Genomic DNA, 57,671 nt, shown 5'->3' with positions numbered 1-57,671 from the left:
TAAAGTGGAAGTGCTTACTCCTTTTATTACTCCCGAATTTCAAAATACTTATGGCAGTAGTGGTGAAACCAGCTGGGGCGCTAAACTCGCAACTCCTTCTACTTACGACCCTCTCAAATTCTTCCATACAGGGGTAGTACACAACAACGCGGTAGATTTTTCTATAGGTTCTGCTCAAAACCAAACCTATGTATCTTTTGCTTCTACCGATTCTAAAGGGATTATCCCTACCAATGGTTACTACCGTCACAACTTTATGGGGCGTAATACTACTCATTTCCTAAACAACAAACTACATTTAGATTTTTCAGCGAGTTATATCTTGCAAGGTAACCAAAATATGTACTCTCAAGGAGGGGTATTCAACCCGCTCACTTCTTTGTACCTCTTCCCTCGCGGTGATAATTTTGAAGAGCTCAAAGCGTGGGAACGCTGGAATCCTTCACGCAAAATCAACGAACAATACTATCCTTATGTAGGTAATGTTGCCAATGGGGTCATAAAAGAAAATCCTTATTGGAATATCTACCGTCAGCAGTTCTTAGAAAAGAGAAAACGCAATATGTACTCTGCTTCTCTTACTTATGATGCTCTTAGCTGGCTCAATATCAGTGGTCGTGTGCGTATTGATAACACTCAAGGAGAGGGCGAAATGCGTGCTTATGCTACATCCGACCAAAGTACAGGGGTAGGTTACTATGGCGAATGGCGTTATACGCTCAAAACAATCAATCAAACCTATGCCGATGTGATGGCTAATATCAACAAAGATTTTGGTAAATATCAAGATGCCGATGGTAATGAACGCAAAATGTTTAATATCTCTGCCAACCTCGGAGCTTCTTACGACGACAACTTGCATAAAGAAGCTGGTTTTAGAGGTAATTTGCACAATATCTCCAATTTCTTCGCTGTGAGCAACCTCGACCCTCGTGGAGGTAAAGTGCAAACACATAGCCATACCCGCAATATAGCTGTATTTGGTAGTGCCGAATTAGGCTGGAAAAGCCGATTGTTCCTTACCCTTACAGGGCGTACCGACTGGGCGTCTCAACTTGTAAATACGAACGATGAAGCGATTTTCTATCCATCGGTAGGGCTTTCAGGGGTTGTTTCCGAATTTGTAAAAATGCCCGAATGGTTACCTTATCTCAAAGTGCGTGCTTCATATACCGAGGTGGGCTCACCTATCTCTCGTGAAGGCTTTACCCCTGGTACACGTACCTTTGGTTTTAGTGGTACTGGTATCAGTTCTGACCCCGATTATCCTTTCCCCGATTTTACCGCTGAACGCACTAAATCTTACGAAGCGGGCTTGAATGCTAAATTGTTTAAAAACGCTTTAAACCTTGATGTTACAGTTTACAAATCGAATACTTACAACCAATTGCTTTCTTATGATTTACCTGAATCCAGTGGTTACAAACGTTTGTGGTTACAAGCAGGTAATATAGAAAACAAAGGGATTGAAGCGGGATTAGGTTTCAACAAAACTTTTGGCAACTTTGCTTGGAGCAGCAATGTAACCTATACACGCAACATCAACCTCGTAAAGGAATTAGCTCATCATTACCGCAACCCTATCAATGGTACTTATTTTGATATTACCAAAGTGGGCAGCATTCGCGAAGGTGGTTCTATGACCGATGTGATTACCGATAAACTCCTTAAACGTGGTGCCGATGGCAAATTAGTAGATTCTGGCAAAGGTACTTACGAAATTGATAACACTCGCGAATACCTTATCGGTAATACCGCCCCCGACTTCACTATGGGATGGCGCAACAGCTTCACTTTCTATAAAAATCTATCACTCGATGTAATGATATATGGTCGTTTTGGTGGTATCGTGCAATCACGCACCCAAGCGTGGCTTGACCAGTATGGTGTTTCTAAAGCTACCGCCGATGCGCGTGACCGTGGAGGCGTAATGATTGACGGTGTGTTGTACGACGCTCGCAAATACTATGAAACCATTGCTAATGGTGGGGTAAGTTTGCCTGCTTACTATAGCTATGATGCTACTAATGTGCGCATACAAGAGTTATCACTTACCTATCGTTTGCCTTTAGCCGAAATGAATAGTATGAAATGGCTCAAATCACTCAGTATGTCAGTTACTGGTTATAACTTAGCTATGTTGTACCTCAAAGCGCCTTTCGACCCCGAATCAACTGCCAATACTAAAAGCTATGGCACTGGTGCCGACTTTTTTAGAATGCCTTCTCTCCGCAGTTTAGGTATCGCTATCAAAGCCTCTTTATAATAAAAACGTTTATTTTAAAAATGTAAACCAATGAAAAAATTACTATATATCAGTATGTTGTCCTTCCTTACCTTCGCTTGTACTAAGGATTTTCAGGACATCAATACCAATCCTACCAATCCTACTAAAAAAATAGCAGAACGCGATGGGATTAACATAGCAGGGTATTTGGGAACGATTCAAAACCAAATCATCCCTACCCGTGCGGTGAATGGTACCAACCTCTACCAAACCTCTATCAATATGATGGGCGATAGTTATGTAGGCTATATGAACCCTCCTATTAATAAGTGGAATAACCAAAAAACAATGATTACAGGCTATATGGCTGAATGGTGGATGAACAACAACTATTCAGGTATGTTCAGCACTATCATCTCCTCTTGGCGTGACGTGAGAACCAATACCATTCTCGCCGACCCTAACGATATTACTTACAAAGCAATCTACCAAATGGTAATGATTTGCAAAGCTTTAGGGGTATTGCGTGCTACCGATATGTTTGGACCTCTACCATATTCTAACCAAGGTAAAGGGCTTACCAAAGTACCTTACGATTCTGTAGAAGAGATTTATACCCAGCTCTTCAAAGAATTGGATGAAGCAGTAACTTATCTCAACGAGTACAAAAGCAATTACAGCCTTCCTGAAAGCATCCGTAAAAACGACTTTTTCTATGCAGGTGATTTGAACAAATGGATTAAATTTGCAAACTCTATTCGCTTGCGTATGGCAGTGCGCATCCGCTATGTGGCATTTGCCAAAGCTAAAGAAGAAGCTCAAAAAGCTCTCAATGGCGGTGTGATGGAAGATATGAGCGATATGGCTAAACTCCAAACTAACGAGCGCCTCATCATCCTCAACAGCTTAGAAATGATTGCTAATAACTACCAAGATACCCGTATGGGAGCAACTATCTGGTCATACCTCAAAGGCTATCAAGACCCTCGTATGAACGCTTACTTCAAGCTCAACCCTACCGAACGCCCCGATGGTTATACCAATCAAACAGAATTACAAGGTATACGCTCAGGTTTTGCAGGTGATAAAAACTATTTAGGCTTTGGCTACCCTAATATCAAAGAGGATTCTCCTACTTATGTGATGAAAACTTCTGAAGTCTATTTCTTAAGAGCTGAAGCCAAACTCTTCGGTCTTACTACCGATGCTAAAACCGACCAAACTCTTTATGAGGAAGGTATTGCAATGAGTTTTAGAGAAAATGGGGTAAGTGCTAATTCTTATGCAAGCAACAACACCAATAAACCTGCTCCTTATGTCGATCCTCTCAATGCTGCCAACAATCAAGGTGCACCTTCTGAAATAACAGTATCTTATGCCGCTGCAGCTACAAACGAGGATAAATTAGAGAAAATCATTACTCAAAAGTATTTAGCTATTTTCCCCGATGGTCACGAGGCTTGGACTGAATGGCGTCGTACAGGTTACCCTCGCCAAATCAACCCTGTAGCCTATAATGCCGATGCTATCCACGGTAACACTATCAAATCTACCGATGGTCGTACCAAAGGTGTCCGCCGTGCTATCTATCCTCAATCGGAATACACAGGTGAAAACCGTGAAAATGTACTCCGTGGTGTACAACTTTTAGGCCCTGGCGCTGTAGACGATTGTAATACTCACCTCTGGTGGGATGTAAACCCTAATACACGATAAAAATTAAAAACTATGAAAAACAGAACAGTTAAATATCTTAGTCTGTGGGCTCTAAGTCTGTTAATGGCAAACTGCGTGAAAACAGAACCTTTAGACGTAGAAAAAGACTATAAACAGCAGCTCACCGAGCGTGCTAAACAAGAACAACAACGCGAGGCTGAAGCTAAAGCTAAAGCCGAAGCTGAAGCCCAAAAAAAATGGGATGCTTATTACCAAATGCTCACCGAGTACAAACAAAAAGCGTGGGCTAACCAAGGTGAAAAACCGTTTATCTATATGTGGTGGACAGGCTGGCGCGCCGTCGATGGGCTCGACCGCTCTTGGTTGCAATCCATCCCCGATACTACCACCGCTATCTCTCTTTGGGGGGGTTATGGCAAACAACCTGCCGATATGACCGAAAACGAAAAATACGACTTAGATATTTTTCACAAAAAAGGAAGTAAAGTGTTCCTCTGCTGGCAAGTGTCAAACGTGGGGCTCGGTTTGCCAAGTGAAGGTAAAGAAAATGGTTTTGCTCGTTTTCGTCAAAAATACGGCGAAGAAAAAACTCCCGATAACGAAACATTCCGCTGCCAAATCTACGCTCGTGACTTAGCGCGCTACATCATCGCTTGCGGTTTTGATGGTTTTGATATCGACTGGGAACCTAACATCGGTAACCACGGTCACGGCTACAACGAGTTTGCTTCTGGTACTTCTGTAAATGGTTATAACAAAAATATGAATACCTTTATCGCCGAAATTGGTAAATACTTTGGTGATAAATATTCAGGCGACCAACGCAAACAGTACCTCCGCGACCTTTTCGATGAAAACCATTCAGGCTACCACGAAAAAGAAAAAGAGTACATCCGTGCCTATAAACCTTTCTTTGAGAAAGGCAATTATGTAGAGAAAAAGTATTACCTCTTGTATGATGGTGAAAGCCAACTCGATTTTGGTTTAAACGATAGTTATATCAGCAAATACATTATGCAAGACTATGGATATAATCGTGTAGGTAACCCTTTTACCTCTAACAAGCATAAAAGCGTTTCTACCTCAGAGTTTGAAAAAGGTCAGTTCAAATCTATCATAGTGAAAGCCGAAGCCGCTAAACAAAAAAGAGTAGGCGGAGTAGGCTCTTATCACGGCGAAATAGACTTCTCTACTTCAGCTGAAGATGTCGCTTTTAAAAGCTATTTGCAAGAGAAAAAAATAGAAGGTAGAAAGTACAAACACTACGCTTGGATGCGTGAAGCAACTCGTATTATCGACCCTCGTAGTACCGATGAATACAAGAATTTTAAAGAAGAATTGACAATTCGTAAACCTAAATAATTGACCTATGAAAAAGATTTGTATACTCTCACTCGCTGCCCTTGTTTGGAGTGCTTGTGAAAAACTGCCTAATACCGATGGTATCACCCCTCAAAAGGTAGTACTTTTTGATAACGCTGCGGTGACTACTATCAAAGTGAAAGACGATAGTGGCTCCAGTGCCCCTACCGAAGTGAAAGTGCGATTGGCTAACCCCATCGCTGAAGATACTTACTATCAAGTGAGCTTGGATAAGAGTGCTATAACAGCTTATAATCAAGCAAATAAAGTGGATTACGACTTGGTGCCTGCTAACACCTTAGCAATGAGCTATACCGACCAAGGGGTTACCAAAACCGCCACCACACTCGTAGTACGTGTACCTAAAGGACAACAAGTATCTGCTGGAAAACTCCAATTCAACATCGGTGCTTTAGTCGATGCCAATGGTCAAAAACTCTCTGGAGCGAATAACTACGCCGTTGCCTTGAAACTCACCCCTATGAATGGTACTGTAATCGTGCAAAACAACCGCAAAAATGCCTTGTTCTTGCTCTCCCGTTCCTTTAAAACTAAAGTAGCTCACCTCAGAAATAAAGCTTTCCACGCTATCTATGGACAAAATACAGGAAAACAAGAGAGTGGTAAAACTTATGCTAACGATGTGAAACTCACTGCTTGGACAATGCAGTACTCTATAGCACCTATCAACGCGTCTCGCAACGCTGGTTTGATGTACCCTAATGGGCGTGCCTCTTCCGATTCTGCCCTTTACAACGTGCTCTATGGGGGTTCATTCTTGTTTATGAATGGCGGTCTCAAATTAGGCTTCAATACCGATAAAGGTAAAAACTTCAAATTCCAAGAAGTAACGGGGCATCCTTCTGCCGATAAATGGTATCACGTGGCAGTAACTTATGAAGAATTAGAAGGTCGCGCCTATTTGAAAATGTACGTGAACGGCGAATTGATGTTCGATTCTGCTGCCCCTGCTAAAATCAACGATTTCCCAATACTATGCTTTGGTAATGGTAACCTCGATGCTTATGTACGCGAAATGCGCCTTTGGAGCAAAGCGCTTACTCAAGGACAAGTAGCCGCTACCCAAAATTTTGTAAAACCCGATTCCGATGGCTTGGAATTGTACATACCGTATAACGAAGACCCTTATGTTGAGGAAAACGGACAAAAAGTAGTGAAAAATGCTTCTACCAATCCTAATAAAAAACTACCTGAAAAATGGTATATCCACACTATTAATGGTGAAGTAAAACTCCCTACTGTAGATTATAACACCGAAGTTGAATTCTAAAAAAGTAAAAACAATGAAAAAAATATATCTATTAGGAGTACTTACTGCTGCTGCTTTATCTGTAGCTTGTACTCGCGACTCTAAGGAGTTAGACATCCTTAAAGAACCTACGCCTACACCTCCCGTAGTTTCTAACCCTCCGGTAGACCTCTCTAAAACTATCGTATCTTTCTCACCCAGTGAAATAAGTGAAAAAGTATTTAGAGACCCCAATACCAAACTCATTGAGGACACCTCTTTCAGCTTTGCGCCTAAGTACTTACAACGTGTATTGGCTACAGGCGAATCGGTAACCCTAAAAATTGAAAAAGAACAAGTAGGGTACGAAAGAAGTCTGCCCGATGGAGCTTACACTGTTGAAAAAGCTGAAATCTCATCAGCTAACGCCGGTGAACAATTTAAGGTAACCCTCAAACCTGAGGCACTTAAAGAAATCGATATCACCAAAGAGTACACCCTCCGCTTTCGTATGAAAATAGCGAGTAAAACACCTCAAGACCTTGCTGTTGAAACCGCTACCGACGATGGTGCTTATCGCATCAAAATTTCTTTTGTAGAAGATAGCTTCCCTAAAGATGGCAACAACCTACAGGAAATAGAAAACACTTCTTCTCCAACCATCAACGATGATGATTATGAATTTGAGTCTAATTACGCTGAAAACCATTTGAGCAAACTCAAAAATAGCTATAGCAATTGGTGGGTAGATGGTGAAGATAATAGCATTTATCTCATTGCCAATTTTACTGATGAAACTGAAGTGAATGGTATAGTGATTTCTCAGCCTTGGAGTGACACAAAAACTCTTGAAGGGGTAGATATTTCAGCCTCTCCCGATGGTACTACTTATTACCCTCAAGGCTCTTACACACGTAGTAGCTACAAGCAAAAAATATACTTGAAGTTCAAAAAACCTATCAAGGTAAAGAAAATTAAATTTACCAATTTCAAAAAACATAACGATAGATATATCGATATCTATAGAGTTCAGTTCTTTTAAACAAAAATAGGTTTGGTTCTTAAAACTTTGTCAAATACCTCAATGCCTCGCGCTATGGTTTTTGGCAAAGTTTTTTTGTACTATATTTTTTACTACTTTTGCGCCTTGATAATTGAAATCAAAAAAAACTAATGAACACTACCCACTGGAAAAATCATCTCAACAACTGCGGATTGCACCGCACTCCCTGTCTATTTATCATCGACTATAAAGGCGAAAACGGAAGGGTATTCCCTCTCTCCCAGCTTCCTAATGATATTGCTTTCTCTTTTGCTGAAGAGAAAAAAAATAATGCAACGCCTATTCCTATAGAAAAATATCCTATCCCTTATCCCGACTTTCAAAAAGCTTTTGATAAGGTACATTCTCACCTTAAAAACGGCGATACCGAGCTTGTAAACCTCACTTTTGCTACCGAAATTTCAGCCGTTTCTTTCAAAGAGGTATATCACAACGCCTCTGCTAAGTACAAATTGCTGTACAAAGATGAGTGGGTATGCTTTTCGCCCGAAATATTCGTAAAAATAGAAAATAACCTGATAAAAACCTACCCTATGAAGGGGACTATTAGCGCAACAATCCCCGATGCCGAGGCGACACTGCTCAACAACGAAAAGGAAATCGATGAACATCACAAGGTAGTACGCCTATTGTCCGACGATTTGCAAAAAGTAGCTACCAATGTGCATACCACTCGCTTCAGATATGTAGATGTGATTAAAAAATCTACGGGCGATCTTTTGCAAACAAGTTCTGAAATCGTGGGTGAACTGACCAACGGTTGGCAAGCACACTTAGGTGATTTGTTGGCGACATTGCTCCCTGCGGGTTCTATTGCGGGCGCACCTAAAGAAAAATCGGTTGAGGTCATCGCCGAAGCCGAAAATTATGAGCGCGGTTATTACACAGGCATTGCAGGCGTTTTCGATGGTAATACGGTAGATAGTTGTGTGCTTATACGCTTTATCGAACATATTGGCGATAAGTATTACTACAAAAGTGGTGCAGGCATTACCGCACAAAGCCAACCGCAAAACGAATACAATGAGATTATTGAAAAAATATATATCCCTATTTAATGGAAAACCAACAATTTATAGAATCAATAAAACTCCTCAATGGTGATATTTGTCATTTAGCATATCACCAAGAGCGTGTTTGCCGTACCTTTTCACATTTCTTCCCAAGTGAAAAGGTACTTTCACTGCAGGAGATCATCAGCAAAATTGCCTTACCAGCAATCGGAAAGTACAAAATTCGTATTGTGTATAGCAAGGAGAACTCTATTGTAGAAATACACCCTTATCACATCAAACCTATCAACACTATCAAATGTGTAAACACCGATGAATACGATTATTCTTATAAATTTTTAAACCGAGAATTTCTCAACATCTTAAAACAAACTTCTGGTGCCGATGAGGTGATTTTTCTCAAAAACGGCAAAGTTACCGATAGTAGCTATGCTAACATTATCTTTTTCGACGGCAAACAATGGCTTACACCTTCCACTTTTCTTCTCAATGGTACCTGCCGCCAGCGACTCCTCAACGAAGGTAAAATTACCGAAGCCTCTATACACTACACCGATATTCAAAACTTTGAACAAATAGGTTTCATCAATGCGATGCTCGATATGGGAGAGTTTAATTTGCCAATGAGTAAATTAGTAAATTAGCAAATTTGAAAATTAGCAAATGAGGTTAAGCCCATATTTCTCATTAGAACAATCTTTCTCATAAATACTCACTTTTCCGGATTGTCCCCCTTCGGGAAAGCCAGCGAGTGCTCACAGCTGGGTATGTGCTGCAAACGCCTGCACACAAAAACTTTTTGGATACCCCTCCAACTGATTTACAATCACTTTTCCGGATTGTCCCCCTTCGGGGGAACGGGGGCTACCCCTCTCATTTATTAAAAATATTTTATAATACACCTCCTATAAAAAATAAATCCATTCCTTATATATTGCTTTTTCTTTTCGTTTTACTACCTCTTGAAGACTAAAAAACGCCATTTTTAACTGTTAAAAAACAAAAATCGTAAAAATAACACAAGTAAATAAAATAAATACATTTAATTTATATACTTGACTATGAGCATTATATAAAACAATCCCCTCTTAAAGTAAAAATTTTAATAAAAATATTTAATAAAAAACTTGCAATTTTGTTTTTTTTTGTTTTTACTTTGCACCGTCAATAAAAATAATTAGCAAATTAGCCAATTAATCAATTAGTAAATTAGTCAATGATTTATTTGCTGATTTCCAAATTTTCAAATTTTCAAATTTAAAAACTATGCAAAGTAAAGTAACTTTGATCAGACATTGGGTAACACTTTTGTTGCTCTGTCTAACTACTTCTCCTTTGTGGGCGCAGACGCTCGATGTTAAAGGAAAAGTAACCGATGCTAACAAAGAACCCTTAATGGGCGCAAGTGTAGTAGTGAAAGGTACTACCCACGGGGTGAGTACTGATATGGATGGGAACTATTCCCTCAACAATGTGCCTCGGGGTGCTACTTTAGAAATTTCCTATATAGGAATGGTTACCCAGAATATTGCTGTCAATGGGCGTTCGCTTATCAATGTGCAAATGAAAGATGAAAACCAACAACTTGAAGAGGTGGTAATTGTAGGCTATGGTACTCAAAAGAAATCGAGTATGACGGCTGCGGTATCTTCAGTATCAGCTAAAGAGGTGCAAAAGCAGGTAACTGCCAATGTGGCTTCAGCCCTACAAGGGCGTACCCCTGGAGTAGAAATCTTGCAACGCGGCGGGATTGCAGGTGCCGAGGTGAATATTGTTGTACGTGGAGCAGGCTCTTTTGGTGCTACTGCACCGCTTTATGTAATCGACGGGGCTATTGCCGATGGACTTGATGCACTCAACCCTTCGGATATCGAATCCATAGAAATACTTAAAGATGGTTCAGCAGCGGCTATCTATGGTTCACGTGCTGCCAATGGGGTTGTGTTGGTTACTACTAAAAATGGTAAGAGTGGTAAAACCATAGTAGAGGTAGATGCTTCTTATTCATACCAAACGCCTTCTAAAATGCTGAATATGATGAATGCTGAACAATGGCGTACTTTTGCTAATCAAGTAGCTGACAATAGTCCGTCTTACGACCGTGCTCCTCAAAACGTAAACCCTACCGACCCTAATCGCAGTACCGATTGGCAAGATTTGTACTACCGCAATGCACCAATGAGTAGTTTCAATGCGAGTGTATCGGGGGGAGGTGAAAACTCTACTTTCAACACTAGTTTGGGTTATGTAAGACAAGAGGGAATTATCATCAAATCGGAATACGACAAGTACAATGCACGTATCAACTCTACTTTCAAAAAGGGTAGATTTTCCTTGACAGAGAAACTATCGATTGCCAATACTAAGAAAGTAGCTCCTCCGAGTGTTCGTACGCTCGAAATGCCTACTATTCCTGTAACTGATGAAAATGGACGTTATATTTCTACAGCTGCTTCAAAAGGCTATTCTATCACCAATACTAATATTTCTAATCCTTTAGCAGCTATTTATAAACAAGATGCTTTCACCCGAAACACTAGTGCTACGGGAAGTTTATCAGGAGCTTTTAAACTGATGAAAGGCTTGCAATATAAGCTAAATGTAGCAGGTACTTATGTAAATACCAATACCTATAAACACACTCCTGCTTATAATACCTTCTTTAATCCTGATGGTACTCCTGATGCTAAACTCAATCAAACAGGACGTACTTCATTATCGGAAGGTAGAGCGGAACACTTCAATTATACTATTGATAATCTGCTCACTTTTAACCGTACTTTTCAAAAGAAACACCATTTCGATGTGCTATTAGGTACCAGCTGGATGCGTGATTTTTACCGTAAAAACTCTATCAGTTCAGGGGTGAACGATTTAGGAGCCCCTACCGTAAAAACGTATAATGGCGAAGGGGTAGTAGGATCTAACCAACTAAACACTGCGTTACTTTCTTTCTTTGGTCGTTTGAATTACGACTACAACAACAAATACCTGCTATCGCTTAGTTTGCGCCGTGATGAGTCGTCTAAATTTGCCAAAGGGCATCGTGTAGGCTATTTCCCTTCAGCTTCTGTGGGTTGGAATATCCATTCTGAGCCTTGGTTTGATACCGAACTGCTTAGCAAACTAAAACTGCGTGCCAGCTATGGTGAATTAGGAGCTAACTTTATCGACCCCTACACTTTCTTGAATTTGGCTTATGGTCCTGTACCAGCTATTTTCGGTAGTAGCCGTCAGTATGGTTATGTTACTCGTTTTGCACAACAAGACCTTACGTGGGAAACTTCTATTACCTCCAATGCAGCTATCGAGGTAGGTGTACTCAACAATATGCTCACCTTCACAGCCGAATACTTTATCAAGCGCAACAACAATTTGTTAGCACCGCTCGAATCACTACCTTCTTCAGGACAAACCATCACTATCAACAAAGGAGCGGTACCCAATTACAATACGGCTTCGGTTGAAAACAAAGGGTTAGAGTTTTCTTTAGAATTTAAAAAGAAATGGGACGATTTTACCCTTAACTTCCAAACCAATCTCACTTATATGCAAAATAAAGTATTGGCATTAGGTGAAGGGGTACAACCTATTCGTGGAGAGTTGATGAGTGCTAAGTTTAACGACCGTCCTACCATTACTAAAGAAGGCTTACCTATCGGTACTTTCTGGGGCTATAAAGTAGTAGGAATTAATGACCAAGGCGATTTTCTTTACCAAGCCAAAGACGGCACTGCTAAGCTGGCTAAGCAGCTAAAAGAAGACGATAAACAAGTAATCGGGAACCCTACTCCTGATTTCACTTTTGGCTATAACCTCAATTTAAATTATAAGAATTGGGATTTCACCGCTTTCTTCCAAGGGGTAGCAGGCAATGAAATTTTCAATGCCGAAAAGTATGATTTGTACTTCAACTATAATAGTAATGCACCTGTAGATGCCTTAAATTCTTGGACTCCTACCAATCGCAACACTAAGTTACCTATTGCCAAAACTGATAACTACAATGGGGGTAATGCTTTGCCTAGTACATTCTATATAGAAGATGGCTCGTATTTGCGCCTTAAAAACGTACAAATAGGCTACACTTTCCCCGAAACATTGCTCAAAAAGATAGGAGGCTTACGCTCTTTGCGTATTTACGGCAGTGCTCAAAACCTCTTTACCCTTACTAATTATTCTCTTTACGACCCTGAGGTAAGTAGCAACGCCTTGTTCAACAAAGGTATTGACGGCTTGGAAGCCAATGCTCCTGCTATCAATGCTCGCGTGTATAATATGGGATTAAAACTCACTTTTTAAACTGAATGCAAAATGAAAAAGAATATATACAAAATTATAGCTGTGAGCTTGCTGTTAGCTACTACAACGGCTTGCGAAAAAACCTTTGACGAATTGGCGAGCAACCCTAACCAACAAGACGTAAATGGATTTTACAATACCCCGCAAAATATCAACAAAGGGGTGATAGGAATCTATGCCTATATCACTACCCCTCGTGCGATGGGTACTGCAGGACGCTTGCAAATCAATCGTGGTGATGAGAGTAGCGACTGCTCCGACTATGGAGAACCTGGTCAGTATTCGGCTAACCTATCCAGCTCTTGGTATACCATTGTGCAACCTTATGCGCTCTTCTATACTGCAGCTTCTCAAGCCTGCCAAATGATAGAAGCAATTCCTAATGTAAACTTTACGAACCAACAGTTGAAAAATGCCTATTTGGGTGAAGCTTATTTTTTAAGAGCCTATACACATTGGTTTTTATTTCTCAACTTTCGCAATATCCCGTTGATGAAAGAATTGCCAAAGTCTGCCAAAGACTACAAACCTCAGGCAACTCCTGAAGAGGCTTGGGATTTTATCATCTCCGACCTCAAACGCGCTAAAGAACTCTTGCCTGAAAAAGGTTTTTGGACAGGTGAATCAATAGGGCGCGTTACCAAAGGTTCAGCTATCGCACTGCTCGGTAAAGCCTATTTATACCGCTCAGGCATTGAACGTTATTATGGCAACAGCACTACTACCTATTACAACGAGGCAGCTGCCGAGTTTAACGAGCTTATCCTCAGTGGTAAATATCGCTTGGTAGCCGATTATAACGACAACTTTAAGGTAGCTACCGAAAACAATGATGAGTCTATTTTCGAGCTCCAATTCTTGGGTGATGTAACCAATACGGGCTTCAACCCTGGTTTGTCTAACAGTGGAGTGTGGCGTGACCCTCGTGGCTATTTGCCTCCTACCAATAAAAATGCCAGTAGTAGTGTAATTCACGATTGGGTATACAATACCTTTGTAAATTCTAAAGATGCTTCAGGTCATACCGACCCACGTATGTTTGGCACTTTGATTTTTGATGATACCAAACCTGAAATCAATGCCCGTACAGGTGATGAAGTGCGTATTTTCGACAATAAAACATTTAGAGAATATTACGGTGCGAAAGGCTTTGGAGTAGCTAAAGCACAAGCTAATAAATATAAAGCGGCTTGCCGTAAAGGTATTGATTGGACACTTAGTACTCGTAATCCTGGTAATAACTTCTATATGTGGAACGGTAGGGCTAATGGCTTAAACCAAATAGAAATTCGCTATGCCGATGTATTACTAATGTATGCTGAAGCGGTTGTAAATGGGGGTACACAAGGCTCTTTGAGTGCGTTAGACGCTGTAAACCAAGTACGTGCCCGTGTAGGTATGCCTGCCGTAGCCTCAGTAGATATGAACGTGATTGAACGCGAACGCATCTTAGAACTTACTCAAGAAGGACATCGCTTTTTCGACCTCTTACGCTGGGGCAAAGTAGTACAACGCTTCCGCGAATTAGAAGTTAATGACCCTAATTTCAAACAGTATAACAATTCAGCTTACCTCGGCTTCCAAGAACACAAAAACGAGTGGTTACCACTACCCGTAGACGAAGTAGAAGGCAACCCTTATATTCAACGTAATAACCCCGGCTGGTAATTAGCAAATTAATATAATGAAAAAAATAATATTTTTACTTTCAATTACTTTATGTATAAAGTCTTTCGGTCAGGTACTTCATAACGGCATTCAGCTACCTGATGAGTGGCCTCCCCGTTATGAAGAGCCTACTGAGAGAAAAGAAATGCCCGTACCTTATTTGCAGCATAAACCTGCTGTCATTCCTATCAATACGGGCAGACAGCTATTTGTAGATGACTTTTTGCTCAGTGAGAACCATTTGCAAAAGGTTTATCATACCCCTACTTACTATGCGGGTAATCCTGTATTGGAACCTGATAAAGAATGGGAGAAAACTACCCAAGGAGCCGTTTATGCCTCTCCTTTCAGCGATGGGGTATGGTATGACGAGCGTGATGGCAAATATAAAATGTGGTACCTTACTGGGGCTGGATCGCTCCACAAGCAAGACCCTCAAACTTTCTACACCGGTTATGCCGAATCAACCGATGGTAAGCACTGGGTGAAACCTGCTGCTGGGGTGTATAGCGATACTAATATTGTAGAAACCTCTAACCGTGATGCTGCTACAGTTTGGCTCGACCGCAATGAAAAAGACCCTGCCAAACGCTGGAAACTTTTCAATGTAGAACGTCGTCCGTCCGACCGCCGTTGGCAAATAGTACTCAAGTACTCTCCCGATGGGATTCATTGGAGTAAAGGGGTAGCGCAATCGGGTGATATATACGACCGTTCATCAGCTTTTTATAATCCTTTTACTAAAAAATGGGTCATTAGTATGCGCTACGGTACCCCAGTGTCAAGCCGCTCGCGTGCTTATGTAGAGCACTCTGACCCTGAAGAACTGGTATCGGTAACTCACCGTATACGCAAAGACGATCGCGACAAGCACGTACATTTTTGGTTCACTCCCGACGATAAAGAGTTGCGCCATGAAAAATATCCCGAAGTAGAACCTGGTATCTATAATTTTGATGCAATTGCTTACGAGAGCATCATCCTTGGTTTCTATAGCGCGTGGGCAGGACCTGAAAACAAAGTATGTGAGCAAGATAAAATACAAAAACGCAATGTGATCTCATTAGGCTATAGCCGTGATGGTTTTCACTTTGCACGACCTACTCACCAACCCTTTATGAACGTAAATGAAACTAAAGGAGCGTGGAACTGGGGTAATATGCAATCAGTAAATGGGGTGCCTATTATTGTAGGTGATTCGCTTTACTTCTATGCCAGCGGTCGCAGACTCAGTGAGGTGTTCTGGGATAGCCATACCTCTACAGGCTTGGCAACCTTGCGCCGTGACGGCTTTGTATCGCTCAAAGCTGATAAAAAAGAGGCTTTTGCCACTACCGAAAAAGTGTCTTTTGACGGTGAATACCTTTTTGTAAATGCAGCAGTTAAGAAAGGCAAACTATTAGTAGAAGTGTTAGACGAAAACGGCTCTCCTATTGCAGGTTTCACTAAAAAGGATTGTGTAGTATTACAAAAAAGTGATAGTACCAAAGCACGCGTACAATGGAAAAACAACCCGACCCTCACAGCACTCAAAGGCAAGCCCGTACGTTTTAAATTCTACCTTACCAATGGTGAACTCTACGCTTTCTGGGTATCTCCTTGGGAAACAGGTGAAAGTCGAGGTTACACCGCCGGCGGTGGCAAGGGCTTAAACCCCTCAGGTATTGATAAACCGTAAGAATTAGCAAATGAAAAAAATAATATTTTTACTTTCAATTACTTTATGTATAAAGTCTTTCGGTCAGGTACTTCATAACGGTATAACGCTACCTTCACAGTGGCCTCCCCGTTATGAAGAGCCTACTGAGAGAAAAGAAATGCCCGTACCTTATTTGCAGCACAAACCTGCTGTCATTCCTATCAATACGGGCAGACAGCTATTTGTAGACGATTTTTTGCTCAGTGAAAATCACTTGCAAAAAGTCTATCACACACCTAACTTTTATGCTCAAAATCCAGTACTCAAAGCTGATAAGCCTTGGGAAAACACTAAGGAAGGTTATCCTTACGCAGCTCCTTTTAGCGATGGAGTGTGGTATGATGAACACGACAACAAGTTTAAAATGTGGTACTTAGCAGGAGCTTCACAAGCAAATGATGCCAAACACGGATTAGCTACTTGCTATGCCGAATCACTTGATGGCAAGCATTGGACGAAACCCTCATTAGATATAGTGTCTGGCACTAACTACGTAGATGTAAACAATCGCGATGCGGCTACGGTATGGCTTGACAAACAGGAAAAAGACCCCGCTAAACGCTTTAAGTTCTTCAATGTAGAGTACAAAGTGATGAATAACATAGAGTACAAAAGCGACTATGCTCAATACCAAATTGTATTGAAATATTCCTCCGATGGTATTCACTGGACTGATAAAGGCGTAGCTCACTCAGGTAGCATTACCGACCGTTGTTCCGCATTCTACAATCCTTTTACTCATCGTTGGGCTATCAGTATGCGCTATTCGGTGCCTAAGGTATCTAACCGTTCGCGCTCTTATTTAGAGCACGCCAATGTAGAAGATGCTGTAAGTCTTGCTCATATGATGAGCCGACAGCTACACGAGAAATACCAAGTATTTTGGTTCACCCCTGATGATAAAGAAAAACGCCACCCCGATTACCCCGAAGTAGACCCTGGTATTTATAATTTTGATGCCATTGCCTATGAGAGTATCATATTGGGCTTTTACAGTCAGTGGCAAGGGCCTGAAAATGGCATTTGCAAAAAAGCGATGATGCCCAAACGCAACGAGGTACAATTAGGCTACAGTCGTGATGGTTTTCACTTTGCTCGCCCTACTCACCAGTCGTTTATGGCAGTGAATCCTACCGAAGGGGCTTGGAATTACGGCAATATGCAGTCGGTGAATGGGGTGCCTATTATTGTAGGTGATTCTCTTTATTTCTATAGTAGTGGTCGTTCTAAGAATGGTATTTGGTGGGATGCTGGTATGAGTACCGGTTTAGCTACCTTGCGCCGTGATGGCTTTGTATCGCTCAAAGCTGATAAGAAAGAGGCTTTTGCTACTACCGAAAAAGTAAGTTTTGATGGTGAATACCTCTTTGTAAATGCAGCGGTTAAGAAAGGCAAACTATTAGTAGAAGTGTTAGACGAAAATGGGACTCCTATTGCAGGTTTCACTAAAAAGGATTGTATAGTATTGCAAAAAAGTGATAGTACCAAAGCACGAGTACAATGGAAAAACAACGCTACCCTCACAGCGCTCAAAAGCAAGCCCGTACGTTTTAAATTCTACCTTACCAATGGTGAACTTTACGCTTTCTGGGTATCTCCTTGGGAAACAGGTGAAAGTCGAGGTTATACCGCTGGCGGTGGCAAAGGTTTAAATCCCTCAGGTATTGATGAACCGTAAGAATTAGCAAATTTGAAAATTAGCAAATTAGCAAATGAACCTCCTAATTCTCATATTGCCCATATAGTTCACACTTTTGCAGCTTGTCCCCCTTCGGGGAAGCCAGCGAGTGCTCACAGCTGGGTATGTGCACGGCAATTGCCGAGTAAGTGAGTCGGGAGCTATCCCCTAACCCCTGACACCTGACCCCTGATACCTAATTAAAAATATTTAATAAATAATTTGTATTTTTAAAATAGTTACCGTACTTTTGCAGGATATTTTTAGAAACGAATTTAAAATTGAATATAAAAACATCAATATTTAAAAGAATAAATCAAAATTAAACCAATGGATTTTAAACAATTAGAAAAACAATACCGCGATGAACTCTTGCAAAACGTCATTCCGTTTTGGTTAGAAAAATCGCAAGATAAACAGTACGGAGGCTACTTCACCTGCCTCGACCGCCAAGGAAATGTATTCGATACTGATAAATTTATTTGGCTACAAGCCCGTGAGGTATGGCTCTTCAGTATGCTCTATAATCGCGTTGAAAAACGCCAAGAATGGTTAGACACCGCGATACAAGGGGCTGAGTTCCTTAAAAAATATGGTCACGACGGGCACCTCAATTGGTACTTCTCTTTAGACCAACAAGGGAATCCTTTAGTAGAACCTTATAACATCTTCTCCTATACCTTTGCCACAATGGCTTTTGGTCAGCTGAGTATCGCTACAGGCAATCAGGAATACGCCGATATTGCCAAGAAAACCTTTGACATTATCCTCTCCAAAAAAGACAATCCTAAAGGCAAATGGAGCAAAGCACACCCCGGTACGCGCTCTCTTAAAAACTTTGCCCTCCCGATGATTTTGTGTAATTTAGCCCTCGAAATAGAACCGCTCTTAGAGCCTTCTTTTATTGAGGAGGCAATGGAAGCTTGTATCCACGAAGTGATGGAAGTGTTTTTACGACCTGAATTGGGCGGTATAGTAGTAGAAAATGTAAATGCTGATGGTTCACTATCTGATACTTTTGAAGGTCGTCAGCTTACCCCCGGTCACGCTATCGAGGCAATGTGGTTTATAATGGACTTAGGCAAACGCCTCAACCGCCCCGAACTGATAGAAAAAGCGGTGCAAACTACCCTAACAATGCTCAACTATGGTTGGGATAAACAGTATGGTGGTATTTACTACTTTATGGACAGAAAAGGTTGCCCACCTCAACAATTAGAATGGGATCAAAAATTGTGGTGGGTGCATATCGAAACGCTCATCTCTCTCATAAAAGGATACCAACTTACAGGTAATAAAGAGTGTTTAGCGTGGTTTGAAAAAGTGCACAATTACACTTGGGAGCATTTCAAAGACCCTAAATATCCTGAATGGTGGGGCTACCTCAACCGCCAAGGCGAGGTACTTCTCGACCTAAAAGGCGGTAAATGGAAAGGCTGTTTCCACGTACCCCGTGGCTTATATCAAGTATGGAAAACAATTGAAATGATCAATGGTTAATGAATAATGATAAAGAACATATAATATACAAAACTTTGTCAAAGTCTTTAATGCCTGCCGTGCTACGGTCTTTGACAAAGTCTGTACTATTCGTTTTATCTCTAATAATATTGACGGCTTGTACAGAAACCCAAAAAGAACAATCTATGAAAATGAATATCACAGCACTTACCACTCAAGGCTTAGAAGGCGACCTTCAAAAAGGCGTCTCTGCCGCTTATGCTGCTCTTATAGATGATAATCTATTAGTAGCAGGAGGGTGCAACTTCCCCGATAAACTCGGTTTTGAAGGAGGTAAAAAAGTGTTTTATGACGAAATTCTTCTTTTCAATAAAACACAGAACCAATGGCAAACTATAGGTAAACTCCCCGAAGCTGCTGCTTATGGGGTTTCAGTAGCTATTCCTGATGGCTATCTATGGATAGGTGGACAAACGGCTACTCATTCGTTAGCTACCTGCCATAAAGTACAATATACTAAAGAAAAAGGGCTCAACCTTACTGATTTCCCTGCCTTGCCCGAACCGCTTGATAACTTTGCTGGTACAAGTATAGGTAGCAAAGTATTTGTGGCAGGGGGTAACGCTTCTGGCAAACCTTCTAATAAAGTTTACTATATCGATACCGCCACTGATAAAGAGTGGCATCGCTTAGCTGACTTCCCAGAGACTGCCAGCGTACAACCCGTAGTAGCAGCGGTAACACACGAGAACGATACTCATTTGTACTTGTTTGGAGGCTTTTTTGGTGGTGATGCTACACACGCACCTGCCCTCATTACTACCGTATGGTGCTATAGCTTGCAACAACAGCAATGGCAGAAAGTAGCTACTGAAGAAACGGCTGATAAAAAGCTATTTACCCTCACAGGAGCTACAGCTTTAGCTATTGATAACCGCTATATCGCTTGTTTTGGTGGAGTGAATGCTTCTCTATTTATAAATACTATCACCGACCTCTATCATATAGGTCGCGATACTACCCTCACCGATGAGGCGCGCAAACAGAAAAACTACGACTATATGGCGCATTATATGACCCAACCTATAGCGTACTATAAGTTTAACCAAGAATGCTATTTGTTCGACACCCATACAAAGCAGTGGTCGGTACTCGATACAAAACCTAATTTTGCTCGTGCGGGTGCTACTTTAGTAGGTACTCCCGATGAGTTTTATCTTATCCAAGGCGAACTCAAACCTGGTGTACGCAGCCCTAAAACCTATAAACTTAAAATTTTGTCTAACTAAAAAGCCCTGCTAAACTCCCTTCTTAAGAGGGGATAAGGGAGAATATTATGAAAAACAACAAAATATACCCTTGGATAGTAGTTGCCCTACTGTGGGTAGTAGCACTACTGAATTATTTAGACCGACAAATGCTCTCTACGATGCAGGAGTCGATGAAAATGGATATTAAGGAGCTTACCGTAGGCGATAACTTTGGTCGCCTAATGGGTATCTTCTTACTTATTTACGGATTGATGAGCCCTGTAGCAGGTGTCCTTGCCGACCGTCTCAACCGCAAGTGGATGATAGTAGGTAGCCTCTTTGTATGGTCGGCTGTAACCTATGGAATGGGCTACGCAACCACTTTTGACCAAGTGTACTGGCTACGTGCCCTGATGGGTGTGAGCGAAGCCTTATACTTAGCGACAGCCCTCTCAATGATCGCCGATTACCACAGTTCAAAAACACGTTCGTTAGCGGTGGGTATCCACATGTCGGGGCTCTATGCCGGTCAAGCCTTGGGAGGTTTCGGGGCTACCATTGCCTCTAACTATACGTGGCATACCGTTTTCCACTGGTTTGGTATTGCAGGTATTGTATATGCTGTATTCTTAGTGTTCACTTTGTTTGACATCGAAAGAAAACCCGTTGTTCCTAAGCAAGTGACTACAGTTCCTAAAAGTAGTATGGGTCAATCACTTACCCTTGTGTTAGGCACAGCTTCTTTTTGGATATTGCTTTTCTACTTTATGGCATCGAGCTTCCCAGGCTGGGGTACTAAAAACTGGTTGCCTACCCTCTTTTCAAACAACTTAAACGTATCGATGGCAACCGCAGGCCCCATGGCAACCATTTCTATTGCAATTTCGTCTTTCTTAGGGGTTCTCATCGGGGGAACCCTCTCCGATCGCTGGGTACAGACAAACATCAAAGCGCGTATCTATACTAGTACTATTGGTTTAGGTCTCACCATTCCTGCTTTGGTATTGATGGGGTTTGGTAACTCCTACGCTGCAATGATAGGCGCAACCTTGCTCTTTGGTATTGGTTACGGAATGTTCGATACGAATAATATGCCTATCTTATGCCAAATCATTCCACAGCAACAACGTGCTACGGCTTATGGCATTATGAATATGGGAGGCGTATTGGCGGGTTATGCCGTTACCCGAATGCTCGGCTCTTCAAGCGATACAGGTAATTTAGGAGCTGATTTTAGCAAACTATCAGTAATCATCCTAATAGCCATCGTACTGATGCTCATATTCCTAAAACCAAAAAGAGAATTGTGTGGTAAATAATGAACAAATTAGCAAATCGACAAATTAACAAATTTATAATATATGACATTTGAAAAAATCAATGGGCTCATTGTAGCCCCCTTTACCCCTTTCGACAAAAAAGGCGAGGTAAATTTAGAACCAATCGATCAGTATGCTAAACTCTTACAAAAAAATGGATTGATAGGAGTGTTTATCAACGGTTCATCAGGCGAAGGCTATATGATGACGGTTGAAGAACGTATGAAAATAGCCGAGAAATGGGTATCAGTAGCTCCTCAAGGCTTCAAAGTGATTGTACACTGCGGGGCAACTTGTATCAAAGATAGCTACAAAATGGCACAACACGCCCAAGAAATTGGAGCTTTTGGTATTGGCGCGATGGCTTCACCTTTCCCCAAAGCGGGTAGAGTTGAAGAGCTTGTAAAATACTGCGAAGAGATAGCTTGCGGAGCCCCTAACTTGCCTTTCTACTTTTATCATATTCCGGTACTCAATGGAGTGTATTTGCCAATGTTGCCTTTCCTCAAAGCAGCCGATGGTCGTATCCCTAACTTGGCAGGTATCAAATATACTTATGAACCGCTTTATGAGTACAACCAATGTATGCTGTACAACAATGGCAAATACGATATGCTCTACGGCTTAGACGAGACGATTCTCAATGCGCTTGTAATGGGCGGAGCTCGTGGCGGTATCAGCGGTACTGGTAGTTATATAGGCAAAGTGTTGGTAGGCATCATCGATGAATACCACAAAGGCAATATTGCCAAAGCAGCCGAGTTGCAAAACTATGCCCAAGATGTGATAAATGTAATCGCCAAATACCGTGGTAACATCGTATGTGGCAAACGTATAATGAAGTTGCTTGGTTTAGACTTGGGTATCAACCGTACGCCTTTTCAAAACATCACTGATGAAGAAGAAGCTATCATTAAAAAAGAATTGGAAAACATCGACTTTTTTAACAGATGTAATCAACTATAAGTTTTTTCTTTTCACTAAAAAAGAAAGAGCCGGCAGCAATAAACTGTCGGCTCTTTCATTATAAAAAATACTAACTATGAACTACTTTAATTGCAATTCATTTACAATCTTTTGGATTTTATCGTCCAAAATCTTTTGAGTTGCTTCAAAAGCATCTACACTGCTCAAAGGCGTATTTACACTGAAATAGAACTTAATTTTAGGTTCTGTACCACTGGGGCGTGCTGCTACGCGAGTGCCCTTATCGGTGTGGTAGATAAGCACATTCGATTTAGGAACGTCTATATCTTCTACTTTGCCAGTAAGTGGGTGGAATGCCTTAGATGATTGGTAATCACAAATGAGACTTACTTTTTCTCCATTAATTTCTTTCAACGGATTTTCGCGTAAGTCTTTCATCATTTGGGCAATTTCTTCTGAGCCTGAAATACCTTTTTTTACCAAGGAAATGAGATATTCTTTGTAGAAACCGTATTTGGTATAAGCGTGTAGCAATTCTTTGTAGAACGAACTGCCTTTAGCTTTAGCGAATGCTGCAATCTCGCAAGCTAATAGAGTAGCAGTTACCGCATCTTTATCGCGTACAAAATCGCTTACCATATAGCCAAAACTTTCTTCACCACCACCTATAAAAGTGAGCTTAGGGAAATCTTTAATCATTTTGGCAATCCATTTGAAACCTGTAAGTCCTTCTTTGTATTGCACTTTGTAAGCATTAGCAATCGCGTGAACCATAGGGGTCGAAACGATGGTAGAAGCGACAAACTCATTACCTTTAAAGCCTTTTTTGCTTTGTTGTTCCAATAGGAAGTCGGTCATCATTACCATTGTTTGGTTACCGTTAAGCAGTACCATTTTGCCGTGAAGGTCGCGAACAGCTATACCTATACGGTCACAATCGGGGTCGGTACCTATTACAATATCCGCTCCTATTGCGTCTGCTTTTTTGAGTGCCAACGTAAGCGCTTCGGGTTCTTCGGGGTTAGGTGATTTTACGGTAGGGAAATTACCATCGGGTACAGCTTGTTCTTCTACGATATGTACATTGGTAAATCCTGCGCGTTTGAGCACATCGGGTACCATTGTAATAGAGGTACCGTGCAAAGAAGTAAAAACAATTTTGAGTTTGTCTTTCTCAGGTGCATTGAAGTCGCCGTGTTTGATAGATGCTTCGGCAAAAGCGTTGTCAAGTTCTTTGTCGATGTAGTGAATAAGACTCTCATCGGCGTTGAATTTGATATCTTTGAAGTCGAGTGCTTCAATAGCTTTCATAATATCACCGTCTTCGGGCGGTACGGTTTGTCCGCCGTCTTGCCAATACACTTTATAACCGTTGTATTCTGGTGGATTGTGAGAAGCGGTAAGCACGATACCTGCTTGGCATCCTAAGTAGCGTACGGTAAAGGATAGTTCAGGAGTAGGACGAAGGTCGGAGAAGAGAAATACTTTTATGCCATTAGCCGCAAACACATCGGCTACTACTTTGGCAAATTTTTTAGAGTTGTTGCGGCAGTCGTGAGCGATAGCTACTTTTATTTCTTGGTTAGGGAAACATTTTTTGAGGTAGTTGCTCAATCCTTGGGTATTTTTGCCTAACGTGTATTTGTTGATACGGTTGGTACCGATACCCATAATTCCACGCATACCTCCTGTGCCAAACTCTAAGTTCTTGTGGAAAGCTTCGTTGAGTTCATCGGGATTTCCATCGATGAGGGCTTGAACTTTACTGCGGGTTTCTGCATCAAAAGTGTCAGAAAGCCACGCTTTTGCTGTGTCAATACTTTTCATAAAATCAATAATAAAGGCTGACTCCTAATTATATATTTTATCAGCGTTGTTTTTCGTTAGCAAAGGTACGAATATTTTTTTAATTAGCAAATCTGTTAATTAGCAAATTTACTAATTTTGAGAATTTTTCAATTCATTCCACCATTCGTATAGCATAAATTCTAATTCCTTTTTTTCTTTCCGTTCTACAAGGCGATGCGCTTCGGGTTTCTCCATTACATAATAAGCCAAAGTACCTATTTCTTCTTCAGTTAGATGATGTTCGTTCTTGAGGTAGTTATTCATCTCATTTACAATATAGTGTGCTACCATCAAGTTCTTTTCGTTGATAACTTGTTGTTTGATAATTTTTGCTTTACCATTCAGCTGATTGATAATAGCTATAAAATTTATCCCTACATTTCCTACTAATAATTTATAGAGGGTGAGTTTATCTACTTGAAGAATATCTGTATTGGCATATTCTCGTTTTTCTTCCCAAGTGCGTTCTTTGGGGGCATGTTGTAGGATTCCTAAACTTTGAGCAGTTATTTTAGGTCTTTCACTCACACTTACTTCGTCTAAAATAATCGTAACATCGGTCATTTTTAGAGTGACCAATCGCTGAAAATCCATTTGAGTAAGACTGCGATAAAGAGTTTTCTTACCCACAAAAGTAGCCTTGAGCGTATGTCCTTTTTGAGCTTCTATTGAAAACGAACCTTCTGTATCGGTGGTTGTGTAATGCTGATTGTCAATGTTTTGAATGTGTACCCCTTCTATAGGTGCATTATTGTAGAACACCTTTCCTCTAACACGCGTCGCTTCTTGCCCCCTTGTTACAAAGGAGATGAACAAAAGTAATATGAGGAAAAAATCTCTCATTTGTTGAGTAATCAATTGTTTGCTTGTGCGGCTCGTAATTCATTCCACGCTTCTAAAAGCATAAATTCCATTGGTTTGTTGTCTTTTTTGCGTACAAGCTCGTGAAAATAGGGGCGTTCCATTACAAAATAAGCTAAAATATCTATCTCTTCTTCGTTTAGCTTGAGCTCTTTTTGTAGAAAAGGAGCCATATTTTCACGAATATAATGTGCTACAGCCAAGTTCTTTTCGTTGGCTACTATTTTTTTGATAATCTTTTTTTGTCCTGACAAAGTATTTAGAATCGAGACAATACCCAATCCCTTGCTAGCATATAGTCGTTTTTCAGCAAAAGTCCGCTCTTGTGGAGTGTGTTGTAAGATACCTAAATCTTGAGCTGATAGTTTGCGATATTGTGAGACTTGTACTTCATCCAATTGGTTTACAGCTATGTTCATTGTGATATTAAGCCCTCCAAAGCCAAAATCGGTTTTGGTAAGTACACGGTATACAGTTTCCATTCCCACAAAAGTAAATTGTAAAGTATGGCGTTCACGCGCTTTAAGGGTAAAATAACCGTTGGCATCGGTAGTGGTGATGGCGTGAGTATAGAGGTTTAGCACGTGTACCCCCGATAGCGGAATTGTGTCGTGCATTACCCTGCCCCGCACCTCTGTCTGTGCCCATACATTGGTACCGTACCAACACAATACAAATATGAATATAAATAATCGCTTCATCGCTTGTTATTTGTTATTTGTTACCTGTTACCTGAATCTGTCCCACCTATTCTTATCGAAACTGTGCTTTTTCCAATACAACATAATGAGGAAACCGATGAGAGCGCCTCCCACGTGAGCAAAGTGAGCGATATTGCCTCCAAAGATGGAGAAACCTGTAAAACCTGAGATGAGGTCTAAGCCTACAAGTATAGGAATAAAATAGCGTGCAGCAATAGGGTAAGGCACGAAGAATAACATCAGTTTAGCATCGGGGAAGAACATAGCAAAAGCCACCAATATACCATAAATAGCCCCTGAAGCGCCTACAGTAGGGGTAGCTATAGCTGCTGCCATATTGTCAAAAGTACTCTTATTGATAATCGTTTCCCACATAGGCAAATATTTTCTGTCGGAAAGAGCACTGATTACTTCTTCGGTTGATACACCTACATTTTGAAGAGCTTCCAATCCTTGATGTACATAGTAATAATTAATTATAGTATGCAGTAAAGCCGCGCCTATACCACAAGAGAAATAGAAGAAGAGAAACTTACCACGCCCCCATATATTTTCAAGAGGAGTACCAAAAGCCCACAGTGCATACATATTGAACAATAGGTGGGTAAAACCTCCGTGCATAAACATATAGCTCACATATTGCCACCACTCAAAATGAGTATTCTCAAAATAATGAAGTGCCAACAGTTGTGTGAGGTCTATATTTGGAATAAGATGCAGTTCTGTAATGAGTAACAACACTGCATTGATGATAATTAGGTGTAATACTGTTTTTGATATTCTTTCCATATTTAAATTAGCAAATTAGTTAATTAAGTTATCAATTTCATTTGTTGATAAACTGTAGTAAATTCGCTTTCCAAAAGGCGAAATTAACACTTCTTGACAACTAAACAAATTATTTATCAAAGTTTCTTGTTCTTCTTCACTGAGCACCTGCCCTGTTTTTACCGCTAAACTTTTGCATAAGGCTTTGGCAAATGCTTCTTTTTGAGTATTTTCGGTAGTAGGGAGCGCCTCTATATGCTGCTGCAATAGTTCGTTGAAAATATTAGGTATCTCACTATCAGTAAGATGTAAAGGAATGCCACTTACTACTACCTTGTCGCTCTCTATAGCAAACATAAATCCACTGCTTTCAAAGAGATCGCGCAACTGGGTGATTACTTCTAATTCGTGAGGTGCAAAAGACAGTTCGTAAGGAAACATCAGCTGCTGTACTGCTGTGTGAGAGGATTGTAGGTTCTTCATAAAATCTTCAAACAAAATGCGTTGGTGTGCCCTATTACAGTTGATGATAATGAGTTCTCCTCCCAAAGTAGTAATTAAGTATTTTTTGGCTAATGCGATGATTTTCTTACCCTGATTTTTAGTAGGTTCGGCTTCAAAGAGTGAGCTCACTATAGTTTCAGAAGCCGACGTATCTACCGCCGATTCAATACCTGCATACAAACTCTCCCACGAGGCTGTCTTTTTAGGATAATTACCAAAATTAGAGTTAGTTCTGCCTCCACTTCGGCTTTCGTACTCTTCTTTAAACGGATTGAAATTGGGGTCTACTTGTATTCTGGGAAATTCAGGGGTTTTATCTTTGTAGTTATACGGAATATCAAAAGTAGGGTCTTTGCTAAAATCGAGCATAGGAGCAATATTAAACTGACCTAAACTGTGTTTCACTGCCGATTTTAGCAAAGCGTAAATACTGTGCTCTTCCTCAAATTTGATTTCAGTTTTTGTTGGGTGGATATTGATGTCTATCGTGGTAGGGTCTACCTCTAAAGAGATGAAATACTCTGGTTTTTGGTCGGCGTGGATAAGCCCCTCATAAGCGGCTGTAATAGCGTGGTTGAGGTATTGATTTTTCACAAATCGGTGGTTCACCATCAAGAATTGCAAGTTTTTAGTCTTTGCTAAATATTCAGGTTTTACAATAAACCCACTGATTTTCACTAAAGGAGTATCTTCGGCTATGATAGGCACTAATTTTTCATTGGTTTTTCCTCCAAACAGATGTACAATGCGTTGGCGGAAATTGGTAGCTGGTAGGTTGAAGAGTTCGTTGCCATTGTTGTACAGATAGAAGTGAATGGCGGGGTGAGCTAAGACAACGCGGTGAAACTCATCGAGTATATGGCGAAATTCCACTGTATCCGATTTTAGAAAGTTGCGACGTGCTGGAATATTGAAAAAGAGGTTTTTCATCGCAATACTCGTACCCGTAGGGCACACACAAGGTTCTTGGCGTGTGATTTTACTCCCCTCGATGTGTATTTCGGTGCCTAACTCATCCTCTGGGCGTTTGGTTTGCATCTCCACATGGGCAATGGCAACGATAGAAGCGAGCGCTTCTCCGCGAAATCCTTTAGTTTGCAAGTGAAAAAGGTCTTCAGCCTTTTGTATTTTAGAAGTTGCGTGACGCTCAAAAGCCATACGTGCATCGGTAGTACTCATTCCTATACCGTTGTCTATCACCTGCACAAGTGTTTTACCTGCATCTTTAATGAGCAGTTTTATTTCGGTAGCGCGGGCATCGATAGCATTCTCCAGCAGTTCTTTCACCGCCGAGGCTGGCCGTTGAATCACTTCTCCTGCTGCTATTTGGTTGGCTACGTGGTCGGGTAATAAACGGATTATATCACTCATTCAATTTACAATTATCAATTAACAATTAACATAGTAAAAATAACTAAAAAGCTGTTGCTTACTATGGTTCTCTCTCCTCTTTATAAGGTATTCATATAAAAAAATAACAGCCTATATATGTTGAGAATAAACTCCATAATAGTAGAAAATATTGGATGCTTTCTCATCAAAAAAAGTAGCTTTTGTGAATTGCCCCCTTCCCTTCGGGAGGGGGAACGGGGGTAGGCTTTTAAAAACGAATACCCTGTCTTATTTATTAAAAATTTTTGCAAATATAAAAAAAGTATTACTTTTGTAGAAAATTATTTTAAAAATGAAACGTCTTTTTTTATATAGTATCTTCACAATCAGTTTATTATCCTGTGTAAAAGACCCAGTAGAGAATGCTAATTCCTCTATTTTAGGCGCTTCCGACTATACAGGGAATGATGTAGATTTACGCATACGTGATTTTATTTGGAAAGGGTTGAACGCTTACTATTTGTGGCAAGCCGATGTACAGAATTTGCAAGACAAGCGTTTTGGTTCTCTATCCGATACCAAAGCTGATAAAAACAGAAGTTACACCGAGTTTTTGAAGAGTTTTCAAGATCCTGAACATCTCTTTTACGTAGGATTACTCAATAATTATAGACGAATAGACCGCTTTAGCTATATCACCGATAATTACACCGATCTCGAAAACCAATTCAAGGGGATTACTGCCAACTTGGGGATGAATTATAAGATTGGATTGGTTCAAAAATTAGGGATTTATTTGGCGTATGTGCGCTATGTGGTACCTAATTCCGATGCCGAAAGATTAGGTTTACAACGTGGAGATGTGATATTGAGTGTCAACGGGCAACAACTTACGCGTACTAATGCTCAACAACTGTTGCAAAAAACGCCTATCATCTCTTTTGCTACTTACAGATTTGTGAATGATAAATTCGAGCCTACTGGAAAAACTTACACTCTACGCCAAGAACAAACCCCCGAAAACCCTGTGCTCATTCATAAAGTATTCAATAAAGGGGGTAAAAAAATAGCTTACTTAATGTATAATGCCTTTGTAGCCGATTTTGATGAGGCTCTCAACAACGCTTTTGCCGACTTCAAAGCACAAGGTGTTACCGACCTAATTCTCGATTTGCGCTACAACGGTGGTGGAAGTGTGAATACAGCTACTTATTTAGCTTCAATGATTACTGGTCAGTTTGCGGGACAGGTGTTTGCCGTTGAACGCTGGAATAGCAAAGTGCAGCCCCATCGAGGAAATTCTCGTGAATATTTCACTGATAACATAGTGAAAGATAGTAGAAAAATAGCAATTAACAGCTTGCGAATGAGCAAAGTGTATATTATCACTTCCGAAAATACTGCTTCAGCTAGTGAGTTGGTAATCAATGGACTAAAACCTTATATCCAAGTAGTGCAGGTAGGCACTACTACTATAGGTAAAAATCAGGGCTCAGTTACAATTTACGATTATATTGATGCGCAAGGAAAAGTGAAAAACCCTAAACATAAATGGGCAATGCAACCTTTGGTGATGAAAATAGAAAATGCTAAAGGAGTAGGCGATTATGTAAATGGTTTGTCTCCCGATATTTTTATAGAAGAAATAGGAAGTAATTTAGGAGTATTAGGTGATGAAAATGAACCGCTTTTAGCTCGTACATTACAAGAAATTACAGGTATTAATACCTCTGGCAGAGCCCCTCTATCAACCGCTAAAACATCTTTTTCCTTTGAAGTGCTCTGCACCTCAACTTCAGGCTACTTCGGCTTAAACGAAATGTATAAATGAATAAATTCCACGAACTAACAATATCCAAAATCACACACCTCACTACTTCATCGGTAATGATTACCTTTGAGGTACCCGAGCTATTAAAAAAAGTATTTAGCTTTGAGGCTGGTGAATATCTTACTCTACAACAAACCATCAACGGACAAAAAGTACGCCGTGCTTATTCCATTTGTTCAGGAGTGAATGAGGATGAATTGAGCGTTGCTGTGAAACGCGTACCTAACGGTTTATTTTCTACTTATGCCACTACCCAACTCAAAGCAGGCGATGTATTAGAAGTGATGCCGCCTATGGGCTCGTTTGTTTTTTTCTATGATATTTTTGGAAATCGCGATATTATGCTTTTTTCGGCAGGAAGTGGCGTCACTCCTATGATGAGTATTGCCAAAACTGCTTTAGCAAAAACCAATATTAAAGTGGTGTTTGTCTACGGTAATAAATCTAAAGAAGAAACCTTGTTTTTTCACGAAATTGAGGCTTTAAAAGCGCAATACCCCGACCGTTTTTTGGTGCATTATGCCTTTAGTCAAGAACCTTGGGGCGACCACTATACAGGGCGTATCAACGATAGAATAGTGAATGAGCTTTTTACTAAGTACAAAGATTTCAATTGGGGGCGTTACTACGCTTGTGGCCCTACCGAACTCGTGAAAAACCTCCGTGAAATACTCCTGTTGAGAGGTATTGATAAAGACCGTATTTTCACCGAACTCTTTGAAGCTTCACCCGCCGATGTTGATTACAGCACCCTGCAAGGCAATGTAGCCATTACACTACAACTCAATGGCAAAACTCATACTTTTGAGAGTGCACGCAACCAAACGCTCCTAAACTCTGCTCTTTTTCGCGGTTATGATGCACCTTACTCCTGCCTCAATGGGGTGTGTAGTAGCTGCATCGGTAAGGTAGAAGAAGGAGAAGCTAAAATGGCAAAAAATGAAGTGCTCAACGACGAACAAGTATCGCAAGGCTATATCCTCACTTGTCAAGCTTATGCGATGACTGATAAAATAAAAGTGAGAATTCCAGGATAAAATCTCTATATATGAAAATTCAGAAAACAGTACAAATACTCAATAAACGCGCTAAGTTTGAATACGAAATTCTTGACAAATACACAGCGGGAATCGTGCTCGTGGGTACCGAAATAAAGTCAATAAGGTTAGGAAAAGCCTCTATAGCCGAGAGTTTTTGTGAGTTCAACGACAAAGGTGAACTCTTTGTAATCAACTCTACTATTGAAGCCTATGATTTTGGTACGCACTACAACCATCGTCCTAAAACAGAACGCAAATTACTCTTACAGAAAAAAGAATTGCGCAAACTCAATAAAGAAGTGAAAAACAGCGGACTCACCATTGTGCCGCTCAAACTTTTTATCAACGACAAAGGTTTAGCAAAAATGGACATTGCTTTAGTGCGAGGTAAAAAACTATACGATAAACGCGAAACCATCAAAGACCGCGACAACAAGCGCAATTTAGACCGATTAATGAAACACTAACCTAATACCACAAACCTAAAAAAAATGTATAAAGAATTTAAACAACTCCCCGATGATGCCCGTGTGTGGATATACCAATGTAACCGCAGTTTTACGGAAGATGAACAAGCGCAATTGCGCACTCAGTTAGAAGATTTTATAAGCCATTGGATGGTACACGGCAAGGAATTGCTTTCCTCTTTTGAATTGCGTTACAACCGCTTTATTGTGATAGGAGCCTCTCCTGATGCTCACGGTGTAGGCGGCTGCTCTCTTGATGTTTTAGCGCGTTTCATTCAGGATTTAGAAGCCCAGTACAATGTCACTTTGCTCGACCGTATGAATGTGAGTTACCGCCAAGGGGAACATATTGCATATAAAAACCTTGCCGATTTCAAGAAGATGGTAAAAGATAAAGCTGTATCGGCTCAAACTATAGTATTCAACAATTTGGTAAATACCAAAATAGAATACGAAGAAAATTGGGAAGTGCCTTTAGAAGATAGCTGGCACAACCGTTTTTTGTAATTAGCAAATTAGCAAATGTGAAAATTTGCTAATTTGCTAATTTCTTAAATCAATATATTTGGTTTCGTACTAAATCTTCAAAAGTCTCTGCTTTTCTGATGAGTTTCGCCTCACCATTTTGCCACAATACTTCAGCAGGGCGCAAACGTGAATTGTAATTGCTTGCCATTGTATAGCAATATGCCCCTGCATTATGGAAACAAAGAATGTCTCCTTCAGTAATTTCAGCTATTTGTCGGTTAGAAGCAAAAGTATCTGTCTCACAAATGTACCCTACTACCGAGTAGAAACGCTTTTTACCCTCGGGATTAGAGAGATTTTCAATGTAGTGAGTTGCTCCGTAGAACATAGGTCGGATAAGGTGATTAAATCCCGAATCAATCCCTGCAAACACAGTGGAAGTAGTTTGTTTTACTACATTCACTTTCACTAAAAAGCGCCCTGCCTCACTTACTAAAAATTTACCAGGTTCAAAAGCCAATGTAAGGTCGCGCCCGTACTCTTTACAGAACTCCGCAAATCGTGTACTTAGGCGTTCGCCTAATTCCTCTATATTCGTTTGTATATCCCCCTCTTTATAAGGCACTTTAAAACCACTTCCAAAATCTATAAATTGCAAGTCCTTAAAGTTTTTTGCTGTTTCAAAGAGTATTTCGGCAGCATAAAGGAATACATCTATGTCTAAAATATCACTACCCGTGTGCATGTGGATACCGTTGATGTGCATTTTCGTATTCTCTACAATGCGCAAGATATGAGGAATTTGGTGAATACTAATTCCAAATTTACTATCGATATGCCCCACCGAAATATTGCTGTTACCTCCTGCCATTACGTGTGGATTGATGCGAATACACACCGGTACTTCAGGGTGTTGTGTGCCAAACTGTTCCAAGAACGAAAGGTTATCTATATTCAGCTGAACGCCCAAACGCATTGCCTCTTCAATCTCACTCATCGATACCCCATTAGGAGTAAAGATAATTTGTTCAGGAGCAAAACCTGCTAATAAACCTAATTGTACCTCTTGGATAGAAACGGTATCAAGTCCAGCACCTAAGCTCTTCATCAGTTTTAAGACAGCAATATTAGAAAGCGCCTTCATTGCATAGTTGATACGCAATTTAGGTACTGAGGCAAAAGCATTCGTAAGACGTTGGTATTGACTGCTAATTTTTTCAGCATCATATACATACACAGGATTTCCGTAGGTATGTGCTATATTCAGTAAGTCTTCTGTTTTCATTTTTTATTTTTCTAATTAAGACCGCAAAGGTAGTAATAATTTGGCAATTAGCCAATTTGTCGATTAGTAAATCACTCATAATTAGCTATTAGTTGTTACTTATTTTTTTGGGTTACTAAATCAAAAATAAAATTATAAGAGTCGTTTTTTCAATTTTTTGCTTTATATTTGCACCTCAATATTTAATATTTTTATTGTTGTAAGAAATGGATTATATACATCTCACTGGTTATAAAACATTTAAAGATATTCATTTAGACCTCTCTCCTATTAATATCCTTATTGGGGCTAATGGAAGTGGAAAGAGTAACTTTATGTCGTTCTTTGACTTTCTTAATAGACTGTATAACCGCAGTCTAAGGGAGTATATTGCTCTAAAAGGAGGGGAGGATAAAATGCTCTTTCAAGGTAAAAAAGTTACTGATGAGATTTCTTTTAAAATAGAATTTGATAACGGACAAAATGGATATTCTGTTGTTTTAAAATTAGGAGAGGAAGGTTTTGTTTTCAATAAAGAAATTCTAATATACAAAAATAACAACTGGGATATAGGTAACTTTTATCCAGATTCTCACCTTAAAGCAACAAGTATTTTTAGAGCGAAATATATCATTCGATATTTAGATGGCTTTCGCAAGTACCATTTTCACGATACGGGAGCAAAATCGCCTTTTACACTACAGAGCAATATTGAAAATGATATTCATTACTTGTATAGTAATGGAGCTAACTTAGCAGCTTTTTTATACCATATCAATCAAGAAGATAGAATTACTTATCATAGAATTGTAAAGACAATACAGAATATAGCTCCTTTTTTTTCTGATTTCTATTTAGTGCCTAATGCTAATAATGAGGTAAAATTACAATGGAAAGACAAGTATAGCGATATGGTTTTTGGAGCAACAGATGTATCGGATGGTACATTGCGATTTATGGCTCTTACCACTCTGTTCTTGCAACCTAATTTGCCTGATACTATTGTGATTGATGAACCTGAATTGGGGTTACACCCAGCCGCTATAGCTAAATTAGCCGCTATGATCCAGTCAGTCGCAGAGAAGGGCTGTCAAGTAATAGTGGCTACTCAGTCTACCGACTTGATAAGTTATTTTGAACCTGAAGATATTGTAACAGTTGATAGAATAAAAGGAGAAACTGTATTTAAACGGCTTTCAAAAGATTCCTTACAACAATGGCTTGACGATTACACTCTCGATGACCTATGGAAACGGAATATAATTGAAACAGGACAACCTAACTATTTGTAATATGAAACGCTTTATTATCATTTGTGAAGGACAAACTGAAAGAGATTTTTGCAAAGAAGTATTAGCACCTTATCTTTGGCAATACGGAATTACTATACAAACTCCTCTTATTAAAATTTCAGGAGGAGGTATTGTGAAATGGGACTATTTAAGGAAACAAGCTGAAACTCATCTTAAAGAATCTTCTTCTGTTTTTGTTTCTACCTTTATTGATTATTATGGGCTTTATGAGAAATATAATTTTCCAAAATGGGAAGAAGGTAATAAAATCTATGACAAAAATAATAGAATTTTGTTTTTAGAAGAGGCTATGAAAGAAGATATTTCAGAATCTTTACAACATAGATTTATCCCTTATTTACAACTTCACGAATTTGAAGCCTTACTTTTTATCGACCTGCAAATGTTTTATGAACAAGTGCCAAAATCCGATTTGGTAGGGATTGATGAACTAGAAGAAACTTTTGCTAAATATTCTAATCCTGAGATGATTAATAACAGCAAAAACACTTCTCCTGGTCATAGGTTAGAAAGAATTATAAAAGGATACAAAAAGCCTCTTTATGGGCATTATCTTGCAGAGGCGATTGGAATTCAACGTATAAGGGCTAAATGTCCAAGATTTGACAATTGGATAACAACATTAATTTCTATCTCCTAATAAATAAATCTCACAAAAAAATGAAAACCATCTCTGAAATACGCGCAGATTTTCCTATACTCAACCGCACAATCCACAATCGCCCGCTCATCTATTTTGATAACGGTGCGACCTCTCAAACACCTACTTCTGTGATTGAGACGATAGTACATTACTATACATATCAAAACGCGAATATCCACCGTGGAGTACACACCCTTAGTCAAGAGGCTACTGATGCTTATGAGCAGGCACGACAGAAACTACAACGCCATTTTAACGCTCGTAAATCTTCCGAAATTATTTTCACAGCAGGTACGACTCACGGCATCAACTTGGTTGCCAATGGCTATGCTGCTCTTATGAAAGAGGGTGATGAGGTGATTATTTCGGCTTCAGAACACCATAGCAATATAGTGCCTTGGCAGTTGGCTTGTGAGCGAAGTGGGGCTACCCTAAAGGTAATCCCAATGAATGAGCAGGGTATTTGGGATATGCAAGTCTATAGCGAACTGCTCAATGAAAGCACACGAGTGGTATGTGTACAACACGTATCAAATGCGTTGGGCAATATACATCCTATTGCCGAAATTATAGCCCAAGCACATTGTGTAGGGGCTGTTGTATTGGTAGATGGAGCGCAAGCAGCTCCACACCTCCAACCCGATGTGCAAGCCCTTGATGTAGATTTCTATGCCGTATCGGCTCATAAAATGTATGGACCTACGGGTGTAGGCGTACTCTATGGCAAAGAAGAATTATTGTTGCAATTGCCTCCTTATCAGGGAGGAGGGGAGATGATTAAACAAGTGCAATTTGAGAAGAGCACTTATGCTGATTTACCTTATAAATTTGAAGCGGGTACGCCTAATATTTGTGGTGGTATTGCCTTTGGTGCTGCTATTGATTACATACATTCCTTAGGCATTGAGGCTATAGCGGCTCACGAACATCAATTGTTAGCTTATGCCATTGAAAAGCTGCAAACTATAGAGGGGATTATCCTCTATGGCAACCCCGATTTAACTCAGCGTACAGCAGTTATATCTTTCAACTTGCAGGGGGTACACCCTTACGATGTAGGGGTGATTCTCGACCAATTAGGGATAGCAGTGCGCACCGGTCACCATTGTGCGCAACCTATTATGGATTTTTATCAAATCCCAGGTACAGTGCGAGCGAGTTTTGCTGTATACAACACTTTTGAAGAGATAGATACTTTCGTGGAGGCTGTAAAAAAAGCTCAGAGGATGCTCAGCTAATTTATGAATCGACTAATTGACTAATTGACAAATTATTACTACCTTTGCCCCCTCAAACACCTAAAATCATTATGGAAGAAGTAAGATATGACGAGGATAGCATTCGCTCTCTCGACCCCTTAGAACACGTGCGTTTACGCCCTGGTATGTACATCGGAAAGCTGGGAGATGGCTCTTCAGCCGATGATGGTATCTATGTGCTCCTCAAAGAAGTAATAGATAATAGCATCGACGAGTTTATAATGGGTGCGGGTAAAACCATCGACGTGAAAATCAACGATAATAAAGTGGAAGTACGCGATTATGGTCGTGGTATCCCCTTAGGAAAAGTAGTAGATGTAGTTTCTAAAATGAATACGGGGGGTAAATACGACTCTCGTGCGTTTAAGAAATCTATCGGACTCAATGGAGTGGGTACTAAGGCAGTGAACGCTCTTTCGGCTTACTTCAAGGTAGAATCGATACGCGATAATCAATCAAAATCAGCATCTTTTGAAAGAGGTATTTTAAAAGAAGAATCTCCTATAGAAGAAAGTACTAAAAGACGCGGTACAGGAATCGTTTTCATTCCTGATGATACCATCTTCAAAAACTTTAAATTTCGCAATGAGTATGTGGTGCGTATGCTCAAAAACTACGTATACCTCAACCCAGGGCTCACAATCAACTACAACGGCGAAAAGTTCTATTCTGAAAACGGACTTCGTGACCTTTTAGCTGAAAATAACAACGAAGAAGATTTCCTATACCCTATCATTCACCTCAAAGGCGAGGATATAGAGGTCGCTATTTCACATAGCAAAACCCAATACAGCGAAGAGTACTACTCATTTGTAAATGGACAAAACACCACGCAAGGAGGTACGCACCTCAACGCTTTCAAAGAGGCCTATGTAAAAACCATTCGCGATTTCTACAAAAAGAATTTCGACCCTTCGGATGTGCGTAAATCTATCATCGCAGGGCTTTCTATCAAAGTAATGGAACCTGTGTTCGAGAGCCAAACAAAAACCAAATTAGGTTCTACCGAAATGGGCGAAGGAATGCCTACAGTGCGCACTTATATCAACGATTTCATAAGCCGAAATTTAGATGATTTCTTGCATAAAAATAATGAAATTGCCGATGCTATCTTGCGAAAAATTATGCAAGCACAACGCGAACGCGAAGAATTGGCAGGTATTCGCAAATTAGCCAAAGATAGAGCTAAAAAAGCAAACTTACACAATCGCAAACTACGCGATTGCCGTGTGCATCTCACTGATACCAAAGATGAACGCGCTCTTCAAAGTACCTTGTTCATCACCGAGGGGGATTCAGCATCGGGGTCTATTACCAAGTCGCGTGATGTAACTACCCAAGCAGTCTTTTCACTGCGCGGTAAGCCGCTTAATACCTACGGAATGACCAAGAAAATAGTGTATGAAAATGAGGAGTTCAACCTTTTGCAAGCAGCTTTAAATATCGAAGATTCTATGGACGACCTCCGTTATAACAATATCGTAGTTGCCACCGATGCCGATGTAGATGGTATGCACATTCGCTTGCTACTTATCACTTTCTTTTTACAATTCTTCCCAGAAATCATCAAAGAGGGACACCTATATATATTGCAGACACCTTTATTTCGTGTGCGCAATAAGCAACAGAAGATATACTGCTATAGCGAAGAAGAAAAACAAGCCGCTATAGAAAAACTGAAAGGAAAACCTGAAATTACCCGATTTAAAGGATTAGGTGAAATCTCTCCTGATGAGTTTAAAGATTTCATAGGTGAAGATATCCGTTTAGACCCTGTGATGATGGATAAATCTATCCATACTGAGCAGCTTTTAGAGTTTTATATGGGTAAAAATACTCCTGATCGCCAAGAGTTTATTATCAACAATCTAAAAGTAGAAATCGATAATTTCGAGTAAAATAGGTTGTAGTACGACGGTTAAACGATTTTTTTCATCTGATAGTAATAAAGTTTACAACGAATATACCATAACATATAATTGAAAATCAAATTTTTGTGATATTAAAATTTTGTTTGTTTGATAATTATTCGTATCTTTGTAGCAACTTTTTTCTTATAAAAGACTATTTAAATGAGATTTTTTAAGTACTACCTATTATTAATGGGATTGTATAGCACCTCATTACAAGCTCAAATCATTTTTACTGAAAGCCTTACCCCTGTAATTGACACAACAAAGGTGTGGCAGGGGAGTATTGCACCTGAAATAAATTTTAAAACAGAGAAAGACAATTTTTTTCAAGTGAAAAATAATACCAATGTGAGTATTCTGCTAAGTAATAAAAAGGCTTTTACACTTCTCAATCAGATAGAGATTACTACTATTGGCAATACTGTGAATGTGAGTAATGGTTTTATACATATTGAATACCGTTATTTAGCCAAACCAAGATGGGAAATATATCCTTTTACTGAAGCTGTATGGGTACCCAGTAGAGGATTGCTATTGCGTATTGCTTCAGGAGGGCAATCGCGTTATCACTTTGTGCAATCAGAGCATTTCGTTTGGACAGGAGGTATTGGTTTTTTTTATGAATATGAGAAGTGGAATATGGATGGCGTACCTAACCTTACAGTACCCAATGAAACACGTGAGCAGCAAACCATCAAAGCGCGTTTTGCAATGGGGTTAAAAGTAATCTTTACCGAAAAATGGAACTTCACTACTAGCGGCTACTTACATTCACGTTTAGACAGCAATGTAAAGAATCCGCGTTTTGCCTATAGTTTTGACCTCAAACATCACTTTACCGAACATTTTGGAGCATGGCTCTCTTATCAAGCAATCCAACACACTAAACCTATCTTCCCTATCAAAAAACTCTACGCTGTAGTAACAGGAGGCATTTTCTTTACGTGGTAAATTATTAATCTTTTGTTTTATTCTTCTTCGTTTGCCACACGATGCCCCCTACAAGCCATAACATTAATAATATAGCACCTACTAAACTGAGGTTGCTACCTGTTTTTACTATTTGAGGTTCAAATACAAAGCGTATTTCGTGTTTGCCTGCAGGTACAGAAAGTGCTCTCAAAGTATAATCTACACGATAAATAGGCGCTTCTTTGCCATCGATAGTAGCTTCCCAGCCGTGAGGGTAATACATTTCGGAGAAAACTGCCAAACCATTGTGAGGATTGTTACTTTCGTATATCAGTTCATCAGGACGTACATTCTTTAGTGTAATCACTGCAGTTGTATCGACGGTGTATTGTGTGGGGAGAGTTGTTTTCAAATCATTGGCTGTTGCCAAAGCTTCTTGAGCAGGTTTAAATTTCTCTAAAGCCTGCATTACCTCATCATCATTATTTTTTAAACTGAGTTGTTTTACAAACCACGCACTGCCTAAAGCGTCATCATTATGTATGGGTTGCATTTGTCCTTCTTGGTTACGCAAAATTATATACTTCACGTTCAGCATATTGAGGATTTCCATATTGCCTTTAGCGATTTGGTAATCAAAAAGTTCTTGCAAGCGTTTGGGTTTAGCAGCGTGATAGCCTCCAATAGAATGGTGGAAATAAGAAGTGCGCGCACCATTGATACCCACTTGAGGTTCATAAACACGATAATAACTCTTATCTTGCAGAATTGCTCTATCGGCAGCGGTTTCCTCGAAAGGATTTTCTATTTGGTATTTATCTACAAAACTATCTTTATTCACATAGCGTTTGGCTACCCCTCCCAAATCAAAGAAAAGCAAGACTAAAAGTGCAATTTGCATTCCCCTAAGTGGGATTTTTTTGTATTGATAGAGAAACAAAGCTAAAGCAGTAAGGAGGAAAAGCACTGTACTTCTCAACACATCGGCGGTATAGATGCTCTTGCGGTCTTCCACTATAGCTTGAAGTATTTGTTGGTTTGCATAGTAACCATCATTAGCACCTTGAAAATCTAAGAATCCTTTGGCTAACAAGAGTACTCCCATTAATCCTAAGCAAATATAAAGGGTGTGAAGTAGGTATTTTTTGCGTTGTTCTTCTTCTGTTTTAAGGAATTGTTGCAGTCCGACGATTGCCAATATAGGCACACAGAGTTCCAAGAGCACTTGTATAGACGATACTGCTCTGAACTTGTTGTAGAGCGGAAAATAATCAATCATAAAATTGGTAAGGATACCGAAATTTTTACCCCACGAGAGCACGAGAGCCATTAGCGAGCCTGCCAAGAGCCACCATTTGAGTCGGTTTTTCACCACAAAGAGAGCTAACACAAAGAGGAAGAACACTACTGCGCCTATATAGGCAGGAGCGGCTACCAAAGGTTGGTCACCCCAATAGGTAGGTAAATGTTTTGTTTCGTTGAGAGCTTGTTCAGGAGGCGCTCCTAATTGCAATAAAACTTCATAAGTGTGAGAATCTTTACCTAAATCTTCACCGTTAGAGCCCCCTAAGAGACGTGGAACAATAAGGTTCAATGATTCGGTGATACCATAACTATATTCGGTGATATAGTCGTGAGAGAGTCCGCTACTTTGTTTTTTAGGAGTTCCCTCAGGAGTAAAGGTAAGTGTAGATTTACTGCGCGTACTCCAATCGGCATATTCGCTGGTAGTGAGTAGCAGGGTAGCATTGGCGAGCACGCTCACCACCACAGCCCCCACAAGTACAGCAGTTGCTTTTGCAAAATCATTGAGTTGTTTTTCTTTAACAGCTTTATAGAGCAATCCAGCGCCTAAGAGCAGTACTAAAAGAAGTAGGTAGTACGTCATCTGGAAGTGGTTGGCAGAGAGTTCTAAAGCCAAAGCCACTGCTGTGAGCAAGCCTCCCCAAAGGTATTTCCGTTGAAAAACCATTAAGATACCCGCCAATACGGGTGCAAAATAAGCAATAGCGTGTGCTTTGGAGTTATGTCCTGCTCCTAAGATGATAATCAGGTAGGTAGAGAGACCAAAAGCAATAGCCCCTAAGAAAGCATTTTTGTAATCTACTTTGAGCACCAAGAGCAAAATATAAAACCCTACGAAGTACAAAAAGAGGTAATCGGCAGGACGTGGCAAGAAGCGTAGTGTTCTATCCAATTGTTTTACAAGGTCGTTAGGGTATTGCGCCCCCAATTGATAGGTAGGCATACCACCAAAGGCACTATTCGTCCAATAGGTTTCTTTGTTTTCTGTTTGGCGGTAGTCGTTGCGTTCTTTTGCCATACCCGTGTATTGAGCAATATCGCTTTGGAGTATGCCTTTCCCCTGCAATATGGGGTAGAAAAAAGCGAGCGCAATGACTGCGAATAGCGCAATTATAACAATGTGGGGGGTGATTTTCTTTGCCATTGTGAATTAAATTTCTTCGTAATCAATATATTCGCCTACTTGCTTGGTAGCTTGAGGGTTTTTAGAATGAGGATTATTATTGATAATTGTTTGTTCTCCAGCTTGTCGCTGAGAGCGATTTTGCTGGTAAGCATTTTGTTGGTATTGATTTTGAGCGCGTTCAAATTCCTTTTGCATTCTCTGGCTCATTCGGGTGAGGAAAAAGCGCATTATAGAAGGAGCAAAAGCGCGCATAAGGATTCTTATCCCCAAGAATATCAATATAATAATCAGGATTGTTCGTATAAATCCTGTGAAAGAAGCTTCTGCCATCATTTCTATTTTTTTAGTTTCATTGGGGCAAAGGTAGAAAGAAATTAGCAAATTAGCAAATTTATAAATCTCAGTATATTTTTGTTCGTTATTCATTGTTAATTATCAATTATTTTCTACCTTTGCCACATCAAAATATAAAACGAAGAAATACAATGAATATCCAACAACTTACCGACCTTACTACGCAGGTGCGTAGAGATATCCTCAGAATGGTTCACAAAGTAAATTCAGGACACCCAGGAGGCTCTTTGGGCTGTGCCGAATTTCTCGTTTGCCTCTACAACGAAGTAATGGACATAAAACTTCCTTTTACAATGGACGGCAAAGACGAGGATTTATTTTTCCTCTCTAACGGACATATATCTCCCGTATTTTACAGCGTATTAGCCCGCCGTGGCTTCTTCCCTATAAGCGAACTGAACACTTTCCGCTTGCTCAACTCGCGCTTGCAAGGACACCCTACTCCTCACGAAGGTTTGGAAGGCGTACGCGTGGCTTCAGGCTCCTTAGGACAAGGTCTTTCGGTTGCCATTGGGGCAGCTCTTGCTAAAAAACTCAACGGCGACAAGCACCTTGTATATACCCTTCACGGCGATGGCGAACTACAAGAAGGACAAATATGGGAAGCCGCTATGTACGCAGGCGGTAAAGGGGTAGACAACCTCATCGCTACAGTTGATTACAACCACAAACAGATTGACGGTCCTACTGATGCTGTAATGCCTTTAGGTAACCTTCGCGCTAAATGGGAAGCCTTTGGATGGCAGGTAATCGATATTGAAAAAGGCAACGATATTGCTTCTATCTTAAAAGGATTGGCAGATGCCAAAGCCTTAACTGGCAAAGGTAAACCGGTGTGTATCTTACTCCACAGCGAAATGGGGAATGGCGTAGACTTTATGATGGGTACTCACGCTTGGCACGGCAAAGCTCCTAATGACGAGCAATTGGCTAAAGGTTTAGCACAGAACCCTGAAACGTTGGGCGATTATTAATTAGCAGATTAGCAAATTAGAAAATTAAAAATTGATATTTATGGCTGAAATTACTGAAAGATTAGCTGATAGTGAAGAAAAAGAAGAGCTTTTAGCTTTGAAAGAAAAAGCTATTGACTTGCTAAAAGAAAATAATTTCGCTTGTGATGAAAGCAATCCTAAAGAAGTAGCTACTTCTTTAAGACATTTTATTGATGCTTATAAAGAGCAAAAAGTTACTACCGATACCTTAGCATACGACAAGGTAGATTTAGCTTATGGTTTAGGAGAATTATTTGCTAATGCAGTAATGAACTTCTATCAATGGGAGTATTTCTATCTTGACAAAGGCAACGATGTCGCTGGTTTTGCAGTAGTAAATCCTAATAAAAAATGGTATATCTTTGTTCATCATTATCTCTACGATTTACTTTTTGATGAAGAAAAGGAAAACAACCTATTACTAAATTTCAATATGCTTGAAGCAAGTGTATTAACACCTTATGAAAAACCTAATCAAAAGTATATAGGGTTAAGTTAAGAATTATACGTAATATAAACTACTTTGTCAAAGTCCTTAAAGCCTACCGTGCTACGGTCTTTGGCAAAGTTTTTTTATCATTAAAGAAACTATGTACAAAATTGCTACTTGGAATGTTGAGCGTCCTAAAAAAGGAACTCAAAAAACAGCTCTTGCCATAGCAAAAATTGAAGAACTCAACGCTGATGTTTTAGTACTTACTGAAAATGCTACCAGTATATCATTAACGAAATTATATCCGTTTTCTGTGCATTCTTTAGCTTATGAAAGAACTCCTGAAGAACATTGGGTTTCTATCTTCTCTAAATGGCAAATCACTGAACAAATACAAACTTTCGACAACTACCGAACAGCTTGTGCTGTAATAAAAGCACCTTTTGGGGATATTACTGTTTTTGGGACAATTATTCCTTACCATCAAGCAGGAGTATCAGGAGTTAGATATGGAAATTTAGGATATAAACAATGGGAATATCACAAAAAAGACTTGCACCAGCAGGCTAAGGATTGGCAACGTATTACAGAAGAAACTCAAAACCCTTTATGGGTAATGGGAGATTTTAACCAAAGCCGATATAACCACCAAGGATATGGCACTGAAAAAGTAAGACAACTCCTTTCTGATTATCTCAAGAAGCTAAATTTAACTTGCGTAACAGAAGGAGACCTCTCCCCTTTTCTACACCCTGATCCTATTAAAAACAAGATAAGGAACAACATAGACCATATTTGTATTTCCAATTCTTTTATCAAAGAAATGAAAGCATATCAAGTAGGTGCTTGGGATCATTTCAATGAAGAGGGGAAATATATGTCTGACCACAATGGGGTTTTTATCAGTTTTGAGATTTAAAATTTGTCAGTAAAGATATTTTAATTATTTTTGCATAAGAAAAGAGCAAATCAGCTTATCGCTACGAAAGTAGAGGAAAGTCTGGACACCACAGAGCATCATAGCGGGTAACACCCGTCCGCCGCGAGGCGAGGACAAGTGCAACAGAAAGAATGTATGGGTAATGCCATAGTGAAATCAGGTAAACTCTATGAGGTGCAACGCCGCGTAAACCAGCGTTTGAGGGTTGCTCGCCCGATGTTGGAGGGTAGGCGGTTAGAGCTAATGAGCAATCATTAACCGAGATAAATGATAAGCACTTATCAGCAATGATAAGTACAGAATCCGGCTTATGATTTGCTCTTTTTTTATGGTCTAAAACAAAAGGGGAGGCTGTCCGAAAAGTTTAGTTTAAACTTTTAAGGACAGCCTCTTTTTTATCAAATTATCTAATTTAAATCTATTTACAATTGATAAGTTGTTTGAGTGCGCTCATTTCCTTATACTTTTCACGGGCCTCCCCAGCAGGATAACCAAAGTAAGTTTGTCCGCCCTCTAACGATTTAGAAATACCACTTTGGGCTAAAATCACTGCTTTTTCACCTATGGTGATTCCGCTGGTCATTCCCACTTGCCCCCAAATAGTTACTTCGTTTTCTATCACCACACAACCAGCAATGCCTGTTTGTGAGGCGATGAGGCACTTCTCGCCTACTACTGTATCGTGACCTATGTGTACTTGGTTATCTATCTTAGTTCCTTTCTTGATAGTGGTATCTCCTGTTACCCCTCTATCAATGGTGCAAAGAGCCCCTAAATCCACATTGTCTTCAATTACTACACGACCGCCAGACTTGAGTTTATCAAAACCTTCAGGGCGTTTTTTGTAGTAGAAAGCATCGGCTCCGAGCACTGTACCGGCGTGAATAGTTACATTATCACCTATTACACAATCATCGTAAATACTCACATTGGAATGGATACGACAGTTGTTACCTATTACTACATTGTTCCCCACAAAAGTACCTGGTTGCACTACTGTATTTTCACCTATACGAGCTGAAGGCGCTATGAGTGTTGTTGCTTTTTGGAAAGGTTTAAAAAAGTCGGTGAGTTTATTGAAATCGCGAAAAGGGTCATCGGAGATTAAAAGGGCTTTTCCTTCAGGACATTCTACTTCTTTATTAATCAGTACAATGGTAGCCTTAGAGTGCAAAGCTTTTTCGTAATACTTAGGATGATCTACAAAAACTATATCACCAGCTTGTACGACGTGAATTTCGTTCATTCCAAGTACTGGAGAATCTTTTGCTCCGACGTATTTTGCATTGATAATAGTCGCTATTTGTTCAAGAGTATAAGGTTGTGGGAAGCGCATAATTAGTCTTTCATTCTTTCGACGTAAGTACCTTTTTCAGTTTCTATTTTAATACGGTCGCCTTCGTTGATGAAAAGAGGTACATTGACAGTAGCTCCTGTTTCGACAGTAGCAGGTTTAGTGGCATTGGTAGCGGTATTACCTTTAACACCAGGTTCTACGTGTGTAACAGTGAGGATAACATTAGCAGGCATTTCTACTGAAAGAGGAGTTTCGTCTTCGGCATTAAAGATTACCATCACAGTTTCACCTTCTTTAAGCAAATCAGGATAATCAAGCATATCTTTACGGATGTGCACTTGGTTGAAGTCGTCGTTATTCATAAATACGAATTCATCACCTTCGGCATATAGATATTGGAAAGAGCGAGTTTCGACACGTACATCTTCAATTTTGTGACCGGCAGAGAAAGTGTTGTCGAGGATTTTACCTGTGGTAACACTTTTGAGTTTGGTACGCACAAAAGCAGGACCTTTACCTGGTTTTACGTGTAGGAATTCAATGATTTTGTAGATATCGTGATTGAAGCGAATGCACAATCCTTTTTTAATGTCTGCGGTTGTTGCCATTTATTTTATTTTAAGTTATTTGTTTTTAGTTTTAAGTTCTTAGTCTTTTATTAATTCACCGTGATAGCCTTTCATAATGCCGTGTTGAGAGCGACGGACAAATTGCAAAATTTCATCGCGTTCGACGGTAGCTTCCATTTCGGCTTCTATATAGTCCAAGGCGTGAGAGGTACTAAGTTTTTTTTGGAATAGTACGCGGTAGATATCTTGTATTTCGCGTATTTTCTCGGTAGTAAAGCCACGGCGATGTAACCCTATAGAGTTGACTCCAACATAAGAGAGAGGGTTTCGAGCAGCCTTCACATAAGGAGGAACATCTTTGCCTACAAGTGAACCGCCAGTTACAAAGGCATAACTCCCAATAGAGCAAAACTGATAGACAGCCGTCATACCAGCCATCACAGCACAATTACCAACAGTTACGTGCCCTGCAAGAGTAGTACCGTTAGAGAAAATACAATTATCACCAACAATGCAATCGTGAGCGATATGAGAGTAAGCCATTATTAGACAATTATTACCGACTACGGTTTTCATACGATCGACGGTACCTTTGTTGATAGTTACGCACTCTCTAATAGTAGTATTATCACCTATGTGAGTGGTGGTTTCTTCACCTTTATACTTGAGGTCTTGTGGAATGGCTGAGATAACAGCTCCAGGGAAAATTTTGCAGTTTTTCCCGATACGTGCGCCCTCCATAATGGTTACGTTAGGTCCTATCCAAGTGCCTTCACCTATTTCTACATTTTTACTAATTGTAGTAAAAGGTTCAATCACTACATTTTTAGCGATTTTAGCATCGGGGTGGACATAAGCTAAAGGTTGAATCATATACTTTTATTTTACTTTAACAATTTGAGCCATCAGCTCAGCTTCTGTAGCTAACTTGCCATTCACATAAGCGTAGGCTTGCATGTGACAAATACCACGGCGAATAGGGGTTAGCAATTCTAATTTAAAAATAAGGGTATCCCCTGGTACCACTTGTACCTTGAACTTCGCATTATCGATTTTCATAAAGTAAGTGAGGTAGTTTTCGGGGTCGGGGACCGTACTGAGTATCAAGACACCTCCGGTTTGAGCCATTGCTTCAATTTGGAGTACTCCAGGCATTACAGGAGCTCCGGGGAAGTGCCCAATGAAGAAAGGTTCGTCCATTGTTACGTTCTTTAAGCCCACGACATGTTTATCGGAAAGTTCAAAGATTTTGTCGACCAACAAGAATGGTGGACGGTGAGGTAACAATTTCATTATATCAACAGTGTTGAGCAAGGGAGGTTGATTGACATCTATAGAAGGAACGTTGTTACGACGTTCATTTTTTATAATCTTAGAAAGTTTCTTAGCAAATTGGGTATTAGTAAAGTGCCCAGGTTTAGTAGCAATCACTTTTCCGCGAATGCGTGTACCTACCAAAGCCAAATCGCCTATTACATCTAATAGTTTATGACGAGCAGCTTCGTTAGGGTAATGCAAAGTAAGGTTATCAAGCACTCCGTTAGGTTTTACAGAAATATTATCTTTGTTGAAAACCTTTTTGAGTTTTTGCATTGTACTATCAGAGATTTCTTTATCTACATAAACAATAGCGTTGTTCAAATCTCCACCTTTAATCAAACCGTGGTCGAGCAAGGCTTCAAGCTCGTGCAAGAAACTAAAAGTACGAGCATCGGCTATTTCGGTTTTAAATTCGGAAAGTTTATTGAGGTAAGCATTTTGAGTACCCAATATTTTAGTACCGAAATCTACCATTGTAGTCACTTGGTATTCCTCGGCAGGGATGAGGGTAATCTCACTACCTGTTTCTTCGTTCACATAGGTAATTACTTGTTTTACTATATACTCATCACGTTCGGCATCTTGAGGAGTGATACCTGCTTTTTCAATAGCTTCTACAAAGTATTTAGAGGAACCGTCCATAATAGGAGGTTCAGAGGAATTGAGTTCAATAATCACATTATCCAAATCCATACCGACGAGCGCTGCTAAGATGTGCTCACAAGTTTGGATTTTCACCCCTTTTTTTTCTAAGACTGTGCCACGTTCAGTACTTGCTACATAGGTAGCATCCGCTTCGACAACAGGGTTTCCTTCTAAATCGGTACGTACAAAGGTAAAACCATTGCCTACTGAAGCTGGTTTAAGCACCATTTTTACTTGTTTACCAGTATGTAACCCGATGCCTTCTAAGGTAATTTCTTTGGATAAAGTATTTTGCTTTATCATAGTGTATTTATTTTAATTTTTTTTCTAATTCTTCTAAGCGTTTAAGCAAATTAGGTAATTTTCTAAAAATCACATAAGCTTTGTTATATTCGGCGTGCCCTAAGGCGGGAGAACCTTGTATTGCTTCATCATCTTTAAGGTTGCGACCTACCCCTGTTTGGGCTTGTATTTTCACGCGATTGCCTATTACTAAGTGACCTACGATTCCCACTTGACCACCTATCATACAATTTTCGCCTACTTTAGTTGAGCCAGCGATACCTGTTTGGGCGGCAATCACTGTATTTTTACCTATTTCTACATTATGAGCAATGTGTATTTGGTTGTCCAACTTTACTCCCTTACGAATGATAGTAGAGCCTAAAGTTGCACGATCTATAGCTGTTTCTGCTCCTATATCGACAAAGTCTTCAATCACGACATTGCCTATTTGTGGGACTCTACTGAATTCTCCTTTCTCATTAGGTTGGAATCCGAATCCATCGGCACCTAACACTACTCCACTGTGGAGCATACAATCTTTACCTATGACAGTTTCGGAATATATTTTACAGCCTGCAAAAATAATAGTCCCCTCACCTACTGATGAGTTATCACCTATATAAGTATTGGGATAGATTTTTACATTATCGTTTATCACTACATTTTCGCCAATATATACAAAAGCTCCTATATATACGTTTTGTCCTATTTTAGCAGATGGAGCGATAAACGAAGGTTGCTCTATACCTACTTTATTCATTTTCACTTGATTGTAGAACTCTAAGAGTTTAGTAAAAGCGGCATAAGCATCGTCTACTCTCACTAAGGTTGCTGATATTTTATCTTCAGCCTCAAAGTCCTTATTTACAATCACTATGGATGCCTGAGTGGTATAGATAAAATGTTTATATTTAGGGTTTGCCAAAAAAGATATACTCCCTTCACTTCCCTCTTCAATTTTTGAAAGTTTATAGACTTCAATTTGGGGATTTCCTTCCACTTCGCCGCCGAGTACATTGGCTATTTGTAATGCTGTAAATTTCATTTAATTAGTTTATAATCAAAACGATATAGGGCTATATTTATATGTTTTCACCTTGTAAAAAGGTTATTTTTCGCAACAAAAGTATAAAAATTATTTTATATAGCACTCATTTTACTATTTTTTTTCTCTATTGAGTAATTTTACCTTCTCTTTTTTCGCCTTATTTTGGATAGCAAATGTAGTATCGTTCGGTTACTTGAGAGAGGGGTTCTAAGTTGATGGCTTCAGAGGTTTTACTGAGATCTACTACTCTACCGTTTTTAGTGAGTATTTTTATAATTTCATTTTCGGGGTTATAAGCTCTGTTAGTCATCACTCCTGTAAAGACAAAGTACTTCATATCTTTTTCATCTACTCCTTTGGCAAGTGATAGTTTTTGGAGTCTTTTTATCTTTTGCTCTTCAAAATCGTTTAAGCGGACTTTTATTTTCAGTAAATCGCGGTTAAGCAACATTTTGCTGAGTTTAGAGAGCACTACATCAGGGTAAAACTGCCATTCTTTCATTGCTGAGATGATATCGGTATCGTCTAAACGAGCAAACATCTCAAGTACTTCTTGTGAAAAATCATCTTTGGATATTTTGTTTTTCACGAAGAAAGCTAAAGCGGTGGACATAGTGAGTTTTTGACCTTGTTGTACTAATTCCTTAGCACGATTGAGCAATCTAATTAATATTTGTTCGGCGGCTACGCTGGTTTTGTGCAAATACACTTGCCAATACATCAATCGCCGGGCTATCAGGAATTTCTCGACAGAGTACAAGCCTTTTTCTTCGACTACTAATTCGTCGTTGCGCACGTTAAGCATTGAGATAAGGCGTTCAGAATTGATATTTCCTTCGGCGACTCCGGTGTAGAAGCTATCGCGCTTGAGGTAATCGGCTCTATCCATATCCAACTGACTTGAGATGAGTTGGTGCATAAACTTACGAGGGTAAGTACCTTGAAAGATTGCGATAGCAGTCTCCAACTTACCATTGAATACCTTGTTAAGCTCTTGCATAAAGAGAAGTGAGATTTCTTCGTGCGAAATACCTTCGACAATGCTGTGTTCCATAGCGTGTGAGAAAGGTCCGTGCCCTATGTCGTGCAACAATATGGCAATATAGAGACCTTCAGCTTCTTTATCGGAAATTTGAACACCTTTGAAGCGGAGCATCTCTACTGTTTTCTGCATCAAGAACACACATCCCAATACGTGCTCAAAGCGGGTGTGTTTAGCACCAGGAAACACCAAATAGGACAGCGCCATTTGATTGATACGCCTGAGTCGCTGAAAATAAGGGTGCTCAATGATATCGAACACCAGAGTGCTGGGGATATGGATAAACCCATAAATAGGGTCATTGATAATTTTTAGCTTATTTCTTGACCGCATTGAATTGTTTGTTTTTTAACCACTCGGCAGTAGCTTGATAAGTACCAATACAAGCATCTGCTTGTTCTTTATTCACATTATTTTCTTTTATTTGCTCATAAAACAAGGGATACTCTTGCGAAGGTTGTTCGGCTTCTTTGCGCAAACTGTATTGAGTGGTTTTTCTCAAAGGTGATATAATAGTGAGCTTGTCAGGGGTTAAGTAACCTAAATCCTGATAAGTAGCAATATAAGCACGCGGTTGATAGCCTTCTTTTAGCACATCCTGTCCTATGAACTTAGAGGTATAATTGAAATTTAGCAAACCAAAAACGGTAGGCATCACATCTATTTGTGATATCATTGTATCTACTTTTTTAGGAGTGATAAAGTCGGCTACAATAAAACAAGGGATGCGATAGCCATCTAAAGGCAGTTCGGTGCTACCCGCACTCGATGCACAATGGTCGGCTACAATCACAAAAATAGTGTTTTTGTACCATTCTTGTTGTTTTGCCATCTCAAAGAATCGCTTGAGCGCATAATCGGTATATTTTACTCCGCCTGCACGTCGTTTTTCAGTAGGAGGGATATCAATTTTACCTTCAGGATAAGTAAAAGGGCGGTGATTACTTACTGTCATCCAGTGATTGAAGAATGGTTTGCCTGCTTTAGCCTGTTCATTCATCACTTTGATAGCTTTGTTTGCCATATCTTCATCGCAAACGCCCCAAATATTAGAGAAAGTAACTTCTTCGGGTGCAAAGCTCTTGCTATCTACAATATCGTAGCCATTACCAGTGAAGAAATCCTTCATATTATCAAAATAACTATCGCCTCCATATAGGTATTTCACATCATAACCTTTACTTTTGAACACGCTACCCGTGGTAAACTTATCTTTATTGTCTTTGCGCTTCACCACGCTTTCCCCTGGGGTAGGCGGAATACAAAGAGTTAGAGCTTCCAATCCTCTCACAGTACGGTTACCTGTAGCATACAAATTAGTAAAAAACAAGCTGTTATTAGCTAAGCTATCTAAGAAAGGTGTACGGTTATCGGCATTGCCATACATTGTGAGGTATTCCGCAGAAAGACTCTCTACTGAAATGAGGAGCACATTGCGGTGTACTTCGGTAGTATCGCCTACAATTTTTCGCTCGAGGGCAGGCGCATTGAGTTGTTTGAGCACAATGCTTTCAGCTTCTTTTTCTGGCAAGGTAGGATAAAACTGAAAGAAATCTAACTCACTATGAGTAAAAGCGTAATAAAACTTGTAAACACCATTGCTTTGTATTTCTTGAGCAAAAGTATTTTCGGCAGCCATAGCATCAAGCTGGGGTAATCTCCACATTCCTATAAGCACTAACAGTAAATAGGGCACTACTATAATCGTTTTTTCAAAGAGGGTGGGTATTGTTTTTAGCGCACTCTTAGTCTTGAGAAATAAATATATCGTAATTGCCAATACTACTACAAAAACCCCTGTAAATAAGGGTACTACGGGATAACTCTCCATTATATTGCCTATCACTTCATTGGTGTAAATAAGGTAATCTACTGCAATAAAGTTATAACGAATACCAAATTCATTCCAAAAGAAATATTCGCTTACTGCATTCATCACTATGGCAAATACATAGATAGCCAGCGTAATAAAATACAGTGCATTGCGCAGTTGGGCTCTGTACTTAGGCAAAAAGAGCAATAAGGCAAAACACAGCGTTTTAAAGCCGAAGAAAGCTAATGCGATTTCGGGAATCACACCCCCATATTGAGCAAATATATTGTTAGGATAAAACTGTATATAGAGTAGTATGAGGATAAACACTCCTAAAATAATGCCTCCGTAAGGTTTTTTGTACTTCACATTGGCGATAAAGAGGAAATAAAGCATTAAAATACTACTTGCCAATACTATCACAAAAGCGTCGGATAGTAAGCCTATGAAAAGCATCTTAAACACACTCCACACCGAAAATGTAGTAGCAGTAATAGGGTGTAGCATAAAGACAATGCGCATCACAAACGATACGATAAGGTATAAGGCAGCTATATATGTAAAAGGCTTTATTCTTTCTAAAACGGATTTCATAGATGTTTATTTTTAAATGACAGACATTGTGATTTTTCTCTTAAAAAAAGAAACGCCTTAAAAAGACTCATAAGGCGTTTCATCTTTAAAATGAAAAAAAAATTTTAATTTACTGGTTATTATTGAGCATAATTGGCATTGCCAACATCAGTACTTTTTCTCCTTCATCAAGACCATCGATAGGTGTGATAAGTCCGGCACGATTTGGCAAGGACATTTCTATCAAGATTTCGTCGGAGTCTAAGTTGTTGATCATTTCTTTTAGGAACTTAGAGTTGAATCCTATTTCTAAATCGTCACCTTGATAGTTACAAGTGAAGCGTTCTTCACCTTTATTACTATAATCTACATCTTCAGCTGAGATTACCAAGTTAGAACCTGCTACTTTTAATCGTACCTGATGTGTAGTTTTATTAGAGAACAACGACAGACGATTGATAGAGCTATAGAATTGTGAACGATTTAGGATGAGTTTGTTAGGATTTTCTTTAGGGATTACCGCATCGTAGTTAGGATATTTACCATCAATAAGGCGGCAGATGAATTCCATATCGTCAAAAGAGAATTTAGCATTGCTCTCGTTGTACTCTATTGTTACTTCGGTTTCACTACCTGCTAAAATACCTTTGAGGATGTTCAAAGGTTTTTTAGGCATAATGAAATCGGCGGCATCGTTAGCTTTGATATCTAATCGTTCGTATTTCACTAATTTATGAGCATCAGTACCGACGAAAGTGAGTCCGTTTTCGCTAAATTGGAAGAGAATACCACTCATTGTTGGGCGGAGGTCGTCGTTCCCAGCGGCGAAGATTGTTTTTTGTACAGCAGTAGCTAACACATCGCCTAACAAAGTTACTTTACTTGCTTCGGGCAAAGCTACAGGACGAGGAAACTCCTCACCATCTAAATAAGCTAAAGTATAATTACCTGTAGTAGAACTAATTTCTATTACATTATTTTCTTTTACCAAGAAAGTAAGCGGTTGTTCTGAAAAGGTTTTAAGAATATCTATCAACAATTTAGCTGATACGGCAATACTACCTTGAGAATCTGATTCGACTTCCAAAGTACCTCTTACAGTGGTTTCTAAATCGGAAGCTGAGATAGTTAAAGAATTGGTAGATAGTTCAAACAAAAAGTTATCGAGTATAGGCATAGTGTTGTTGTTATTAATCACACCGCCAAACACTTGTAACTTCTTCAATAGGTAAGAACTCGATACTATAAACTTCATATTTTTACGTATTTTTAAATAACAAATCTCACTCCATTATGGAGTAATAATGGCAAAAGTAGTAATAATATTTATCACTGCCAAATATTTTGGAATATTTTTTTGTTTTGAATTTTTCTCAAAACAGATATTGTAATGAAGTTTTGAGTGTTGAACTGAGAGGATTATGTGTTTTAGCTGTAGAAAAAAGATAAGAAAAATCGAGTTGGAGTGATTTGTATTTAACCCCTGTGCCCACTGTGAAATACTGTAAGTCACCTTTGTTAGGGTGCTGATAATGATAGCCCGTACGTACAAAAAACTGCTGATTATAAGCGTATTGTACACCTATTGATTTACTAATTTCGTGCCACTCTTCCGAAAAACCATTAGGGGCATCGCTAAACGATTTGAAAATGCCTTGTAGAAAATCTTCATTATCTTCAGGCACTGAGGGAACTAACAATTTATTAGCTTCTACTAATAACGAAATAGAATGTAATTCACTAAATAACAGATTATAAGAAGCTCCTATTTTTAAATTGGTTGGGATAAAATACTCTTTGCCTAAATCCTCATACTTTACTTTAGCTCCTATATTAGAGAGCTGAAAGCCCCACGTATAATATCCCCAAGCATTACCTATAGGGTGTTCACGAGAAGTGTAGTAGCCTGAAATATCAAAAGCAATACTCCTTGCTGTAGTATTTCCTTCTGAAGGCAAGCGCAAAGCTGATTGCAAATAGCGAGTTGCCACTCCCATAGCAAATTGTTCGCTGAGTTTGAGATTATAGGACAGGTCTGCTGCAAATTCTGACGGATGTACATTGCCTGCTAAATAAGCATTACTGCCTATATTTTGAGTAAGAGCTACTTCACCTATAGTAAAATAAGTAAAACTCGCTCCCCACGCACTTCGGCGTAAGCGCTTGTAGTAAGTAACATTGCCTAAGAACACATCTTTAGCTAACTTGTTTAAATAGGGAGAATAACCTACTCCCACTCCTGAAGTGGCTTCAGCAAATACATATTTAGCAGCATTCCATCGCTGAGAAAACACATCTGGAGATGAACATACCCCTATATCTCCCATTCCTGAAGCAGTAGCATCTGTACTGAGCAACAAAAACGGAAAAGCCGTAGTAATAGGTTTTTCTTCCTGAGCGAACATAGGGAAGACGGTTATAAAAATGAGTAGGTTGTATAGGTGTTTCATAAATGCTAAAGTTTTATAGCTTACATAGGTGAGATAGTAGCTTTATTCATCTCTAATATTTCCCTTACTACATCTGCTTTAAAAAATAAGAATAGCATACTTATCAAAAAAAATAAAACAGTAAGTATTATAGAAGCTATTTTACTACCAAAAAACTTAGGTTTTTCCTTTTTTACAATTCTTATTCCTTTACCACTTCTATCATATTTCAAGTAAAACAAAATCATCACAATTATTATTATGATTACTTTTTGAATTTTATTTAAATAACAATTAAAAAAATATGCTAATGGTATTTCAATCAGTCCATTGATTATAAAAGCTGATATAGCTCCTAATGCCCAAACAGTTCTTTAATGAGGCTGATCATCAGGCATAACCTTTGCATAAAAAAGATAAATATAATAATAAAACACGTCCATCATTTGCCGTAATTTTCATAAATGCTAAAGTTTTATAACTTACATAGGTGAGGCAGTAGCTTTATTCATCTCTAATATTTTTCTTAATACATCTGCTTTAAAAAATAAAAAGAGCATTCCTATCAAAAAAAATAAAACAGTAAGTATTATAGAAGCTATTTTACTGCCAAAAAACTTAGGTTTTTCCTTTTTTACAATTCTTATTCCTTTACTTCTATCATATTTCAAGTAAAACAAAGTTATCACAATTATTATTATGATTACTTTTTGAATTGTACTTAAATAACAATTAAAAAAATATGCTAATGGTATTTCAATCAGTCCATTAATTATTAAAGAAAAAAGATAACCTAATGCCCATACAGTGTTTAAATGTGGATAATCATCAGGCATAACCTTTGCATAAAAAAGATAAATATAATAATAAAATACATCCATCATTTGCCGTAATTTTCATAAAAATAATTCCAAATAGTTTCATTGTATTTAGAAGGTTTTCCATATCGCTTCTCCCAACGGTTATACCAATAGCGATATGCAAATTCTTGATACCATTCCATACCAGTCGTAAACCTACCAAGTTCCCAGCCTATTCCCCAAGCAAGACCAGGTATTCCTCCAAGTGTTGAATAAGCATTAGTCCCTTGTTCAAGAACCCATTGAGTATTGCTTATCTCACCATTTCGTCTTTCTAACTCTATAGATGCAGCATTCCATGCTCCTAAGGCTTTTCCTACTAGAGCAATTCTATCTGATATTGTTTTAGCAAATTTATTTTTACCTCCTGTAATTCCATTTCCTCCCCAAGTTTGTTTATATATCTTAAAGTTTTTACCCATCCAAGTACCATATCTTTCACTATAATATAATTCATTACCAATAGTTGTCAGTGTTCCTGCATAAACTTCCCACCCAGGAGCTTTTCCTTCCTGAGGTACAAACTGATTTTGATAAGGTGCAGATTGATTTTGATAAGGTGCAAATTGATTTTTTGGATTCTGCATTAGAGTTCCTACTGCATTGGAAACATACGTA

General features: G+C 39.4%; 46 protein-coding genes and 1 other RNA gene (1 of these 47 running past the window's edge). 28 read left to right on the top strand and 19 right to left on the bottom strand.

All coding sequences use genetic code 11. The features are described from left to right. The 15 genes from I7X29_RS00235 to I7X29_RS00165 all read left to right on the top strand — a co-directional run. Window positions 1–2,266 carry the 3' portion of a SusC/RagA family TonB-linked outer membrane protein gene (locus tag I7X29_RS00235; RefSeq protein ID WP_198472403.1) on the top strand. The gene continues 779 nt to the left of window position 1, outside the view, so only the last 2,266 of its 3,045 coding nucleotides appear in the window; its start codon lies off the left edge, out of view; it ends in the stop codon at window positions 2,264–2,266. A gap of 30 nt (window positions 2,267–2,296) precedes the next feature. Continuing rightward, entirely contained in the window at window positions 2,297–3,943 is a 1,647-nt protein-coding gene (locus I7X29_RS00230; RefSeq protein ID WP_198472402.1) for a SusD/RagB family nutrient-binding outer membrane lipoprotein, read from the top strand. Window positions 3,944–3,955: 12 nt separating this feature from the next. Continuing rightward, window positions 3,956–5,266 (top strand): glycoside hydrolase family 18 protein, encoded by a 1,311-nt coding sequence (locus I7X29_RS00225; protein WP_198472401.1) that lies wholly within the window; start codon window positions 3,956–3,958, stop codon window positions 5,264–5,266. A gap of 7 nt (window positions 5,267–5,273) precedes the next feature. Further along, window positions 5,274–6,557, top strand: coding sequence for a DUF1735 and LamG domain-containing protein (locus I7X29_RS00220; protein ID WP_009412306.1), 1,284 nt, complete (start codon window positions 5,274–5,276; stop codon window positions 6,555–6,557). A gap of 13 nt (window positions 6,558–6,570) precedes the next feature. Then, on the top strand, window positions 6,571–7,557 hold the full coding sequence (locus tag I7X29_RS00215) for a hypothetical protein (protein WP_198472400.1): 987 nt from the start codon (window positions 6,571–6,573) through the stop codon (window positions 7,555–7,557). A 131-nt stretch (window positions 7,558–7,688) separates the two neighbouring features. After that, window positions 7,689–8,636: an aminodeoxychorismate synthase component I gene (locus I7X29_RS00210; RefSeq protein WP_198472399.1), complete on the top strand. Its 948-nt coding sequence runs from the start codon at window positions 7,689–7,691 to the stop codon at window positions 8,634–8,636. Next, window positions 8,636–9,235: an aminotransferase class IV gene (locus tag I7X29_RS00205; protein ID WP_198472398.1), complete on the top strand. Its 600-nt coding sequence runs from the start codon at window positions 8,636–8,638 to the stop codon at window positions 9,233–9,235. Before I7X29_RS00210 ends, I7X29_RS00205 begins: the two co-directional genes overlap by 1 nt. Before the next feature lie 622 nt (window positions 9,236–9,857). Beyond that, window positions 9,858–12,893 (top strand): SusC/RagA family TonB-linked outer membrane protein, encoded by a 3,036-nt coding sequence (locus I7X29_RS00200; protein WP_198472397.1) that lies wholly within the window; start codon window positions 9,858–9,860, stop codon window positions 12,891–12,893. 12 nt (window positions 12,894–12,905) lie between these two features. After that, window positions 12,906–14,561, top strand: a complete 1,656-nt coding sequence (locus tag I7X29_RS00195) for a RagB/SusD family nutrient uptake outer membrane protein (protein ID WP_198472396.1) — start codon at window positions 12,906–12,908, stop codon at window positions 14,559–14,561. Between the two features lie 16 nt (window positions 14,562–14,577). Then, on the top strand, window positions 14,578–16,239 hold the full coding sequence (locus I7X29_RS00190) for a glycoside hydrolase family protein (RefSeq protein ID WP_198472395.1): 1,662 nt from the start codon (window positions 14,578–14,580) through the stop codon (window positions 16,237–16,239). Window positions 16,240–16,249: 10 nt separating this feature from the next. Then, complete coding sequence (locus I7X29_RS00185) at window positions 16,250–17,938, top strand: hypothetical protein (protein WP_198472394.1); 1,689 nt, start codon at window positions 16,250–16,252, stop codon at window positions 17,936–17,938. Window positions 17,939–18,268: 330 nt separating this feature from the next. Beyond that, window positions 18,269–19,438, top strand: a complete 1,170-nt coding sequence (locus tag I7X29_RS00180) for an AGE family epimerase/isomerase (protein ID WP_198472393.1) — start codon at window positions 18,269–18,271, stop codon at window positions 19,436–19,438. Beyond that, window positions 19,438–20,688 carry a cyclically-permuted mutarotase family protein gene (locus tag I7X29_RS00175; RefSeq protein ID WP_198472392.1) on the top strand — a complete coding sequence of 417 codons (1,251 nt, stop codon included), beginning with the start codon at window positions 19,438–19,440 and terminating at the stop codon, window positions 20,686–20,688. The genes I7X29_RS00180 and I7X29_RS00175 overlap by 1 nt, the downstream gene beginning before the upstream one ends. Before the next feature lie 47 nt (window positions 20,689–20,735). Continuing rightward, window positions 20,736–21,968 carry an MFS transporter gene (locus I7X29_RS00170; protein ID WP_198472391.1) on the top strand — a complete coding sequence of 411 codons (1,233 nt, stop codon included), beginning with the start codon at window positions 20,736–20,738 and terminating at the stop codon, window positions 21,966–21,968. 42 nt (window positions 21,969–22,010) lie between these two features. Further along, complete coding sequence (locus I7X29_RS00165; protein ID WP_009414324.1) at window positions 22,011–22,934, top strand: dihydrodipicolinate synthase family protein; 924 nt, start codon at window positions 22,011–22,013, stop codon at window positions 22,932–22,934. Between the two features lie 81 nt (window positions 22,935–23,015). Here the strand turns inward: I7X29_RS00165 and I7X29_RS00160 are convergent, their stop codons facing one another. The 5 genes from I7X29_RS00160 to mutL form a co-directional block, all read right to left on the bottom strand. Beyond that, window positions 23,016–24,722, bottom strand: a complete 1,707-nt coding sequence (locus I7X29_RS00160; protein WP_198472390.1) for a phospho-sugar mutase — start codon at window positions 24,720–24,722, stop codon at window positions 23,016–23,018. A 111-nt stretch (window positions 24,723–24,833) separates the two neighbouring features. Beyond that, complete coding sequence (locus I7X29_RS00155) at window positions 24,834–25,586, bottom strand: carboxypeptidase-like regulatory domain-containing protein (protein ID WP_198472389.1); 753 nt, start codon at window positions 25,584–25,586, stop codon at window positions 24,834–24,836. An 11-nt stretch (window positions 25,587–25,597) separates the two neighbouring features. Continuing rightward, complete coding sequence (locus I7X29_RS00150) at window positions 25,598–26,305, bottom strand: carboxypeptidase-like regulatory domain-containing protein (protein ID WP_198472388.1); 708 nt, start codon at window positions 26,303–26,305, stop codon at window positions 25,598–25,600. 27 nt (window positions 26,306–26,332) lie between these two features. Continuing rightward, a complete protein-coding gene (locus tag I7X29_RS00145; RefSeq protein ID WP_088594612.1) occupies window positions 26,333–27,094 on the bottom strand; it encodes a rhomboid family intramembrane serine protease in 762 nt (253 codons plus the stop codon). 15 nt (window positions 27,095–27,109) lie between these two features. Then, window positions 27,110–28,948: a DNA mismatch repair endonuclease MutL gene (mutL, locus tag I7X29_RS00140; RefSeq protein WP_198472387.1), complete on the bottom strand. Its 1,839-nt coding sequence runs from the start codon at window positions 28,946–28,948 to the stop codon at window positions 27,110–27,112. Window positions 28,949–29,261: 313 nt separating this feature from the next. Between mutL and I7X29_RS00135 the strand changes: the two genes are divergently transcribed. The 4 genes from I7X29_RS00135 to I7X29_RS00120 are packed head-to-tail and all read left to right on the top strand — an operon-like array spanning window position 29,262 to window position 32,754. After that, the gene (locus I7X29_RS00135; RefSeq protein WP_198472386.1) at window positions 29,262–30,740 is read left to right on the top strand and encodes a S41 family peptidase; all 1,479 of its coding nucleotides are present in this window, start codon (window positions 29,262–29,264) and stop codon (window positions 30,738–30,740) included. Then, on the top strand, window positions 30,737–31,777 hold the full coding sequence (locus tag I7X29_RS00130; protein WP_198472385.1) for a ferredoxin--NADP reductase: 1,041 nt from the start codon (window positions 30,737–30,739) through the stop codon (window positions 31,775–31,777). Before I7X29_RS00135 ends, I7X29_RS00130 begins: the two co-directional genes overlap by 4 nt. An 11-nt stretch (window positions 31,778–31,788) precedes the next feature. After that, entirely contained in the window at window positions 31,789–32,247 is a 459-nt protein-coding gene (gene smpB, locus I7X29_RS00125) for an SsrA-binding protein SmpB (RefSeq protein WP_002682121.1), read from the top strand. Between the two features lie 24 nt (window positions 32,248–32,271). Further along, window positions 32,272–32,754, top strand: coding sequence for a hypothetical protein (locus tag I7X29_RS00120; RefSeq protein ID WP_002682125.1), 483 nt, complete (start codon window positions 32,272–32,274; stop codon window positions 32,752–32,754). Between the two features lie 49 nt (window positions 32,755–32,803). Here I7X29_RS00120 and lysA read toward each other — a convergent pair whose 3' ends face one another. Then, entirely contained in the window at window positions 32,804–34,000 is a 1,197-nt protein-coding gene (lysA, locus tag I7X29_RS00115; RefSeq protein ID WP_096089150.1) for a diaminopimelate decarboxylase, read from the bottom strand. Window positions 34,001–34,206: 206 nt separating this feature from the next. Between lysA and I7X29_RS00110 the strand changes: the two genes are divergently transcribed. The 5 genes from I7X29_RS00110 to I7X29_RS00090 all read left to right on the top strand — a co-directional run bounded on the left by I7X29_RS00110 (window position 34,207) and on the right by I7X29_RS00090 (window position 40,058). Beyond that, entirely contained in the window at window positions 34,207–35,271 is a 1,065-nt protein-coding gene (locus I7X29_RS00110) for an AAA family ATPase (protein WP_198472384.1), read from the top strand. A gap of 1 nt (window position 35,272) precedes the next feature. Beyond that, window positions 35,273–35,932, top strand: coding sequence for a DUF4276 family protein (locus I7X29_RS00105; RefSeq protein ID WP_198472383.1), 660 nt, complete (start codon window positions 35,273–35,275; stop codon window positions 35,930–35,932). A gap of 20 nt (window positions 35,933–35,952) precedes the next feature. Continuing rightward, complete coding sequence (locus I7X29_RS00100; protein WP_198472382.1) at window positions 35,953–37,173, top strand: aminotransferase class V-fold PLP-dependent enzyme; 1,221 nt, start codon at window positions 35,953–35,955, stop codon at window positions 37,171–37,173. A 71-nt stretch (window positions 37,174–37,244) separates the two neighbouring features. Next, complete coding sequence (locus I7X29_RS00095; protein ID WP_088594620.1) at window positions 37,245–39,092, top strand: DNA topoisomerase IV subunit B; 1,848 nt, start codon at window positions 37,245–37,247, stop codon at window positions 39,090–39,092. Between the two features lie 174 nt (window positions 39,093–39,266). Continuing rightward, complete coding sequence (locus I7X29_RS00090; protein WP_051046617.1) at window positions 39,267–40,058, top strand: DUF481 domain-containing protein; 792 nt, start codon at window positions 39,267–39,269, stop codon at window positions 40,056–40,058. A gap of 4 nt (window positions 40,059–40,062) precedes the next feature. Here the strand turns inward: I7X29_RS00090 and I7X29_RS00085 are convergent, their stop codons facing one another. Together I7X29_RS00085 and I7X29_RS00080 are read right to left on the bottom strand one after the other, a co-directional pair. Further along, a complete protein-coding gene (locus tag I7X29_RS00085) occupies window positions 40,063–42,468 on the bottom strand; it encodes a YfhO family protein (RefSeq protein ID WP_198472381.1) in 2,406 nt (801 codons plus the stop codon). A 6-nt stretch (window positions 42,469–42,474) separates the two neighbouring features. After that, the gene (locus tag I7X29_RS00080) at window positions 42,475–42,876 is read right to left on the bottom strand and encodes a DUF4834 family protein (RefSeq protein WP_009414341.1); all 402 of its coding nucleotides are present in this window, start codon (window positions 42,874–42,876) and stop codon (window positions 42,475–42,477) included. A gap of 59 nt (window positions 42,877–42,935) precedes the next feature. Between I7X29_RS00080 and I7X29_RS00075 the strand changes: the two genes are divergently transcribed. From I7X29_RS00075 to rnpB, 4 genes are all read left to right on the top strand, one after another. Then, window positions 42,936–43,778, top strand: coding sequence for a transketolase (locus I7X29_RS00075; RefSeq protein WP_002681907.1), 843 nt, complete (start codon window positions 42,936–42,938; stop codon window positions 43,776–43,778). A 40-nt stretch (window positions 43,779–43,818) separates the two neighbouring features. Then, window positions 43,819–44,298 (top strand): hypothetical protein, encoded by a 480-nt coding sequence (locus tag I7X29_RS00070; RefSeq protein ID WP_009414343.1) that lies wholly within the window; start codon window positions 43,819–43,821, stop codon window positions 44,296–44,298. Between the two features lie 91 nt (window positions 44,299–44,389). Further along, window positions 44,390–45,151: an endonuclease/exonuclease/phosphatase family protein gene (locus I7X29_RS00065; RefSeq protein WP_198472380.1), complete on the top strand. Its 762-nt coding sequence runs from the start codon at window positions 44,390–44,392 to the stop codon at window positions 45,149–45,151. 42 nt (window positions 45,152–45,193) lie between these two features. Then, an RNA gene (rnpB, locus tag I7X29_RS00060) (RNase P RNA component class A) lies at window positions 45,194–45,498 on the top strand. A 92-nt stretch (window positions 45,499–45,590) separates the two neighbouring features. On the opposite strand, the gene I7X29_RS00055 is transcribed toward rnpB, so the two are convergent. The 11 genes from I7X29_RS00055 to I7X29_RS00005 all read right to left on the bottom strand — a co-directional run. Further along, window positions 45,591–46,508 carry a UDP-3-O-(3-hydroxymyristoyl)glucosamine N-acyltransferase gene (locus I7X29_RS00055; protein ID WP_198472379.1) on the bottom strand — a complete coding sequence of 306 codons (918 nt, stop codon included), beginning with the start codon at window positions 46,506–46,508 and terminating at the stop codon, window positions 45,591–45,593. 2 nt (window positions 46,509–46,510) lie between these two features. After that, complete coding sequence (efp, locus tag I7X29_RS00050) at window positions 46,511–47,077, bottom strand: elongation factor P (RefSeq protein ID WP_009414345.1); 567 nt, start codon at window positions 47,075–47,077, stop codon at window positions 46,511–46,513. Between the two features lie 39 nt (window positions 47,078–47,116). Continuing rightward, a complete protein-coding gene (gene lpxA, locus I7X29_RS00045; protein ID WP_009414346.1) occupies window positions 47,117–47,911 on the bottom strand; it encodes an acyl-ACP--UDP-N-acetylglucosamine O-acyltransferase in 795 nt (264 codons plus the stop codon). A 6-nt stretch (window positions 47,912–47,917) separates the two neighbouring features. Beyond that, the gene (locus I7X29_RS00040; protein WP_198472378.1) at window positions 47,918–49,306 is read right to left on the bottom strand and encodes a bifunctional UDP-3-O-[3-hydroxymyristoyl] N-acetylglucosamine deacetylase/3-hydroxyacyl-ACP dehydratase; all 1,389 of its coding nucleotides are present in this window, start codon (window positions 49,304–49,306) and stop codon (window positions 47,918–47,920) included. 7 nt (window positions 49,307–49,313) lie between these two features. Continuing rightward, window positions 49,314–50,333 (bottom strand): UDP-3-O-(3-hydroxymyristoyl)glucosamine N-acyltransferase, encoded by a 1,020-nt coding sequence (gene lpxD / locus I7X29_RS00035; RefSeq protein WP_088594629.1) that lies wholly within the window; start codon window positions 50,331–50,333, stop codon window positions 49,314–49,316. Window positions 50,334–50,493: 160 nt separating this feature from the next. Then, a complete protein-coding gene (locus tag I7X29_RS00030) occupies window positions 50,494–51,711 on the bottom strand; it encodes an HD domain-containing protein (protein WP_088594630.1) in 1,218 nt (405 codons plus the stop codon). Next, on the bottom strand, window positions 51,695–53,785 hold the full coding sequence (locus I7X29_RS00025; RefSeq protein WP_198472377.1) for an LTA synthase family protein: 2,091 nt from the start codon (window positions 53,783–53,785) through the stop codon (window positions 51,695–51,697). Before I7X29_RS00025 ends, I7X29_RS00030 begins: the two co-directional genes overlap by 17 nt. 109 nt (window positions 53,786–53,894) lie before the next feature. Then, window positions 53,895–55,019: a DNA polymerase III subunit beta gene (gene dnaN, locus I7X29_RS00020; RefSeq protein WP_088594632.1), complete on the bottom strand. Its 1,125-nt coding sequence runs from the start codon at window positions 55,017–55,019 to the stop codon at window positions 53,895–53,897. Window positions 55,020–55,137: 118 nt separating this feature from the next. Next, complete coding sequence (porV, locus tag I7X29_RS00015) at window positions 55,138–56,214, bottom strand: type IX secretion system outer membrane channel protein PorV (RefSeq protein WP_198472376.1); 1,077 nt, start codon at window positions 56,212–56,214, stop codon at window positions 55,138–55,140. Between the two features lie 461 nt (window positions 56,215–56,675). Further along, window positions 56,676–57,077, bottom strand: coding sequence for a hypothetical protein (locus I7X29_RS00010; RefSeq protein ID WP_198472375.1), 402 nt, complete (start codon window positions 57,075–57,077; stop codon window positions 56,676–56,678). Then, a partial coding sequence (locus I7X29_RS00005) for a hypothetical protein (RefSeq protein WP_198472374.1) occupies window positions 57,074–57,671 on the bottom strand: 598 nt, incomplete at its 5' end. The genes I7X29_RS00010 and I7X29_RS00005, both read right to left, overlap by 4 nt.

This window comes from Capnocytophaga periodontitidis (genome assembly GCF_016126015.1).
GTDB classification, from domain to species: domain Bacteria; phylum Bacteroidota; class Bacteroidia; order Flavobacteriales; family Flavobacteriaceae; genus Capnocytophaga; species Capnocytophaga periodontitidis.
Note: the sequence above shows the minus strand (reverse complement) of the source record. Positions and strands in the feature narration are given on the sequence as shown.

Bases quoted from the DNA above. Each gene is read 5' to 3' on its own strand.
- I7X29_RS00230 (WP_198472402.1), top strand. From the start codon at position 2,297: ATGAAAAAATTACTATATATCAGTATGTTGTCCTTCCTTACCTTCGCT.
- I7X29_RS00225 (WP_198472401.1), top strand. From the start codon at position 3,956: ATGAAAAACAGAACAGTTAAATATCTTAGTCTGTGGGCTCTAAGTCTG.
- I7X29_RS00220 (WP_009412306.1), top strand. From the start codon at position 5,274: ATGAAAAAGATTTGTATACTCTCACTCGCTGCCCTTGTTTGGAGTGCT.
- I7X29_RS00215 (WP_198472400.1), top strand. From the start codon at position 6,571: ATGAAAAAAATATATCTATTAGGAGTACTTACTGCTGCTGCTTTATCT.
- I7X29_RS00210 (WP_198472399.1), top strand. From the start codon at position 7,689: ATGAACACTACCCACTGGAAAAATCATCTCAACAACTGCGGATTGCAC.
- I7X29_RS00205 (WP_198472398.1), top strand. From the start codon at position 8,636: ATGGAAAACCAACAATTTATAGAATCAATAAAACTCCTCAATGGTGAT.
- I7X29_RS00200 (WP_198472397.1), top strand. From the start codon at position 9,858: ATGCAAAGTAAAGTAACTTTGATCAGACATTGGGTAACACTTTTGTTG.
- I7X29_RS00195 (WP_198472396.1), top strand. From the start codon at position 12,906: ATGAAAAAGAATATATACAAAATTATAGCTGTGAGCTTGCTGTTAGCT.
- I7X29_RS00190 (WP_198472395.1), top strand. From the start codon at position 14,578: ATGAAAAAAATAATATTTTTACTTTCAATTACTTTATGTATAAAGTCT.
- I7X29_RS00185 (WP_198472394.1), top strand. From the start codon at position 16,250: ATGAAAAAAATAATATTTTTACTTTCAATTACTTTATGTATAAAGTCT.
- I7X29_RS00180 (WP_198472393.1), top strand. From the start codon at position 18,269: ATGGATTTTAAACAATTAGAAAAACAATACCGCGATGAACTCTTGCAA.
- I7X29_RS00175 (WP_198472392.1), top strand. From the start codon at position 19,438: ATGAATAATGATAAAGAACATATAATATACAAAACTTTGTCAAAGTCT.
- I7X29_RS00170 (WP_198472391.1), top strand. From the start codon at position 20,736: ATGAAAAACAACAAAATATACCCTTGGATAGTAGTTGCCCTACTGTGG.
- I7X29_RS00165 (WP_009414324.1), top strand. From the start codon at position 22,011: ATGACATTTGAAAAAATCAATGGGCTCATTGTAGCCCCCTTTACCCCT.
- I7X29_RS00160 (WP_198472390.1), bottom strand. From the start codon at position 24,722: ATGAAAAGTATTGACACAGCAAAAGCGTGGCTTTCTGACACTTTTGAT.
- I7X29_RS00155 (WP_198472389.1), bottom strand. From the start codon at position 25,586: ATGAGAGATTTTTTCCTCATATTACTTTTGTTCATCTCCTTTGTAACA.
- I7X29_RS00150 (WP_198472388.1), bottom strand. From the start codon at position 26,305: ATGAAGCGATTATTTATATTCATATTTGTATTGTGTTGGTACGGTACC.
- I7X29_RS00145 (WP_088594612.1), bottom strand. From the start codon at position 27,094: ATGGAAAGAATATCAAAAACAGTATTACACCTAATTATCATCAATGCA.
- mutL (WP_198472387.1), bottom strand. From the start codon at position 28,948: ATGAGTGATATAATCCGTTTATTACCCGACCACGTAGCCAACCAAATA.
- I7X29_RS00135 (WP_198472386.1), top strand. From the start codon at position 29,262: ATGAAACGTCTTTTTTTATATAGTATCTTCACAATCAGTTTATTATCC.
- I7X29_RS00130 (WP_198472385.1), top strand. From the start codon at position 30,737: ATGAATAAATTCCACGAACTAACAATATCCAAAATCACACACCTCACT.
- smpB (WP_002682121.1), top strand. From the start codon at position 31,789: ATGAAAATTCAGAAAACAGTACAAATACTCAATAAACGCGCTAAGTTT.
- I7X29_RS00120 (WP_002682125.1), top strand. From the start codon at position 32,272: ATGTATAAAGAATTTAAACAACTCCCCGATGATGCCCGTGTGTGGATA.
- lysA (WP_096089150.1), bottom strand. From the start codon at position 34,000: ATGAAAACAGAAGACTTACTGAATATAGCACATACCTACGGAAATCCT.
- I7X29_RS00110 (WP_198472384.1), top strand. From the start codon at position 34,207: ATGGATTATATACATCTCACTGGTTATAAAACATTTAAAGATATTCAT.
- I7X29_RS00105 (WP_198472383.1), top strand. From the start codon at position 35,273: ATGAAACGCTTTATTATCATTTGTGAAGGACAAACTGAAAGAGATTTT.
- I7X29_RS00100 (WP_198472382.1), top strand. From the start codon at position 35,953: ATGAAAACCATCTCTGAAATACGCGCAGATTTTCCTATACTCAACCGC.
- I7X29_RS00095 (WP_088594620.1), top strand. From the start codon at position 37,245: ATGGAAGAAGTAAGATATGACGAGGATAGCATTCGCTCTCTCGACCCC.
- I7X29_RS00090 (WP_051046617.1), top strand. From the start codon at position 39,267: ATGAGATTTTTTAAGTACTACCTATTATTAATGGGATTGTATAGCACC.
- I7X29_RS00085 (WP_198472381.1), bottom strand. From the start codon at position 42,468: ATGGCAAAGAAAATCACCCCCCACATTGTTATAATTGCGCTATTCGCA.
- I7X29_RS00080 (WP_009414341.1), bottom strand. From the start codon at position 42,876: ATGAATAACGAACAAAAATATACTGAGATTTATAAATTTGCTAATTTG.
- I7X29_RS00075 (WP_002681907.1), top strand. From the start codon at position 42,936: ATGAATATCCAACAACTTACCGACCTTACTACGCAGGTGCGTAGAGAT.
- I7X29_RS00070 (WP_009414343.1), top strand. From the start codon at position 43,819: ATGGCTGAAATTACTGAAAGATTAGCTGATAGTGAAGAAAAAGAAGAG.
- I7X29_RS00065 (WP_198472380.1), top strand. From the start codon at position 44,390: ATGTACAAAATTGCTACTTGGAATGTTGAGCGTCCTAAAAAAGGAACT.
- I7X29_RS00055 (WP_198472379.1), bottom strand. From the start codon at position 46,508: ATGCGCTTCCCACAACCTTATACTCTTGAACAAATAGCGACTATTATC.
- efp (WP_009414345.1), bottom strand. From the start codon at position 47,077: ATGGCAACAACCGCAGACATTAAAAAAGGATTGTGCATTCGCTTCAAT.
- lpxA (WP_009414346.1), bottom strand. From the start codon at position 47,911: ATGATTCAACCTTTAGCTTATGTCCACCCCGATGCTAAAATCGCTAAA.
- I7X29_RS00040 (WP_198472378.1), bottom strand. From the start codon at position 49,306: ATGATAAAGCAAAATACTTTATCCAAAGAAATTACCTTAGAAGGCATC.
- lpxD (WP_088594629.1), bottom strand. From the start codon at position 50,333: ATGAAATTTACAGCATTACAAATAGCCAATGTACTCGGCGGCGAAGTG.
- I7X29_RS00030 (WP_088594630.1), bottom strand. From the start codon at position 51,711: ATGCGGTCAAGAAATAAGCTAAAAATTATCAATGACCCTATTTATGGG.
- I7X29_RS00025 (WP_198472377.1), bottom strand. From the start codon at position 53,785: ATGAAATCCGTTTTAGAAAGAATAAAGCCTTTTACATATATAGCTGCC.
- dnaN (WP_088594632.1), bottom strand. From the start codon at position 55,019: ATGAAGTTTATAGTATCGAGTTCTTACCTATTGAAGAAGTTACAAGTG.
- porV (WP_198472376.1), bottom strand. From the start codon at position 56,214: ATGAAACACCTATACAACCTACTCATTTTTATAACCGTCTTCCCTATG.
- I7X29_RS00010 (WP_198472375.1), bottom strand. From the start codon at position 57,077: ATGATGGATGTATTTTATTATTATATTTATCTTTTTTATGCAAAGGTT.